This window comes from Ruegeria sp. AM5, from assembly GCF_056540645.1.
Map to the genome: position 1 here is coordinate 1 of NZ_JBQFXC010000001.1, position 56,708 is coordinate 56,708.

Below are 56,708 nucleotides of genomic sequence, written 5' to 3' on the forward strand. Positions count from 1 at the left end.
GGTCCCATCATTGCTAAGTCCTCCACTCTCAAAACGAGTGAATCAGCGCCAGACCAACCAATCAACCGACTTTTTCAACACTATCTCCGCACAGTGGACATTCAAGCAAGTTGCAGCAAACGACCGGTATGCGGACAGAGCGCCAATTCGCTGCGTTTGCTCGAATGTCGTCAAATTGGCCAATGTATGGATTGGAACCACATTTTCAGCGAGGCCTCCGAATTCTACCGGTCATTCGCAAGCCGTCGCGAATGTTCAGTCCCATCATAGTGAGGTTGGCAGCCCCGGCGATCAACTCAATTACCTGAACCGTGTAAAAGGTGCTGTCAAATTCACCAGCGGCGGCTTTTCCAGCCAGAAACCAAGCGGCAGGTACGAGGATGAACAAGCCGTTCAGCGCAATGACAGGCATGCGGCTTTTCTTGGCCTTCGTAAGTGCATCCTTGCGTTTCCGGCCCATTGCCATGCCCGACCCGCCAGCGATGGCCATTGCCGGGATGAGGATGAACATGCCTTTCAAGATCAATGCCTTGACGGTTGCGACTGTTTCATGGCTCGCAAAGAGCTCGCTGGTGGCCGTTGATGTCCAGAAGAGCAGGATCATCACAAAGCCGATGCCCCCTGCAATAGCGTGAATCTTTGTTTTCATAGCGGCTCACTCAAATTGGCATTTGGAAAGGATTTCGTCAGGCCGTGCAGCAATTCGGCACCGCAACCTTCTCAAACAGATGGGGGGCGGTCACAGCGCTTGAGGGATAATGGCTGAGCTGCTGCTGAAACTCGGGGTTTGAAAACGCCGCGCGGAAGTTCGCAACAGACGCCCAGATCGCGTAGTTCATATACATGCTGCCGTCACCAACAGCTTTGTGCAGTTGGGTGCTGATGTAACCTGGCTGCTTTTGCATCCATTGGGCATCGCTTTTCCAGGCTTCAACCAAGGCGTCTTGTTCATCGGGATCGACTGTGAAGAGATTGACGAGAACGACGGGTCCAGCGTCGATGCCCAATTGCCGCTCAATGGGAAACTCAGGGTCGAGTGGTTTGAAACTTACCATTTCGGTACTCCTTGAAAGTAGCTTCGTTTTGGTGCCATGTTGTCATATTTGGGAAACATCAAACATAATGACAACACGTTGTCAAATCAAATGAGGAATCGACATGCCGGATGCGCGAAGAACCGAAGAAGGAGAAGCCGTGACAGCGTTGATACTGGATGTGTTTCGGCTAAACGGTCGATTGCAGCTTGCCGGTGATCGCCTCGTGTCAGAACTCGGTCTTACAAGTGCTCGATGGCAGATTCTTGGTGCCATCGCATATTCTGATCGACCGGAATCCGTTGCCTGGCATGCTCGGACGATGGGCGTTCACCGGCAGGGCGTACAAAGGATCATCAATGAATTAAGCAAAGAAGGCATAGTGGAGTTTCAGTCGAACCCACACCACAAGCGGGCGCACTTGGTTGTCATGACTCCAAAGGGGCAGGAGTTGTACGAAGCTGCGATTGCGAAGCAAGTCCCATGGGTGAATGAACTCTCGGAAGGTCTGTCGCCAGATGATATTGCGACAGCGCAAAATGTTGTTGACCGTCTTAAATCACGTCTCGAAGAAGCATCAATGCGACAAGATCAGAGCCCGTCTCAAAGCGGACGTTCATAGAGAGCGCAGCATCGGTCATTTTGGGCTCAATGCAGTCTTTAGCTGTACCAGGCTTAAATGTCCGCTCTGCGGACAAACCCGTCATTCGGTACAACGCACCTATTGACCGTAGCACCACCTCAACCGGACATTCGTCTCAAACGTAAGCTCACTGTTGCACCCTAGGCCATTCGTTCGGGCCCCTGCGCCGCATGGCTCCATTGCCGGGGCGACTGGCCGTACATCCGTTTGAACTCCCGGCTGAACTGAGACGCGCTTTGATAGCCTACGTCCCATGCCGCTTCCGACACGGTCTTTCCTTCGGCAATCTTCATGGCGGCGTTGTTCAGCCGCATAGATTTCACGAACTGTATTGGAGACATTGTCGTGGCTTCTTTGAAACGCCGATGGAAGACCGCCCGGCTCATGCCGACGTGGTCGGCCATATCGTCGATGGTGACCTGTTCATTCAAGTGGTTTGAGACGTAGTCGATGGTGCGCGCGATTTCGTTGCCGACGCCAAAGGCTCGTCTTGCGGAGGCCCCGGCCTCGCCCATGAGCACCGCGTAACACAACTCGCGCATTCGCCCCTGCCCGAGCACCTCCAGATCAACCGGATTGTCGAGCAGATCGAGAAGCCGCAGCAGTGCCTGCGTGAAACCACTATCCCAGGACGCCAATGCCAAAGCCGATGGCGCGCCATCCCGCAATTGTTTGTTGCCACCAGCGGCGGCCTCGATTTCCATGGTGAGCTCGCGCATCATCCGTGGCTCCAGCGTAATCACCACGCCGAGCAGAGGATCGTCCTTGGACGCCAATGGCGTGCCCGCCTCCACCGGTAAAGTCATGGGGCACAGCAGGTATTTGTCGCTGCCATAGACGTGGTGCTCACCCTCCAGAACAGCTTCCTTGCTGCCACTGAGAATAGCCACCACCGTGGGCTCGTAGACAGCAGGCACGCAGGGCATGGCCTCGGTCACCCGGAAAAGCTGGACGCCTTTCAACGCGGTATCGACTAGGCCTGCCTTTGGCAGACGTCGCTCGATAAGGTCTTTGATCTGGTCTTTGTTCATGCACTCTAGCTGGCAGAGGACTTTCATCTTTGCAATGGGGCTGAGACGATTGGGCAAGTAATGGAGAGTATATCGCCTGTTTTCGCGCCCAGTCAGGTTCTATCTGTGCATTCAAGCAACAACACCTTAAACCGCCAGCTTGGGCTGGCAGGAGACAGAAAATGGCAGATACGACATTCGGACCCAAAGGCTGGACACCCGAGCGCCTCGGCGACCAGTCAGGCAAGACCTACATCATCACTGGCGCCAACGCTGGCGCAGGCTTTCAAGCCGCGCGCATTCTTCTGAAGAAGAACGCCAAGGTGGTGATGCTGAACCGCTCGGCCGAGAAATCCGAGGCGGCAATCGCGGACCTGAGACAGGAATTCGACGCGAAAGCCGACGTGAGCTTCGTCCGCACGGAACTATCGGTTTTGGACAGTGTGCGCGAGGCTGCCGAAGAAGTTCTGAAGACGGTGCCTCGGATCGACGCGCTTATCAACAACGCGGCCATCGCGCAGGTGCCGACGCGCAAGCTGACCGTCGACGGGTTCGAAAGCCAGCTTGGCACCAACCATTACGGACATTTTCTGCTCAATGGTCTGCTCTTTGACCGCATCGCAGAAAGCAAAGGCCGGATCGTGGTCGTCGCCAGCCTCGGCTACAACATGGGTCTCAAGACCATCAAGTTCGACGACACGAACTGGGATGAGGGCTACGGAGCGAACACCGCCTATTCGCAGAGCAAGCTGGCGCAGATGATGTTTGCTTACGAGCTGCAGGACCGGCTGGCCGCTGCAGGGCGCAGAGAAGTCGAGGTCTTCGTCTGTCATCCCGGCTCATCAGCCACATCGCTCATAACCACCAGCGGCAGCCGCACGATGCGGTTCATCTGGTGGCTGATGACCAAGACGCCGATGGTACAGACTGCGGAACAGGGCTCATACCCAGAGGTCATGTGCGCGACAGAAGAGGCCCTCACCGAGCAAAGGGCGCTCTACGGCCCGACGGGCCGAATGGAAGCGGTCGGCCCGGTCGGCAAGGGCACACTGAACGCTCACGCCTATGACAAAGCTGTCACGACACGGCTTTGGGAGGAGTCTGAAAAAGCTGTTGGGTTCGAGTGGAAACTCTGACCACTTGATTGAAGTCAGCTTCCAGCGCACCAGTTCAGAGAGCGGACATTGGTTCGCTGTGCAGCATATGGGAGGTTTGGGCTCAATCCCGCCGTTTTCCGCATTCTGCCCGAACGGCGGGTGTAGAGTCTTCGAATGCCCGCTTTGGATGAAAGTCACGGCAACTCTGCGGGCCGAATGGGCAGAAGACTTGTGGGGTGGTTCGCGACAAGCGGTGATGGGTGGTGCGCTCAACCAGAAGGCGGTTCACATAACACCCCCACTGCGATGTTCGTACTGTGTTATCGTGGCGCAGAACATCCGGTGGTCGCAAAGCATGCCATTTGACAGTCCGTCCACTATTGTCGCAATGCGCAATAGAGTGTGATCTCGTGGCACTGCGCCCAATGACGGATTTCAGAAACCAGATCTAAACCCGGCGCAATTCTGAGACGACTCGGGTTTCTTGGAGCGAGAGCATCAATCGGGATGCGGCGTCGAACGTAAATTTTTTGACGTTTTTGCACTTTTGATTTCGCCGGCCTAAAATGTGTTGCCGGTGATACGACTATTACTTTGGAGATATACGAATTTGCAAAGACACCGCAGGCACTGGTGACATTCAACATTGTCTTGAACGCTCAATGACACCCTACTTTCGGTTGCAATAGGATCTGTTTCCATATGGCTGTTTCGTCGTAAAGGGTCCACTCACGACGAAGCTTTGGTCTTCCTGTAACCAATTCACCGTATTCGGCGTGGGTTGCGCCCAGGACGAAAACCTCGGCACCTGTCGGCTCACCAAATGCGCCATATCCTTCGTGTATTCCGTGAAGCGTCCAGCGAACGGCGGCACGAGGTGGCATCGCGGGATCATCACGACCAATTATATGGTGTATCTTGAATTCAGCCGTTGGGAAGCTGGCCCGCAATCCCATCCAAAATTGATCTGCACCATCAAAGCTAACAGCTGCTGCCCCACCTGGATACTCCAACTGCGCGGCACGTTCATATTCTTCGGGGATTGCTTCGAATTCGGCGTGCATCAAACGTTCAAGCAAGTTCGCCAATCGCGCGCCCCAGATATTGCTATTGCCTGTCCCGGAATACGGACCACTGATATCATTCGCTGGAGAGTAGGGCTGGACGCATTTGCTCGGTCCGCCTTCTCGTTCAATCAAATCGCGTGCGTATTCTTTCGGGTTCAGACCCAATTGTCGCACAATTGCGCCTTGATCGCGAATAAGCCATTCGTCGTTGATCTGGTTGTTGATGACGTGGCAATCGGCGATGATCCTGTATTGAAGTTGTTTGTCCGTGGGTGCGCCGTAAACGCCGGGATGCGTATGCGTTGCCGTCGACAAAAGCCTGTGCGATGACAGCATTCCGTCTTCTGGCGTACCACACCAAATCACATCTTCGCCCAGCAACTTCCGGTCTGGAAACTCCGAAAGCGTCGCCATAGTCGCTGCGATCACGTCCTTGTTGCCTACAACAACCGACGCGGGCGAGCGAACGACAATATCTGGGGCGTAATAGTCGTGCAGTTTGGCGATGCGGCGGTCTTCCCACAGTTCTTTCGTGATGCTGATGATATAGTCGGGCAAATCGACAAACTTTGGGTCAAAACCGTTCATGTCTAATGTCCTTGGTATGACGGCATCAAGCGTCTCCAATCGGGAAGGATAGTCGACCCGGAACGCGCACCTTGTTGAATTCACGCAATCGCGCAAAAACGTCCACGCCGAGTTGTTGATAGGCATCCAGAAGGTCAACCATGACCCAGTTTTCCCGAATCTTATTGTTTTCCAGGCGCCAGAAATCCAATGATTTCATGGTGATGCGTTTACCCGTGGGTGCAATACCCATCCACCCATCGTTGGTCACGGTTTGGATCATATTCGGCCACCCGGTCACGGCTGCATAGTTGCCGTCACCGAAGAAATGATAGGTTATTTCATCTACGTATCGGCCGCGATCCGGCATCCCATTCAGAAACGGGATCTGATGCCAATTGCGGAAACCAGCGATGCCTCGGCCTGTGCCAATTCCGGCCGGGCCGTACCAGTTGACGCGTTCGCTCCAGAAACGCGGCATTTCCATCTTTTCGGGGCCGCCCTGACTCGGGTGTTTTTTCATATGCTTCAGCATTGTAACGATGTGGTCGCAGGATGCGTTCGCCTTCACTTCGTCCCACGGTCCGGGTATGATGCCGTCGTTTGTGGCGGGGCCCGGTATGCAAAACTCTAGCCCCAATGACGGCGCCATCGGCCAAGCCTGGGCTTGCATCATCACTTCCGGAATGTCCCAAAGGGTTTGAATTTCGACAACTTTGTCGTTCACAATCCGATAGAACTCGTGAAAACGCATATGTGTCAGGTGCCCTGTTGGCGGAATGTCCAACCACGGCCCTACAAAGGTGCCAACGTAGTGGCCGCCGCATCCGACCCAATCATCCCCCCGCTCGGTCCGGCCTGCCATTACAATCCAATCTCGACGCTCAAGGTCGGGCATTGCTTCGAAAAGTGGCACATAGCAGGCGTCGAAAAAGTCTGTCGGGCCGCAAAAATCACCAAACGGGTGCGGCATGTGTATGACCGCATCTGCCGTAAAGATATCGGCAATGGCCGAGCGAACGTTACTTAGTTCAAAATTGACCATCGCATTTCGAAGAGGCTCCAAGATCGCCTTGTTTCGCGTGTGTATGTCTGAGACGGGACTAGCGTCGTTCATAGTATTAGCCTTTGACTGCTCCAGCGGTCAGACCGCTTACGATTTGGCGCTGGAAGAATAGGATCAGGACAAACAGCGGTGCTGTTGCGGATACCACGGCGGCAACCGCATACATTACCTTGCCTTCGACTTGAGTGGTCCCCATGAAGCTGTTGATTGCGGGGATTATTGTCTCGTTCTCTTCGCTGAGAAGCATCACGGCGACGGTGAAATCATTATACGCCAGCAGAAAGCTGAACAAACCGGTGGTGATTACACCAGGCCACATTACGGGAACAATCACGTGTCTGAAGGCCTGAAAACGTGTACAACCGTCGACCATGGCACTCTCGTCCATGTCTTTAGGGATGTTCTTGAAAAACGAATGCAACATCCAAAGGGTAAAGGGTTGATTTATTGCCACCAACACTATGATTGTGGTCGGTAATATGCCCCAGACATTCCATTCGAAGAACCACAACAGATAACCCGAAACCAATGTTATATGTGGCATGGCACGAAACACGAGTGCGGCCATGAGAATCCAAAATGCATACCGAAAACCCGAGCGCGCCAGCGCATAGCCTCCAAGCGTGCCGAACGTCAGGGAAATGACGACTGTAAAGAACACGACAATGCTGGTGTTCTTAAAGTTGAACCAAAAATCTTCCGTCACCCACGCGCCGTAATAGCCTTGTCCAGTGAATGTGCTGCCGGTTTGTTCGAGTGTGTTGGTCCCTCGCACGGCGTTCATCCAATCCGCTTTGGACAGGAAATCGGCTTGCACCTTGAAACTTCCCCAGAAGGTCCAAAGGAAAGGGAACGCTGCGATAAGCAGCCATAACCCTACCATCGTGAAGGAGAACAGTTTCAGTGGGGTCATGCGTGTTTCTGCTTTTCTCGCCATGATCTTGTCCTCAGTGAGATTTGCGCGTGAAATCGCGCCAAGTGCGAACGAGTACCGGCATCATCAGGATGACAACCAAGAAGATTGTGATCAAAGACGTTGCCCCGGCCGAACCGTAGAGTGGGTTGCCGCTTTCGCGCAGGTCGTTAAAGATAATCCAGCTCAGTGACCGGGCGTGGGCCTCGGCAGAGAAACTCACGATAGGTTCAAACACCCGCAAATTGTCCATGATCAGCATCAGTGTCACGAAGGTCACGAGTGGCATCAGATGTGGCACCACGACGTAGACCAAGCGTTGCCACTTCGAGGCTCCGTCGATCTGCGCGGCCTCCATTGTGTCCGCGGGAACCGTTTGTAGCCCGGCATAAAATGTGATGAAGCTGAAAGGCAAAGTGTGCCAGACACCATATACCATAAGCATGAACCACATGAGACCGGTGGAAGCTTTCAAGCTGAGGTTCGGGTCATTGAAGATGTTTTGAATGGTTGCGCCGATGACACCGTCGCCATCCACCATCCAGAACAGGATCAGCGAGCCGACCAGCGGTGTGACAAGGAAGGGCAAGAGTGAGACAAAGATCGCTGCGCCCTTGAGCTTGCGCGGCAGGGTGTTCACACCCACCGCTACGGCCATACCGAGGATCAGGACCATCGGCGTTACTATGAACGTGTATGCTAGGGTAAAGGTGAGAGCATTATAAAATGGCAGGTCACCCAGCTCTCGCCAGAACTCGCCCATTGTCTCGGTGTTTGCCCAAGCCTCGCCAATTTCGGCAAAGGCCAAGTGCGAGCGGTTTGTATATGTACCCAATCCATTGAACTTGCCTAAAGGTGCTTCATCACGAAGTTTCTGTGTCGCCTCAAGATCGACCGAGGTGGACTCCTTGCATCCAAAAGGTCCACAACTTTCCGAAACAACCAGAACCTGTTCGTGTTGAACGAAAAGCGATTGGATAAAGACAGAAACAATTGGCAGAGCGATGAACAAAATCATTGCTGAAAGAGTTGGCAGGATGAACCAGAAGAATGTGCGATGCTTCATGTCAAATGTCCCCGTCGGTGGGTGTTAGGTTGAGGGGGGCTTACAAGTACCCCCCTCGCGCGCTCGATCAGGGGAGTTACTGAAGGAAGCCCGCTTCTTTCGCCGCTGTCCTGTATGCTGCCTCAACATCGGCAAGCGCCTTCTCGGCGCTTTCGTCACCTTTTAGGAAGTCCGACAGCTCGGAACCCAATGCAGCGTGCAGCAATCCGATCTGAGGAAGCATCGGGTACGGTTGCGCCCCGCCTTGAACAGTTGCCGCAACACCAGCTGCCGCTGGGCCAGGCGTAAATCCTTCGAGCAACCAAACAGCGTCGTCGTTGTTGGCCGCGACCATTTCCGGCGTCAACGCGCTTGCCAGTGCAGCGAATGTCGCTTCTGCTTCAGCGTCAGATACATTCGTGGAGATTGTGAAGCCATCCCACCATAGTGTTGCTCCGGGGATGCCACCCGGTTCAACTGAGGGCGCAGCGGATAGAACTGTATTCGACGTAACTTCCGCGCTTGACCCTTCATCGTCGAGGATTGGCGCTCCACGAGACCCCCACATGATACCAAGTGCGGCCTCGCCAGCTTCCCAAAGTCCCTGCGTTTCGTTCGAGGCTTGCGTAAGATGGTCTGGATGCGCGTATTCCACCATCGCTTTCAGTGTTTCCAAGGCAGCAATACCAGCTTCGCTGTTGACAGTTGGTTCGGCGGTGCCGGGTTTGAAGAACTCACCACCGTGCGCAAGAAAGACCAGATTAAAGGACTCGCCTACATTCCAGCCGGTCTTCAGGTTCATGACGATGGGATATTCCATGATTCCGGCATCCCGGATCGCCTTTGCAGCTTCAATCACCTCGTCATAGGTGCTCGGAGCGCTGTCGATCCCCACTTGCGCCAGAATGTCGGAGCGTGAGAACAGGTGCTGCGCATTAGCCATGAAAGCAATGGCCATGACATTGCCGTCAATGGCGATCTTTAGATTGTCGGGAATATTCTGACCGTGGCTTTCGATTAGATCGTTCAGCGGACGGACCAGTCCATCATTCATCAATTGTGTCAGTGTTGAATTAGCTACAATTACGCTGGTGTATTCGGCAGGATCCGGAGTGAGCGCCGCGTTCATGATCTGTCGGGCTTCGGTCGTATGATTGCGCGAAAACTCTGAGGCTGCTTCGGCGCAATTTCCTTCTGCGGTGCCCGCCACAGCGTGAATGGCGGGAAAATCACTCGCAAGTATACGGATGGACTGATCAGACGGGCCGCAATCTGCCGCGTAAGCAGTCGTCCCCATTAGTCCTGCCATTGCTCCAGCAACGAATAGTTTTTTGATGAGCATGTGTTTTCTCCCTTTGATGTTGGGCGCATCTTGTAACTTTGCACCCGGTTTCTCGGCTGTTTCGGAATGTCCCATGTGTCAGCTTCCGATGCGTGCTCCAGATTTCTGATCAAACAGATGGAAGTGTTCAGGGGCGACGTTGATCGAAACGATTTCACCGATCTCGGCGCGGTAAGATTTGTCTGCTTTTACCGAGACAAGCGCGCCGCCGATGCGAACCGAAACCATGGTCGCGTCACCCAGGAGTTCCATCGTGTAGATTGGAGCGTTGATCTGGCCGCCGATTTCGACGACGTTGGCGTCCTCGGCCCGGAAGCCAAGGGTGACCTTGCCATCTGGTGCACTCAATCCCGGCACGTCGACATGTTGTGCGCGGAAAGTTCCACCTGACATATCGCCATCCATCAGGTTCATTGCAGGGTTGCCGATAAAGCTGGCGACGAAAGCGTTGGCGGGGCTGTCGTAGATCTCAACAGGTGTACCCACTTGCTGCACAACACCCTGTTTCATGATCACAACCCGATCCGCCAAGGTCATAGCCTCAATCTGGTCGTGGGTTACATAGATGGTGGTCACCGCCAGTTCGTGGCTCAGGTTTTTGATCTGCGCCCGCGTCGAAACCCGAAGCTTCGCATCCAGATTCGAAAGAGGTTCGTCCATCAGGAAAACGTTTGGTTCACGTACAATTGCCCGAGCCAACGCCACACGCTGCCGCTGTCCACCCGATAGTTCAGCAGGCTTCCGATGCAGGAAGTCATCCAACTCAACCATCGCGCTGGCTCGCCGCACCTTTTCGTCATGGATATTTGGATCGACGCCGCGCACTTTCAGCGGAAAGCGAATGTTCTCATAAACGTTCATGTTCGGGTAAAGCGCGTAACTCTGGAACACCATTGCCACATCGCGATCCTTTGGTTCCATTTCATTAACCCGCAGGCCGTCGATCAAAATGTCGCCTTCGCTGGCGTCTTCGAGCCCTGCAATCATCCGCATGGTTGTGGTTTTACCGCAGCCCGAAGGGCCCAGAAGGACTAAGAACTCCTTGTCCGCAATCGTAAGGTCGAAATTGTCCACCCCAATGAAGCTGCCCCAACGCTTGCCAATGTTGCGAAGTTGGATTTCCGCCATCTATCCCTCCCGGAATCGCCTTGCATACGATTCAGATAAGGCTAGACGGTCAGCCACTTTCAGAATAATGAATTCATTCTATGAGTGATATAAATCAAATTGATCTCAGACTTGTCGACACCACCATACTCCTGGTGTTTCTCGGGGCCATGCGCCACAGGCAGGCCACAGCCGTCGCGCGCGAGATGGGGCTGACCCAACCTGCCGTCAGCCATGCCTTAAAGCGTCTTCGAAAACTCTATGATGACCCGCTGTTTCTAAGGCGCGCGCATGGGCTAGAACCAACTGCTTTGGCGCACGAATTGGAACCGAAAGTTCGCAGAATTGTTCGACTCATTTCACAAACATTAGAAGGTGCCGATGAATTCGAACCGAGTTCTACTTCCACCGACTTGAAGATAGGTGCATTTGACTACGAGCTTACCGGGGTAATTCCGCCGCTGGTTGCGAAGCTGCGCAAGGTGAGTCCGGGCATCAATATCCACGCATTTTCATTATTCAACGACGAAGCTCTTGAGGCCCTGACGCAGGGGCGCATTGATCTCGCGATAGGATATTTCGACTTTCCGGCAAAAAGTGAAAATCACTTTGTTTCAGAAGAGCTCTTTTCAGAAGATTACGTGCTGGTAGGTCGCAAGGGTCATCCTCTTTTGGAGGAAGATTTGACATTTGAACGAATAGCCAGGGCGAACCACCTGCTCATTTCACCGCATGGTCCTACTAGAAACTTGGTCGACCAAGCTCTGCAACTTCAAGGGTTTAGAAGAAACATTCAGACGATTGTGCCTTCGCTTTTTTCCGCTCTTTCGATTGTGGAAAGCTCCGACCTTGTGATGACATTGCCTAAGCGGGCCGCAAATAACAACATTCGGAGGTTCGATATATCCCACCGACCCCTACCGATCGCAGGGGGAATATTCAAACTCCATGCAGTTCGTCATATTCGAGACGCCAATAGTCCTCTACACATCTGGCTAATCAATCAACTGATAGAAGTTGTTTCCGCCTAGGCCGTGTTCATAAAAGGGGCTCACATCTACTTTCCGACATGAAACAAGCTGGTATCTGTGATGGAGGTCAACTTGACGCAAGACATAATAGTGTTCGAAGAATGATCTTTCTCAACATGGCCTGGCGCGTTGGTCGATGAAGACTCAGGCGTATCGCAAATCTGCGGCACTAATAGATATGTCGCTGTGCCTAGCTAGTGCCGCAAATTTATCTCGCCTGACCGAAATTAGCTTCTGATACGACCAAAGCGCGAACATCGTTGGATCGATATCACTGTCTCGGTCTCCGGCCATTTCTGAATGCTCGCTCCAATATTCAGAAAGCAGGTCTGGAGGATAGTAAATTGGTTTTGGGTTCTCAACGTACCTGACTATCAGGTTCTGGACGAGTTCGTCGCTCTCCCTAAGCGAAACGATGAGGAATCTGTCTTTCAAAGCAGAAAATGTGGGATCACCAGCCGCAAACAACTCGCAGAACGACCCGCTTGAATCAGCCAGAACTGGCTGATCGGATTCCAGGCTAAGAAGGCCTTCGACTGCGGTGAGTTCAGCCTGCCTATGAAAGTTCTGCCGTTTCACATATTCGTTGAATTCAATCCCGCCTCTGTCTGGGTCTCCAGGCATCCCCAAATAGGAAGTTAATGGCGCAAGCGTGTCCTTGCACAATTCGTCTTCCAAGTTGAGAATGCCCAGTTCCTGCAGTCTGGACAGCATAGCTCCCTTGCTGACCTCGGCATCGAATGCGTCAAGGATCTGCTTGCGCAAATACTGCCCCTGGATTTGGGCGTCTATCGACACATAGCGCCACGCCCCGGATTGGTTCAAAAAGCTCGAAAGGAGCGTCTTTCCAATTCCCGACATCCCGATCAGGAGGATGTCACGCGGTTCACTCAGAAGAGATTGAACTTCTGGGGTTACACACGTCAGCTTCATGGTGTTGCGAATATTCCATCAATCACACTTTGCACCGCTTCAACCGTCGGATCGACAGTTGCGAACTCTTCTTCGCGGGCAAACAAGTCTTCCAGCCGCGCCGGAGTTTCTGGGAGTGTTCCAAGCGCTTCTTCAACTGCCGTCGGGAATTTTGCCGGATGAGCTGTTTCAGCGACAACAATGGGTCCGTTAAGCGTTGCCCTCAGCTGATGCGCCGCGAAGTAGCCGGTTGCCGAATGTGGGCAAATGATCTTGCCGAACTGCTTATGGATCTGGCGCATGGTGTTTAAGGCATCATCTTTGCCGCACTTCATCGCATCGAAGTCTTTGGTCAGTCTTGAATGCTCGGATTGCGAAAGTTCGTAAATAGACTGCTCAGCGAGCTGCTTTTGCATGTCGCGCGTTGCGTTCCCGTCGCGTCCTTTCAGGATCCACAGCATACGCTCAAAGTTGCTGGAAACCTGAATATCCATGCTCGGTGAGATCGTCGGTATTGTCTCTGCCTTCGACATCATACCAGTCTCGAAAAGCCGGGGGAGGACATCATTTTCGTTCGATGTGACGATCAACTTCCCAATGGGAGCGCCCATTTGCTTCGCGATATAGCCCGCAAAGACATTCCCAAAATTCCCGCTGGGGACAGCAAAGTTCACGGGTTGGCCGCAATCGTTGTGGATTTTGACCGAAGCGTAAATGTAGTAGGACGCCTGAAGGAGGATCCGGGCCAGGTTGATCGAATTCACAGCCGTATAGCTATATTCTTTGGCAGCTTCGCTTTGATACAGGTTTTTGACTAGGCATTGGCAGTCATCAAAGTCGCCTCGAACGGAAATTGCCTGAACGTTTGCGGCTCCCAGGCAGGTCATCTGCTTGCGTTGAACATCAGAGACGCGGCCCTCCGGAAACAGAATTACTGCATTGGCTCGCGAACGTCCCGCAAAGGCATTTGCGGTGGCTGCGCCAGTATCTCCCGACGTTGCGCAGAGTACGGTCGCGCGCTTGTCAGTGATTGTGAGTTCCCGATCGATCGCTTCCGCCAAAGGGGCGAGGGCGTAATCCTTGAAAGCGAGCGTGGGGCCATGGAAAAGCTCCATGCTCCACATCTGGTCATCCAGGCGAGACAGAGGTGGGCCATCATTGCGTTCGAAACCGGCCAGCGCTTTTCTTATGCCTGTGGTGAAGTCGCACTGTTGCCACTCTGCTCCGCCAAACAGTGCCAGAACATCCGATGCAATCTGGTCGTAGGCCCGCCCGCTCAGCGTGGCCAATTCGCTGGATGTAAGTTCGGGCCAGGCCTCAGGCACGTAAAGACCGCCATCTTCGGCAGTTCCACGGCTTAGCAACTCTCGGAGAGATCGAGCGGGTGCGTTCCCGCGAGTACTTGAGTAGAGCATGGCATTTTCCAAGATTTCTAATATTGTGGATTTAGCAAGACCTCTATCGTTCGTAAACAAAAATCTAATATAGTGGAATTACGGAATGAACACACCTTTACCTACACCTGAAATCGGGAAAATTATGAAGGAAGCCAGGAAATCGCTGGGCCTGACCCTTGAGCGACTCTCTGAGCGTACAGGGGTGTCCCGATCGATGCTATCCGCCATTGAGAGGGGTGCCACCAACCCGACCTTTTCCATAGTCTGGGCCCTTTCTCAGGCACTTGGCGTTGACCTTAGCTTGCTTGAGGGCACGCCTGGTGGCGAGGATCCAATCGAGCATCTTCATCACTATTCCACGCCGATGCAGCGAAGTGCGGACGGTAAATGCGAGATTTATATGCTGAGCCCGCGACGCACTGTTCTTCCCGTAGAGTGGCACAGGCTTCTCATGAAGGTCGGAGCAGAGCTTGATTCAAAGCCCCATGCGCCTGGAACCTTCGAGCACCTGACCTGCCTGTCCGGCTCACTGTCGGTATCGGTCGCTGGACGAACTGTTCGGGCTGAGGCGGGCGATACATTGCGATACCGCAGTGACTGCAATCATCGCATTAACAACGAGGCGGATGGAGAAACGGAGGCCATCCTTCTTGTGGCTCAGCCGACTCAATATCAGGAACCTACAGCGTCAGTCTGAGAGGGCCTATAAAACCTATTGACTGAAATATGGTATTTATCCAATATACCGCATCTCGTGCGGCATATTGGAAAATTAAAAATGAAACAGCGACTGGTACCTCCAAGTAATAGCGGACTTTTCCGTTCGCGGGCCCACGCAGGATTGAGCGACGAATCGCGGTCAGGTTTCTTTGCCTGCCGCCGTAAGCAGCAAATGACTTGAGGCGTAACGCCCAATCCACTCGTTCTCAGGCTTAACTCCGGCAATGAAGGTACTATCGGATGACAACTGAACAACTGGCCCAGAAAGCGCGCGGGCGCCGTGGGCGTCGCCGTGATGGCGGGGTACCAGCCCCGGCAATCGTGCAGCGCCCGTTCGCGCAGCTTAAGCGTTCCTATCCTGCCGTTGAGCTGATTTCGGATGATCAGGTTGAACACATTCACCAGGCATCCCTGAAACTGCTTTCAGAAACCGGCCTGGATGTCTTGCATGACGACGCGCGTGCAGCGATGAAAAAAGCGGGGGCTGATGTCCGCGACGGTGAAGAACGTGTGCGCTTCGATCCTGATCTGATCAACGAAGCCATTGCAAGCGTGCCGTCTGAATTCACGCTCCACGCGCGAAACGCCCAGCACAACGTGACCATGGGCGGAAACAACATTGTATTCAACATGATGGCAAGCGCGCCGAATTGTTCGGATACGGATCGGGGCCGGCGCGCAGGCAATCAGGAAGATTTTCGCAACTTCCTCCGATTGGCCCAGATGCACAACGTTCTAAACGTGACGGGTGGGTATCCGGTGGAGCCTGTCGATATTCACGCATCTATCCGCCATCTTGACTGTATTCAGGATTACATCGCGCTTACCGATAAGGCCTATTGCATCTACTCACTTGGTGAGGAGCGTGTCTCCGATGCAATCGAGATGACGCGGATTGCCCATGGTCTGACGCACGACCAGATGCGTGATCAGGCCTGTATGTTCTCGATCATCAACACGAACTCTCCTCTCCAGCTCGATATTCCGATGATGCAGGGCGTGATGGCGTTGTCCGAGATGGGCCAGCCTGTTGTGATCACACCCTTCACGCTGGCAGGGGCGATGGCGCCCGTTACGATTGCGGGTGCCGTCACGCTGCAAAACGCCGAAGCTCTGGCGGGTGTGGCCTTTACCCAAATTGTGCGGCCAGGTGCGCCGGTGATGTATGGCGGCTTCACGTCCAACGTGGATATGAAGACCGGCTCGCCAGCATTTGGCACACCGGAATACATGAAGGCGCAGCATATCGGTGGACAGCTGGCGCGGCGCTACGGCATTCCGTATCGCTCTTCGAATGTGTGCGCGGCCAATACGGTTGACTCGCAAGCGGCGTATGAGGCGGTCTTCTCGCTTTGGGGTGCGATCAATGGCGGCGCCAACATGCTCATGCACGGGGCAGGGTGGCTCGAAGGAGGGCTGTGCTGCTCGTATGAGAAGGTGATGCTTGACATCGACTTGCTGCAGATGGTCACGGAATTTCTTCAGCCGGTTTCGACTAGCCCGGAAGACCTTGCGCTGGAAGCCATCAATGAGGTTGGGCCAGCGGGTCACTTCTTTGGCACTGAACACACCCAGGCGCGTTATCGCGACGCCTTCTATTCGCCAATCCTGAGTGACTGGCGCAACTTTGAGACCTGGCAGGAGGCCGGATCGCCGATTGCGATTGAGCGTGCCAACGCAGAGTGGAAAAACCGCCTTGCCACCTATGAGGCCCCGGCCTTGGACCCGGCGATCAGGGACGAGCTTGACGCCTTTGTCGTCAAGCGCAAGGCCGAGGGCGGTGCTGCCACGGATTTCTGACACTTGCAGGTTCGCCAGGACGATCGCGACGACCGGGATCGTTCTGCTCACCAGCTATCCACTGCAAAGAAGTGAACCCCTTTTCACCGAGATAGATGCTTTGGGTCAAAACGAGGAGCGCGCACCCAAATGCAGTCAGAGTGAAAGCTGAATTCCTGAGGAAAAACGAAATATGCCTACTATTCAGACCGACGAGTCCACAGGCAGAAAGAAACTGCCGTCGCACGCCAAAGTCGTTGTTATTGGCGGCGGCGTTGTTGGTTGCTCGATCCTGTTCCACCTGGCCAAGTTCGGTTGGAAGGATGCGGTCCTGCTTGAACGTGACGAGCTGACATCCGGCTCATCCTGGCACGCGGCCGGCGGTATCCACACCATCAGCTCGGATCCGAATATCTCGCGCCTGCAATCATACACGATCAATCTTTACAAAGAGATCGAAGAACTGTCCGGGCAATCCGTTGGTCTGCATCAAACTGGTGGCTTTTATGCCGCCTCGACCAAGGAATGGTATGATTACCTGAAGGGCGAGCGTTCGAAAGGGCGTTACATGGGGCTGGATCAGGAATTCATCTCGCCCAAGGAACTGGCCGAGCGTCATCCGCTGATCGATCCGGACCACTATCACGCAGTTCTGTGGGACGCACAGGACGGCCATCTGGACCCGTCCGGCACGACCTACGCTTTTGCCAAGGCGGCCAAGGCGCATGGCGCCCAGTATTTCACCCACTGTGGCGCCACCGATATGACACAGCGCCCCGATGGCAGCTGGGACATTGTCACCCCCAAAGGCACGATCAATGCAGAGCATGTCGTGAACTGCGGCGGTCTGTGGGCGCGTGAGGTGGGTCACATGGCGGGCCTTCATCTGCCGGTTCAGCCGATGGAGCACCACTACCTGATCACCGAGCGCATGGACGAGGTCGTGAACTTCGGTCAGCAGCTACCGCATGGCATCGACTTTGAGGCCAACGTGTACTGCCGCCAGGAAGGGCAGGGCATGTTGCTGGGTACCTATGAGGCCCAGGCAACCCCTTGGAAAGTCGGCGGAACGCCCTGGGATTTCGGTCATGAACTGCTGCCGCCGGATCTGGATCGCGTGGCGGATCGTCTGGAAACCGCGTTCGAGCGTCTTCCGGCAATGGCCAATGCCGGGATCAAGGATGTGATCAACGGTCCGTTCACATTTGGCCCTGATGGCAACCCGCTGATCGGCCCTGTTCCAGGTATGAAGAACTACTGGGTCGCTGTTGGTGTCATGGCGGGCTTCTGCCAGGGCGGCGGCGTGGGCCTGACCCTTGCGGAATGGATGATCGACGGCGAGCCATCCATCGACGTCTGGGCGATGGACGTGGCGCGTTTTGGTGAGTTCGCGACACCTGACTGGGGCACAATCAAGTCGTCAGAAAACTACGAACGCCGGTTCGTGATGACCTTCCCGAATGAAACCCTGCCCAAGGGCCGCAAGCAGAAGACAACCGCGCTTTATGATCGCATGATCGCCAAAGGTGCGGTGATGGATCAGGGTTTCGGCCTCGAAAACGTACTCTGGTTTGCCGATGGCCCGGAAGATGCGCACGAGGTTCCCTCGTTCGAGCGCAACCGGTCTCACGATTATGTCGGACGGGAGATCAAGGCCGTGCGCGAGGCCGTAGGTGGCATTGAGATTGCCAACTTTGCCAAGCATGAGTTCAAGGGCGAGGGTGTTCGCGAATACCTGAACCATATCCTTGCCGGGTTTGTTCCCAAGCCCGGACGCCTGGCTCTGACGCCGATGCTGACACCCAAGGGCAAGCTTTACGGCGACCTGACGGTGGCTTGCCTGGCCGAGGATCACTTTATGCTGTTCGGCTCGGGCGCGATGCAAGAGGCACACCGCCGCTGGTTCGAAAAAGACCTGCCTGCGGGCATTTCTTATGCCAACGTTTCAGACGACTGGCACGGCATTGCATTGTCTGGCCCGAAATCGCGAGACCTGCTGGCCCGGATCACGCGGGACGATGTTTCAGCCGAAGCCTTCAAGTTCCGCGACCTGCGCCAGACCTTTGTCGGCGGCGTGCCGGTGATCATTAACCGGATCAGCTTCTCTGGCGAATTGGGCTACGAAATCTATTGCAAACCGCAATACCTGATGCGCCTGGCAGACGCCATCGAAGAGGCCGGCGCCGATCTGGGCTATCGCTGGTACGGCGCGCGTGCGTTGCTGTCGATGCGACTCGAGAAGGGCTGGGGTGTCTGGACGATGGAATACCGTCCTGACTTCGACGCTGTCGAATCCGGCATGGATGTCCTCATCAACTGGAAGAAGGACTTCGTCGGCAAAGAAGCAACGCTGAAAGCCCGCGATGAAGGCGTCTCGCAGAAGTTGGTGACAATGACCATCGACGTCGAGGGGATCGACGTGGCCCATGACGAGGCGATCCTGAAAGATGGTGAACCGGTCGGCTACGTCAGCTCGGGCGGCTATGCGCACCATGTCGGCAAGTCGATGGCGATGGGTTACGTCGCAGCCGAGTTCGCACCGCCGGGAACGACGCTTCAGGTGGAAATTCTGGGCAACTTCTACGACGCGCTGGTTCTGGCAGGACCAATCTACGACGCCAACGGCGCAAACATGCGTTCTTGATCAGGAGAAAAACCATGGGGCGGCCAGAGAAAGACATAGATGTGGTTCTAAGTGAACTTGTTGAGGTGAACCGCTTCGTATTCTTATTGATGCCCGGGTTCTCGGCATTGGAACTGGGATCCGGCATCGACTCTCTGGCCGCCGCCAACGAAGCAATGGGTAAGGCCTTCTTTCAGTGGAAAACAGCCAGCGAAACGGGCGATAGCATAAAATCTTCTTCAGGGCTGAAAGTAGCAGTCGATAGTGCCCTGCCTGATGTGCACCGTGGAGATTGCATCGTTGTTTGCTGCGCCTTCAATTCCCAAAACTACTCTAAGTCTGGAAGGACTGCGGCTTGGCTACGGCAAGCCGCAAGACTAGGAGCACGACTATGCGGTCTAGGAGGTGGTGCACTGTTTCTCGCCCGGATCGGCATAGCGATCGAAGGACCCATCAGCGCACACTGGAGAATGAAGCCTGTCTTTGAGGAAGGCTATCTGGATCTGGAGCCTACCTGCACAATTTTTGAAGAGGCTTCAAATATCGTCTCCTGCGGGGGAGGTGCCGCCACTCTGGACCTTTTTTCTGCGTTGATCCGCCAAAAAGCAGGTCCGGAAGCCTCTAGTCAGGTTGCTGACCAGCTCCTTTGTGGGTCTATGCGTGACGGAAATTGCCGTCAGAGTATCTCCAGTCTTTATGGTCCGAAACATCGGAACGAAAAGCTATCCAAAGCGCTGAGCTATATGCAGGAAACCTGGGAAGAGCCTGTTTCACCGTCGGTAGTCGCTCGCCAGGTCGGAATATCGACACGGCAACTTGAAAGGCTTTTTAGTCGATATCTGGGGATGAGTCCTAAGACCTACATGATGGTTCTGAGGCTCGAGAGGGCGCGAGCATTGCTGCAGCAAACTCAGATGCGCGTGATCGACGTTGCCACGGCCTGCGGGTTCTCAACACAAGGCCTGTTTTCCAAACACTACAAAAGACACTTCGGGATACTGCCTCGTGACGAAAAGGTTGTGCTTGCGCACTAGCTTCGGAGAACGGCAATGCAATCGACTCAGACAACACTGATCACAACGAAACTAAACTGTGCCTACGGCGAAGCAGAGCGCAGAATGATCCCTTGTGCCTTCGGTGTTCCGATCAACAACACTGCAAATGATCGCACCCCGGATACGTCAATGGGGGAATTCGCAGATCAAGCTATGAACGCAGCTTGAATGAGAGGCCGCGCACGTCAGGGCGCGGCCTTTTTTGCTTGCCATCAAGCGCCTGAAAGGAAGCCATAGAATGAACACCCATTACAGTCATCGGCGCAAGATTGACCCTAGCCAGGGCGTTCGTCTTGGCGATGGGACGGCAAATGACGGCGACCGGGTCGAGATTGGGCCGACCGCACTTGCACATGCTGAATGGCGCGAGGCGGGGTTGGCGTTGCCCGATCTGACCGAGATGCGCAAGGCCCGGCATCAGCGCCTGACCGACGCTATTGTGGCCCGCGGCTATGGGGGGTTGCTGATGTTCGATCCGCTGAACATCCGCTATGCGACCGACACGACGAACATGCAATTGTGGAACACCCACAACCCGTTCCGGGCCTGCCTGCTCTGTGCCGACGGATACATGGTGCTTTGGGACTACAAGAACGCTCCGTTCCTCGCCGAGTATAATCCGCTCGTCCGTGAGAGCCGATCTGGCGCTGACATGTTCTATTTCGCCCGTGGCGACCGGATTGGGCCAGCGGCCGACGCCTTCGCTGCTGAGGTGGCGGACCTGCTGGCCACCCATGCGCCGGGCTATACACAGATCGGGATAGACAAGATCCAGCCTGCGGGACTGGACGCGATCCGCCGAGCGGGGCTGGAGTATCGCGACGGCGAGGAAGTCACCGAACGCACACGGGGCATCAAGACCGAGCACGAGTTACGCGCCATGCGCTGCGCCATACATTCCTGCGAGCGTTCGATGGCCGCCATGGAAGAGTTCGCGCGCGCAGAAATTCCAAAGGGCGGGGTGACCGAGGACGATGTCTGGGCCGTGCTCCATGCCGAGAACATCAAGCGTGGCGGCGAATGGATCGAGACACGGCTGCTCACCTCGGGGCCACGCACGAACCCGTGGTTTCAGGAATGTGGACCTCGGGTCATCGCCGAGAACGAGATCCTCGCCTTCGACACTGATCTGATCGGGCCATATGGCATTTGCGCGGACCTCAGCCGTACATGGTGGATCGGTGACGAACTGGCGCCGAAGCATATGCGCGAGAGCTACGCCGTGGCCGTCGAGCACATCCGCTCCAACACGGCGCTCCTGCGCCCCGGCCTCCACATGGAGGAGCTGACACGCTCATTGCATGTGCTGCAGGACAAGTATCAGGCGCTGAAATATTCCTCTCCGATGCATGGTGTGGGCCTGTGCGACGAATGGCCATTGATCGCCTATCCCGACCGACTGGTGGACGGCGCCTTCGACGCCATTCTCGAACCTGGGCTGACGCTGTGTGTCGAAGCGCTGGTGGGTGAGGTCGGCGGCGACCACATGGTCAAGCTGGAGGATCAGGGAGTTGTGACTGAAAGCGGGTTCGAAACGATTTCGACCTACCCGCTCGATAAGCGCCTGATGGGAGAAACGGCCTAGCTGGCATTCGCAATATCCAAAGCCCGCCAGCAAACCCATGACACGGTCCGCTGACGGTTCAAAATCAGCATACAATGGAGGAAAGTATGAAACCACCTTTAGGCGAATTGGACATTCCAGTTTCCGAGAGCGGCTTTTATGAAGGGTTCTCAAAGAACGTTGCCGTGTCCGCGAAAATCCTCGTGGGTTTGCTCATCGTGTGGGCCGTAGCCTTTCCGGAGAGTGCCGCGGAGACACTAGGAGCATTGAATGGCTTCATTCTGGCAAGCTTTAACTCTTGGTACATCTACGCGGTAGCGTTTTTCCTGATACTTTGCCTTGTTCTCGCAGCATTGCCGGCTTCTGGCAGGCTTCGGCTGGGCCAGGACGATGAAAGGCCTGAATTTTCGAATTTCTCATGGTTTTCAATGATGTTCAGCGCCGGGATCGGCATTGGGATGCTGACTTTTGCGACGGCTGAACCGATTTACCATTTTCAGAACAACCCCCACGTGATTATGGGAGACGTGCCCGCTCAGACAGCTGAAACCGTAAGGTCAGCCTATATCTGGTCATTTGCGCATTGGGGGCTATCGGCCTGGGCATGCTATGCAATTGCCGGACTGGGGTTCGCGTATTTCTCATACCGAAGGGGCCTGCCACTTACGGTGCGCACCGCGCTCATCCCGCTTTTCGGCAAATCGCTTTCGGGCCCAATCGGTCATGTCATCGATATCGTGGCCGTGGTGGCAACTATCCTGGGCGTTGCCCAGACCCTTGGATTTGGTGTCGAGCAGTTTGTAGCCGGCCTTAATCGGATTGGTTTCGGTGACTGGTTGCTGGTGACCGGCGAGGGAGGAACACAAAAAGCGTCCTTTGCCGCCATCATCTTCGCTCTTGTGGTTATCATGGGTGCCTCGACCTTGTCCGCACTCTCCGGTGTCGGCAAGGGGATCAAGTGGCTGTCCAATATCAATATGGGGCTGAGCTTTTTCTTGTTGGCGTTCTTCCTGATTTTCGGTGCAACATTCTTCAGTCTGACGGCCATGTTCGTCGGTATCTGGGATTACCTGCTGGCGCTGCCGGGAATCAGCTTTACCGTCTGGTCAGATGATGGAACCGAAACGGGCGCCGCACTTGCCGGCTGGCAAGGCGGCTGGACGGTGTTCTACTGGGCCTGGTGGATCGCAGTGACCCCGTTCGTTGGTCTGTTTCTTGCCAGAGTTTCGCGTGGGCGCACAGTGCGCGAGTTTGTGTTGGGTGCAATGCTTGTCCCGGCAATGATGTGTTTCATCTGGTTCGCCTTTGTTGGCGGTACGGCCATCCACCTTGAACTTACAGGTGAGGCTGGGGGCTCGATTCTGGGCGCAGGAATCTCAGACCAGCTGTTTGCGACACTGGCCGTTATTCTCAACGACAATCTGACATGGGTGTTCTCAGTTATCGTTGTGGTACTTCTTTTGACATATCTTGTGACCACGGCAGACTCCGCTGTTTTGATCGTAAATACAATCAACGCCGCAGGCGATGACGGCCCGAAAGCCAAGCCGCACATCTATTTCTGGGGTGTCGCCCTGGCACTGGTGGTCGGAGCCCTGCTTGTCATTGGGGGTCTGGGAGCCATTCAAACCGCGATGGTTATTGCGGCTTTGCCATTCAGTTTGGCGATGGTTCTGATGGGCTTTGCACTGATTAAGGCGATCTACAACGATAGTCGAAGAATTGCCGAAGGTGTTCCGACCACCGCCCCGGCATCTGCTGCGGAATGAAGCTTGATAGTGATGAAAGGACTTCGAGATGAAAACGCGTAAATCTTTTGCAGCTATCAGTGTGGCGTCCGCGGTAACTGCCGCTTCTACAGTCTCGGCGGCCGACATGGTCATTGGCGTCCCGAACTGGCCATCGGGGGAAGCCACCGCACATATTCTGAAGGTTGCCTTGGAAAGTCGGCTGGACTTGGACGTCGAACTGCAGGACAGCACCAATGCAGCCATGTTTGCGGCTATGGATGCCGGAACCCTGCATGTGCATCCTGAGGTCTGGCTGCCCAGTCTCGACTACCTTCGACGGGAATATGTCGACGGCCGAAAAACGGTTCAGGTAAAGTCCAGTGGCCCCAAGGGGGCGCAAGGAATGTGCGTGACAAAGGGCACGGCGGAACGCACTGGTATCACGGATATCAAGCAGCTTTCCGATCCGGAAATGGCTCAGAAATTTGATAGTAACGGAGACGGAAAAGGTGAAGTCTGGATCGGCGCTGAAGGTTGGACTTCCACTTCCATCGAACAAGTCCGTGCACGTTCCTACGGCTATCACAAGACTATGAGCCTCAGGATCATGGATGAAGCCGACGCCTTGGCAGAACTGGGGGCTGCTGCCAGACAGAACGAGAATGTCGTATTCTATTGTTATCAGCCGCACTACATGTTCGAAGTGCACGAACTTGTCGTTCTGAGCGAGCCAGCGCACGTAAGTTCAAAGTGGATTATCGTGCCGCCCAACTCGATCCCGGGCTGGTTGGAGAAATCGACCGCCAGCGTTGCCTGGGATACTGACGATCTTCATGTCAGTTATGCGACCAGTTTGGAAAGCGCGCAGCCTGATGCCGTCGCAATGCTAAGCAATGTCAAGTTGGAGACCGAGATGCTCTCGGAAATGTCCTTTGCCTTGGCGGTCGAGAAAAAGGACCCCGAAGCATTTGCAAAGCAATGGGTTGAAGACAACTCGGCTGTTGTCGACAGTTGGTTCCCGTAGTGACATACGTTTCCAAGAATGCTTCAGGCGGTAACGAATTCCAAGCTTGGAAGTGAATTCGGCTTAAGTGTCTGATACCCTTAGGCCTTCCGGTCCAGAAGACCGGGAGGCTGGCAATGCCGCTGATCGGCCTTGCTCTGATCAAGGCAATCGTCAACGGTAGCCGCCGGAACGCAGTTGGTCTTACCTCTACAGTTCCGGATACGGACCCAATTGTGGCCGAATAAAAGTGTGAACAATCCTTGAGTGACTACAGATCGTTTGTGGGCGCTCTTTCCGCACTCAACCGGTGGAGTGAAAGGTGAAAAAATTCGAAGGCAGCTGTCATTGCGGTTCTGTAAAATTCACGTTTTCGATACCCGACATCGATCATGCAATGCGATGCGATTGTTCACTATGTTCCCGCAAAGGCATGGTGATGAGTGCAACGGTTATCCCGCCTGAAGAAATTAAAATCAGAAGTGAGCAGGACGCTCTCTCAACCTACCAATTTGGCACAGAATCGGCGCGGCACTATTTTTGCAATCGCTGTGGAATTCATACATTCGTCGAGACGCGGCTGAACCCTGGCCACTATCGAGTTAACCTGGGATGCATAGATGAGTTGGACGCACTTCGCCTTCCTGAGATAATCTATGACGGAAGAAATCTCTGACGCAACCAAGACGTCTGAAGGGAACTGTACACATCAAAATCGAGTCGTTGCATTTTGACAAACGGCGATCAGAAGAAACAATAACACACACCGATGCTATCGATTCAAACCGTTGGGTAACTCCTCACTCCACTTTCGCAGTTCATCGAGAAATCCAAGCGCCGTTCTGCCAAACTTGGTAATGGAATATTGAACGGAAATAGGGGCAGTATCCATTACTTGCCTCGCAACCAAGCCCTGCTCCTCAAGTTGACGCAATCGCTCGGTGATCATCTTCTTGCTTGCCCCGCCGATCATGCGCGACAGATCGTTGAAACGCACAGGACCATCTTTGAGGTGCCATAAGATAGACCCGGTCCATTTTCCGCCAATGATCCGCATACCTCGTTCTATTGCACATGGCTCCACACAGGCCTCCGAGACCAGTCGGCGCCCTTTGGCATCTTCGTCAATCCGCGCTCGCATCGTCATCCTTTAGCTTAGGCAACTAGGTTACCAAAAGTATACTAGTTGATTTCCAACACCTGTACCATCAAATGCTCTCTGAGCCCGAAGAAAGTCAAGGGTTCAAGATTACACAAATGGGATATGGACATGAGAAAAATCCTGATCGTGAACGGTACTCAGCCCTACGAATTCGCCCGCGGGCAGTTGAACGCCAGCCTAACGGAGCGCGCGCGCGACATGCTTACCGCAATGGGTCACGAGGTACGCGTGGCAACTGTCGCCGACGGCTATGACGCGAATGCTGAGGTTGAGGCGCACATGTGGGCCGATACGGTCATCATGCAGTTTCCGGTGAATTGGATGGGCGTTCCGTGGGTTTTCAAGAAGTACATGGATGAAGTTTACACCGCTGGAATGGATGGGCGGCTAAGTACCGGTGACGGTCGGACGGCAGAAGCACCGAAGGCCAATTATGGGATGGGAGGCGCGCTGAGCGATAAGACTTACATGCTTTCAGTGACGTTCAACGCCCCGAAAGAAGCGTTTAACAATGAGGCCGAACCGTTCTTTGCCGGTGGTAGCGTCGATGATTTGCTGCGCCCGATGCACCTGAACGCAAAGTTCTTTGCGATGCAGCCGCTTCCGACCTTTGCGGCATTTGATGTAATGAAGAACCCAGAAATCGACACCGATTTCGCTCGATTTGACGCGCATCTGAAAACCACGTTTGCCGAGGTTGAACATGTCCCAGCCTGATATCCATCTCTACACCGCCGGTACGATGAACGGTTACAAGCCGGTCATCTTTCTGGAAGAGGCAGGTGTCCCATACGACCTGACTCACATCAACTTTTCCAAACAGGAACAAAAAGCGCCGGATTATCTGGCGCTGAACCCGAACGGAAAGATCCCGACCATCGAAGACCGTTTGGAAGGGCGCGCGATTTTCGAATCCGGCGCGATCCTGTGGTATCTGGCCGAGAAATACGGAAAATTTCTGCCATCGGACCCGGTCAAACGGTCCGAGGTCATGCAATGGATGCTGTTTCAGGTTGGGCACGTAGGACCGATGATGGGACAGGCGATGTATTTCCAGCACATCGCTGCGCCTAATGGCCATGAAGAGCCCTTTTCAATCCGTCGCTACGTGGACGAAAGCCGCCGCTTGATGGAGGTGATGAACTCTCGTCTGGACGGGCGCGAATGGATTGCTGCAGACGAATACACCATAGCTGACATGATGCTGTTCCCATGGGCGCGTGCATATGTCTGGGCAAGGGTAGATGTGTCGGACCTGTCGCATCTGAACGCCTGGTTCGACCGTATTGACGCCCGGCCGGCCGTGCAACGGGCGTTGACCATCCCAAAGGCCAACCCCCAATTCTGGGATACCAACGCAGATGCCAGCGCCTTTGCTAAGGAAAACGCGTCGCGCTTTTCCAGCGATGTAAAAGGAACCTGAACCGTGCAAGCTGCTCTGCCCATTCGCGTCGATATCGTGTCAGACGTTGTTTGCCCTTGGTGTGTGATCGGCTACCACCAACTTGCCAAAGCTGCGCGCGACACCCAGACCGAACTAGATATCCATTGGCATCCATTCGAGCTGAACCCGCAGATGGCCGAGGGTGGCGAGAACCTACGCGAACATCTGGCGGCAAAATACGGGACCACTTTGGAAGGATCGATCAAGGCGCGTGCCCGCCTCAGCGAGATGGGCGCAGCACTTGGGTTCAAGTTCAACTACGCCGATGACATGCGGATGTATAACACCTTCCGAGCGCATCAGTTGATTGACTGGGCAACGGAACTAGGAAAAGGCCACGAGATGAAGCAGGCACTTTTTGCGGCCTTCTTCACCCGTCGCGAGGACGTCTCGGACATGCAGGTTCTCGCTGACGCGGCCGCAGGCATCGGGCTGAACCGCGTGGATGCGCTAGACATGTTGCAAAGCCAAGATCGGGCCAATCACTTGCGCCAAAAAGAGCAATTCTGGATCAGCCAAGGTGTTCGGGGCGTGCCTGCAATGGTGTTCGATCAACGTCACCTCGTGACCGGTGCGCAGGGCGAGGAAAACTACGCCCGCATCCTGCTGCATCTACGAGACGACAGGGCCGCGTGACACCAGTGAATACCAGGCACTTCCGGCGCAAAAAAACCACGATCGGACAGGTGTCGCCCGGCCTGCCATCGCTGAACAACCATTGTGGGGGTTGCATGACGTAAGTCTCCGCGACAACCTTCCTCTTAAATTAAAAACTCAGTCGGAGTGGCCGCATGCCGGCCGCTACAGCCCTTCAACTTGGAAGAGTTCCTAATTTATGGCACTGCATGATCACCCCATCTGGCGGAAGCCGCAACATCACCAAGACCTCGACCACGCGCACGACCATGTCCACTGGGCCGAGCTGTTCTACGACCTGATCCACGTCGTGACGATCTTTCTATTGGGCAATTACCTGTCGCATCATCTCGATCTGCATGGGTTTCTTGTGTTCGCCGGAGTCTTCATAACGCTCTGGTACGCTTGGGGCGAACTCAGCATATTCAACTCGATCTACGTCAGTACCGACTTTTGGCATCGGCTGATTATGGCCGTGATGATCTGCACGGTGATGTTCATGGCAGCGGCGATCCCGGCTATTGACGGAAAGGGTTGGGTTTTCTTCGCGTTAGGATTTGCTGCGAACAGGGCCATGATCGCGGCGCTGTACTATCGAGCCCGGCGGGCCAATTCATCAGGCGAGTCGATGTCGACGGCCCAGATCCGCAATTTCTCGGTCTTTGCGGTGATCTTTGCGATTGCAGCCTTTTTGCCTGCTCCTCTTGCTTACTGGGTGTTTGCCGTCGCAATGGTGGCCACGCAGGCAATGTATATGATCCCCGGTGTCACAGTCCTGCGTTTCGAGAGGTTTGTCCCGCGTCTTGGCCATATGGCTGAACGGTTTGCTCTTTTAACGTTGATCGTATTAGGCGAAGGGTTCTTCAAACTGGTCGTCACCCTGTCCGAAAAAGGAATTTACAAAGTATCACCGGACGTACTCGTCAACTTCGTCATCGGTGGCGTTTCGATGTTCGTGATGTGTTGGATCTATTTCGACTTTGTCGGCAATGCCAAACCAAAAGACAAAAAGGTGTCGACGTTGGTCATCTGGTGGCTTGCGCACCTGATTTTGATGCTTTGCGGCGTCATGGTCGGCGTGGCTCTTGCTGCCGAGGTCAAAGTCGGATTTTGGGAGCCATATCCAACCGAATATGCCGCCATAGGCTGTTTCGGTCTTGCCGGTTACATTGCCATGCTTTGGGTGCTTCAAAACGTCATAGAACATCGTTTGGCGTCGGATTTCGGGCGATGGGACGTGCGTGTATTCGGGATAGTGCTGGCAATCATCTGTTTCTTTGTCGTCCCACATGTCCCCTCTTTGTTAGGCAATCTGATCTGGGGGACAGCTTTGCTATCGCAAATCGCGATCCCCCTGACGCGCGCCTGGACGCAGTTTCGACATGAGTGAGGCACTTACAAGTTCAGGCTATCTAAAAAGAAAAGTCTATTGGTGGCTCGAGCGCCCGGACCGGGCGGCCACCGGTCCCTGGTTGCTTGAAATAGCTCTAATTGCCCTAATCACGCTGAACGTGGCCGCCGTTATCCTGGAAACGGTTGACTCCATATATTTCCGTTGGGGCCTGGCTCTGAACCTCTTTGAGGGTCTTTCTCTGTTTGTCTTCGTGGTCGAATACGCGGCAAGGCTGTGGGTCGCCACTGAAAATCCAAGTTACAAAACGCGCGCTGCATGGGCCGTCTCCCCGATCGCCATCATCGATTTACTAGCGATTTTACCTGCGCTGCTCTACTTGATCTTCCCGGTTGACCTGCGTCTGCTGCGTACCTTCCGCATGTTGCGACTGCTTAAACTCACGCGGTATTCCCCCGCGCTCGGCATGCTGCTTGCTGTGTTTGAGGAAGAGGCTGGCGCCTTTTTTGCAGGTTTCTTCATCCTGATGGTGATGCTGATTTTTGCGGCCAGTGGTGCTTGGCTGGCCGAGCACGAAGCGCAACCGGATGCCTTCGGTTCGATCCCCGCAGCGATGTGGTGGGCGATGGCAACGCTGACGACCGTTGGTTATGGCGACGTGACGCCCGTGACAGTTGCCGGTAAGATCTTCGGCGCTGCGATCACCGTGATTGGCATCGGTATGGCTGCGTTGCCTGCAGGGATCATTGCCAGCGGCCTGAACGACCAGTTGCACCGCCGACGGGCCAGCCTGGAACGTGAATTTCGAAAGGCCTTGGAAGACGGCGATATCTGCGAGGCCGATGAGAAAGAGATTGACGCAGTTCGCAAGCAATTGGGTCTCTCGCGCCGCGCTGCCGATCATATCCGAAACCGCGTGCATGCCGAAACAATATCACAGGTCGATCACTGTCCCACATGTGGTCAGCCGACCAAGCAAAAGGCCAAGTCGTGAACGCCAGCATCGGACTGCTTGTCTACGGAGTTCGAGATTTGCGGGGAAAAACTGTCTGTCAGTTCTTTAGCGTGCGCTCTTTCGTTGATCCCAAAAATCGGAGTCAATGAAACTGAAAAGGTCTTGTCAGAAGAACTTTGGTTGAGCGAGTTAGGGTTGTTGCGTAGCTTTTGCCCATGACCAATCTGGCCTCTTTCAAGGGTCTTGTCAGATTAACATTGCTTGAGCGGGGCAGGGCGGTTGCGTAGCTTTTGTCCATGACCAAGCCTGCCTCTTTCAAGTAATTTAAAACCAGCCCAGAGATCATCCGCCTTGCGGTGATGCTGTACGTCCGTTTCCCGCTCTCGCTTCGGAATGTCGAAGATCTGTTGCACGAGCGAGGCATCGACGTGAGTCACGAAACTGTCCGATATTGGTGGAACAGGTTCGGGCCGATGTTTGCTGCTGAGATCAGACGGAAGCGTGTTCAGCAACTGCGCGCGTTCTCCAAATGGAAGTGGCACGTGGACGAAGTTTTCGTGAAGGTAAATGGCAAGCGGCATTGTCTTTGGCGGGCTGTTGATCACGAAGGCGAGGTGCTGGAAGCCGTTGTCACCAAACGCCGAAACAAAGCTGCAGCACTGAAATTCCTCAAGAAGTTAATGAAGCGACACGGCAAAGCGGAAACCGTCGTCACGGATCGCTTTGCCTCATACAGAGCCGCGCTCAGAGAACTGGGTGCGCTCGAAAAACAAAGGACGGGCAGGTGGCTCAACAACCGCGTCGAGAACTCGCTCCTGCCTTTCCGACGACGCGAACGCGCGATGCAACGTTTCAGGCGCATGCGAAGTTTACAGAAATTCGCCTCCGTTCATTCCTCCGTCTACAATCACTTCAATCAGGAACGATCGCTCACCAGCCGAGACACCTTCAAGTTGACACGCAGCGCCGCTCTTGCCGAGTGGCGTCAACTTTGTTCCGGATAGGTTCACGGTTCCCGCGGCAAACTGAGACTGGTTCGAATTCGTCTGACAGCACCACCCGAACGACCAAGAAGGGAAGATCGCATGCGGTTCTGACACCACGCGAGGGCGCGGTCTTGTCAGAGGAACTTTGCTTGAGCGGGGCAGGGTGGTCGCATAGCTTCTGGCAATGACCAAACCCGTCTCGTTCAAATACTTCAAAACCAGCCCTGAGATCATTCGCCTGGCGGTGATGCTTTACATCCGTTTTCCGCTTTCATTGCGGAATGTCGAAGACCTGCTGCACGAGCGTGGCATTGATGTCAGCCACGAAACCGTCCGATATTGGTGGAATAGGTTCGGTCCGATGTTTGCCTCGGAAATTCGCAGAAAACGGGTCCAGCAATTGCGGGCATACTCAAGGTCGAAGTGGCATGTCGACGAAGTCTTCGTAAAGGTAAACGGTCGGCGGCACTACCTGTGGCGCGCCGTTGATCACGAAGGCGAGGTGCTTGAAGCCGTTGTCACCAAACGCCGAAACAAACAGGCAGCACTGAAATTTCTCAAGAAATTGATGCGGCGACACGGCGCTGCGGATGAAGTTGTCACCGATCGCTTCGCGTCATACCGAGCCGCGCTCAGAGATCTCGGTGCGACGGAAAAGCAGAAGACGGGCAGGTGGCTTAACAACCGGGTTGAGAACTCACACCTTCCGTTCCGACGAAGAGAACGCGCGATGCAGCGATTCAGGCGTATGCAAAGTTTACAGAAATTCGCCGCCGTCCACTCCTCCGTCTACAACCACTTTAACCAGGAGCGATCTCTAACCAGCCGAGGCACCTTCAAGCTGACACGCGCCGCTGCTCTCGCCGAGTGGCGCGAACTTGGCGCGGCATGAAGGACAGCTCTACTGGCCTAGTTGAGGCTAGTTCGAATTTGTCTGACAGCACCTACTAAGCGACGTATGCACTGCGTTTCGGGCGCTTGTGGCTGGATCATCTTCAACAAACAGGGCCATAATGGCGTCGCCAATAAACTTTTCGATGAATCCGCCATTCATGTGAACCTGCGTGTTCATCTGGTCGAAATATGTGTTTAGAAAACTCAATAGCTCCTGGGGCGATTGGCCCTCTGAAAAAGTGGTAAAAGACCGAATGTCGGCAAACAGGATCGTCACGATGCCGGCTTCTCCATCCCCCAATTTAATGTTGCTCAAACCTTGTCTGGCAAGGCGATCCAAAAATTGCCGCGGGACAAATTTTCTAAAGGTGTCGCGAAGTCGGATGTTCTGCAGCAATGCACTGACTTGTGCGGCAACCATACTAAAAAATCCAAATCGTTCGCGGAAAAGGCACGATAGAGCGCGGCTTTTGCAACAGAAAACCCAATAACGTACAGGCCATAAAAATCTCCCGAGTCGGATCGAAGCGGGCAGACAATTGCGCTGCTTAGGTTGAAAGCTCCCGTCGGTCTTGTCAGATTAACTTTGCTTGAGCGGGGCACGGCGGTTGCGTAGCGTTTAGGGATGACCAGACCTGTCTCTTTTAAGTACTTCAAAACCAGTCCCGAGATCATCCGCTTAGCGGTAATGCTGTACATCCGATTCCCGCTCTCGCTGCGGAATGTCGAAGATCTGCTGCACGAGCGAGGCATCGACGTGAGCCACGAAACTGTCCGATATTGGTGGAACAGGTTTGGCCCTATGTTTGCTGCTGAGATCAGGCGGAAGCGTGTTCAGCAGCTACGCGCGTTCTCCAAATGGAAGTGGCACGTGGACGAGGTTTTCGTAAAGGTGAATGGCGAGCGGCATTATCTTTGACGGGCTGTTGATCACGAAGGCGAGGTGCTGGAAGCCGTTGTCACCAAACGCCGAAACAAAGCTGCAGCACTGAAGTTCCTCAGGAAATTGATGAAGCGGCATGGTTGCGCCGAAGAGATCGTCACAGATCGCTTCGCTTCTTACAAGGCTGCTCTCAGAGAGCTTGGTGCGACCGAAAAACAGCATACGGGCAGGTGGCTCAACAACCGCGTCGAGAGTTCGCACCTGCCGTTTCGACGACGCGAACGCGCAATGCAGCGTTTCAGGCGCATGCGAAGTTTACAGAAATTCGCAGCCGTCCATTCTTACATTTACAACCACTTCAACCAGGAAAGATCTCTCACCACCCGAGACGCCTTCAAGCTGACACGCACTGCCGCTCTCGTCGAGTGGCGTCAACTTTGTTCCGGATAGGATCGCGGTTTCCACAGCAAACTGAGACTGGTTCGAATTCGTCTGACAGCACCCCTGTTCGCAACAATTGCCATTTCACTGACATGTACCAACAGCTCAGCACCAGCGGTTGTCAGATTAAGCGACTTGCCAACCCTTTCAAACAAGATGACGCCGAGCGCCTGTTCCAGCGCGGCGACTTGGCGACCGACGGTTGGTTGGGTCTGCCCAAGCACGCGCGCTGCCGCGGAAAACGAACCTTCTTCTGCCGTTGCAAGAAAGGACCGAGCCTGGTTCCAATCGAAATTGATAGCGTTCCAATTCATGCATTAATGCATAACAGTTCTGCAATATCTGGCAATTCCATAGAATCGCGTTTTAATTTACTGGCCGCTGTGAAAAGTTTGAAAGAGAGATCAAAGATGGCTGCATTGTCCAATGATGCCGAGTTCTGGAGCAAGATTTCGCGCAGATATGCGGCTGATCCTATCCGGAACATGGAAGGGTATCTGAACGCGCTCGAACGTTCAAAGTCCTACCTGCAAGCCGAAGACAGTGTGTTGGAAATCGGGTGTGGAACGGGGTCAACCGCGTTGCTACTGGCACCGCATGTGGCTCAAGTCACCGCCTCCGATCTCGCACCGGGGATGATCGAAATCGCAAACGAGAAACTCGCTGAAGAAGAGTTGGAGAATGTCACGTTCAAAGTGGCCGAGGTTCTACAGCACGATCCTGACGACGGTTCTTACGACGCTGTCCTCGCACATAATCTACTGCACCTTGTTCCCGATATGGGCCATGCACTCGAACACATTGCGACCCTTGCAAAACCCGGTGGGGTATTCATTTCCAAGACCGTCTGCGCTCCAGAGAGTGGAGGGTTCAAATATGGCATAATCAGCCGAATAGCGATCCCGATTATGCAGGTGCTCGGGAAAGCTCCGTTCGTAAATTTTGTATCCGTTGCTGAACTCCAGCACGCTATTGAACGTGCGGGCTTCGATATCGTTGAGACAGCGGATCAAGCCGGGTTGTTGCCGAGCCGGTACATTGTCGCGAGAAAGCTGTGAAACAGTATTCGCGCCAGAATTACTTTGCATGCAAGGGACATCTCGGGCCATCAAATGAGTACAATGATGAAAGATGGGATTTCATTTGCGCGCTTTTCGGAAATCGACCCGAATGACATTTCGGTTCATATGTCCGACCCCCGGGTAGCAGAGCATATGCCGCTTTTGACGTTCAAATGGAATGTTGAGGTCGCAAGAGAATTTATCGCCAAAAAGGAAGGCTACTGGGCGCGGGACGGTCTTGGACATTGGGCGTTTTTGTCAGGCGGTCGGTATGTTGGTTGGGGGGGCTTTCAAAAAGAAGGTGGCGAGTGGGATTTTGGGTTGGTTTTGCGGCCCGACGCCTTTGGACTTGGGAAACGGATTTCCAAAATGGCAATCGACTTTGCGATCGCTGACAAACGTATCCCCTTTGTCACGTTTCTGCTGCCACCAAGTAGAAAAAACCTGGGTGCACTCCGGAAACTCGGTGCCAAACACATCGGCGAGATCGAATACGAAGATGCTCAGTTTCTCAAGTTTCGCCTGGATACGGAGTGAGCTCTGTTCTTCCTGATTTTTCCCGGTGGTGCGCCAAATACCCGTTTGAAGGCTTTGTTGAACGCAGGCTCTGACAAGTATCCGATGTCAGAAGCAATCTGCGAGATAGGTTGATCGGTGGACACCAACCTTTCACTGGCCAGGTGCATACGCCACGTTGCAAGATACTGGATTGCTGGAACGCCTACCAACTCAGTGAACCGTGCCGCGAAAGCGGATCTGGACATACCAGCAACCTCCGCGAGAGACTCGACTGTCCAAGCCGCAGCAGGCGTACGGTGAATTGCGACTATCGTGCGCCCGATCTGCGGGTCTCGCGCAGCTTTTAACCAGCCTCGATCTGCATCGGGTGCGCTGTTCAGCCAACGACGAATGGCCTCAATGACAACCACATCGGCCAGTCGCGTGATCACGGTTTCGCCGCCCGGTCTCAATTCCCGCGCCTCTTTTGCGATGAATTGCAAAGTTGCCTGTAACCAGCTTCCGGCGTCCTCCTCCCAAGGGTCGATTTTGAGTACATCCGGAAGCAAGCACATCAACATATCACTGGCGGCGTGATCTATTCGGACCAAGCCGTACATGATGCCCGTCTCCGCGCCGCCGCCGCCGTTTTCCAGTGTTTCATAAAGCTCGGTTACCTTGCGAATGGGCAATTCCTCCAGCGACAAAAGCGGCGTGTCTTCTGAGCTAAAGAAACCGACCGGTGCTCCGTTGGTCATCAAGACCAGATCGCCTTTTTCGACCTCGAACGGGTCATCGTCACCGACCTTCATCAAGCACCGCCCGTGTGTGATGACCGCAAAGCTCAGTACGTCGGGAAATCCCGGTATCGATACGCCCCACGGTGCAGTCAAGCGAGACTGGCAATAGAATGTACCTGTCAATTTAAGTAAATGAAGGATTTCCCCCAGCGGATCGCCGATCGGCTGTGCCAGTGCATCTGGGTCAGGGACATGCGGTTCAACCTTGTTCATGTGGGGACCTTGGCTGAAATTTAGCTCTTCGTCTATTTACTTTGGACGATCGAATAAGAATTCCGGATTCTGAAGAATAGAACATCTCTATTTATTGCCTAATTTCGGGCCATCAAGTGAACTCATGGAGATGACCAATGATACAACAACCCATTCTTGTACTTGGCGCAACAGGCAAAACCGGATCGCGGATCGCGACACGTCTGGAAAAAAAAGGGCAGGCAGTCCGGCGCGCATCGCGGAACAGTGAAACGCCATTTGACTGGGACCAACCGCAGAGCTGGCCCGCAATCCTGGAAGGCGTCTCGTCTGCTTATATTTCTTACTTTCCTGACATCGCTTTTCCAGGCGCGGTTGAGCAAGTCGAAGCGTTCACAGCATTGGCTCGTGAAAAGGGACTACGGCGTCTTGTGCTGCTAACCGGGCGTGGCGAGTTGCATGCGGAACGAGCGGAAGCAGTCGTACGCAATTCCGGAGTTCCGTTCACTATCGTTCGTGCTGCATGGTTTGCGCAAAACTTCTCTGAAGGGGCATTGCTTGGTCCGGTCATGGCAGGTGTCTTGCCGATGCCCGCCGGCGATGTACGCGAACCAATCATCGACGTGGACGACATCGCCGATGTTGCCGTAGCTGCTTTGACAGAAGAAGGACACGATGGCGAACTGTACGAGGTCACGGGACCACGTCTCATGACGTTTGCCGACATGGCCGCAGAGATTTCGCGCGCCATGGGCAGGACTGTGCAATACCTGCCAATTTCATTCGAAGACTTCCACGCGGAAATCGCGCATGCGAATGGCGAGATGATGGCTGATGTGATTACGGACATCGCGCGTGAAACGCTGGATGGGCGCAATGCGAACCTCGCGGACGGGGTCCAGCGTGCGCTTGGACGCGCGCCACGCGACTTCGCCGACTTCGCAAACAAAGCTGAAATGTCTGGCGCGTGGACCAAAGCCGTATAAGCCAGGCCAAGGGACATTGGAGACAAACATGAAACTTGAAATTAGAGGCAGACTTATCTTGGGCATGTCCGGATTAACTGCATTCGCCGTAGGTCTGGCCATCACTCTGGACCCACAGTCTTTCTACGCCAACTACGGCATCGTACTCTCGCCGCAGCCAAACCTGATGAGTGAGTTGCGTGCACCTGCTGCCAACCTCTCGGTACTTGGCCTGATCATTTTAGGCGGAGCATTTTACCAAAAGCTGGTCCAGGCCTCAGCCTTGCTTGGGGCTACGGTTTTCTCAGCTTTCGCCGTGGGCAGAACAATCAGTTTCGTCCTCGATGGTTGGCCATCCGATAACATTCTTGCCGCATTTGCGATAGAGGTTTTGCTTGCGGTGTTGTGTTTGTGGGTTGTCGGTGGAAATGCGAAATCTGCAGCGCCGGCCTAAGACGGCTTTGTCCGCAAAGCAGACATTGAGTGAAACTCACTGAAAGTCAACATCGAGCCCACAGCAGAAAGGCTTGAAGGGTAGCGCGCCAACGGTCTGCTTTGCAGTTTACTTGCAGATCGGCAATTCCAGTGGTGGCTGTTTAGGCAATGATGCTCTCCAACTATTTATGATAGGTTGGAGGCTACTTTTGGGCCAAAACTTTGGTGCGCCAATCGCTTTTAGGCAAGCTGCGTTCCAATAAACTCCAGCTCGAGAAAGTGATTTTCCCTTTTTTAACGCTTTGGTGACAGCGTTTATGTCTTTGGATTCTGGGTAGATGTAGAGGGTCGTCGGGTTCCCTTCTACAAGCGCCAAAATCTCTTTTGAGGCGGATTGTGACCAGGTTGTGCAACCATTGCTACGACCACCAGTGTAGTTCACAAGTTTTCCGTATGGGACATAACCGTCGTTGTCTGCATGAGTGCTTCTAGGTTTTTTGAACCTACACTGCCACTTCAGGAAGACAGCCGGATGGCCTCCGATGGCGCGCTCGCGAGCATTGCTCGTTTCTCCTTCACCATCAAACAAAAGAAACGTGCGGTAGAAAGGCTGCGTTTTGCCGGAATGACTGTGGTAACCTTTGAAGGACGTGCGGGTTTCAGCCGTCACATAGGCACCTCCGGCGGTTAGTTTAGAGCCCTCTGCATTGCTGAAGTTCTTCGCACATTGTCGGCCATTCGAAAAATTGGCGCGCAGGAGTTTTCTGCCATTGCCATAGCCGGACGAAACCGCTCGGAAGGACTTTTGTGACTCGCAGATGACAAAAAAACGCTTGCCCGGATTGCCGTTACTTGCAGTGCTGGGGCGGGTCGCATCCTTGGCAAGGTAGCAAGGGTTCCTGACTTCGCCTCGGCGTAGTTTCTTGATGTAAAGCGCTCGTGCCCTTTCCAAAACGATTGGCGCGATTTGCCCCTCACCTGTACCGACGTGCTTTTGTAGCCACGCTGGAACATCTTGCGTTATCGCATTGGCGCGGTCCGGTAGGGTACCCACCGACATGGCGATTGTTATGACCGAGAGTGCGAGACGGAGTGAATTCGTTAGCAACGGGAGATCTCCTGCTAGAATGTCCTCGGGGTCAGTCTAACACAATTCGTAAACGCAAGGATGCTGGTCAATTGTACGAACGAAGCCTCCCGTTGCCTCAAATCCCACTTTTCGTTTGTGGAAGCTTTCTTACATCTTGGACAATAAATCTTGGGATGTTGCGTAGGTGTCTGGACATTCCGAGATTTGCTTCCAAATGAAGGCCATGATCACACGTCGAAAGCTCCTGTTGGTTACCGCAACCGCAATTTGTGCTCCGTGTATTGCGCGGGGACGAACGGTGGCGCTGAATGATGCAATCAGCGGTCTTCCGCAGTTGCATTCACTTCAAATTCAACGCGGCGACGATGTCATTTTCGCGCAGGCCCATCAGGGTGCAGGCCTGGATAGGTCGGCCAATATTAAGTCTTGTTCGAAAAGCATCGTGGCTTTGTTGTTGGGGACAGCGATTGACCGGCAGGAAATTCCATCTGTAGAATCCACCTTGCAGGAGGTCGCTCCACGGCTTTTGCCCGCTAATACGACAGCCGGTTCCGAAAGCATTACGATGGAGGATCTGGTGACGCTGCGCGCAGGGCTCGAAAGAACTTCGGGCAGCAACTACGGAGAATGGATCAACTCTCCCAACTGGATCGCAGACGCGTTGACACGACCGATGGTTGCTGAGCCCGGACAGCAGATGCTCTATTCTACCGGATCGACCCATGTGCTTGGTGCAGCATTGACCGTTGCAACCGGACAAAGCCTATTGAGACTGACGCGTGAAAGGCTGGGTGCACCGCTTGGTATCGAGATACCTGCTTGGACGAGGGATCCACAGGGCTACTACTTGGGTGGAAATGAGATGGCGATTACGCCAAGATCGATGTTGAAAATCGCGGTCCTGCTTCGGGACCGCGGGGCTTTTGCCAATAGGCAAATCATTCCTGAGCGTTGGGTCTTGGATTCGACCAAGCCACACGGCCGTTCGCCTTTCTCCGGTTTGGATTACGGCTATGGCTGGTTTTTGTCCCCTTCAGGCTATGAGTTGGCACGTGGATATGGGGGGCAAATCATAGCGGCCCATCCTGATCGAAACCTTGCTGTCGCAATTACATCTGATCCTACGCGTCCGGCGCGTTCTGGAGGCTATTTTGGAGAATTGGTCAGATTGTTAGATGGTCCGATTTTGAATGCTACCTAGACGTTTCATAAACACTGCTTAGAGTTGGTCACGCTTGGCCTGGACGGCGCTGAACTATCAAACAGCCTTCGTCTTCCGTGGGCGGTGGAGCAATAGGAGCGCCGATTAAATTGCTATTTTGAAAGGTGAAAGAGGCGGTGGCCAGCTTTACTATGTTTCCAAAATCTCGCTTTGCCGGTCCAATCATGTCGGTCAAAGATCCCGTTCAGATTTGGCTTGCTTGAGTGGCGCGATCCGTGCGCGGCATTGAGGACACTCCCAATTGGCGCAACTAAGACCGCTTCGAATTTGTCTTAGAGCAACACTCATTTGTTTCAAACGAGTTTGTAGACAGCCTAGTTTGGCGGCATAATCTCTCAACTCAGAGCTCACGAAGCTTGGTATTTAAGGTGTGTCTCGAATCGCGACCTGCCACCGGCACGAGTTGCCTAAAACAACGACGTTGAGCCCACAGACGCTTGATGAATACTGCTTTGTTTTCCTGTATTGTTCGGTTGCCAAATTTGGCCAAACGCCTCTTGGTTTTCTCGATCAGTTTTGAAAATGAAGCGAAGAAATACCTCAAGAGTTCGGCTTAGCTAATTGATTAAATAAGGATACAGGCCCGTGACCAGTCTGAAAGCAATCCACCATGCTGCAGTCATTTGTTCGGACTATGAACGGTCCAAGGCGTTTTATTCAGAGACGCTTGGTTTGAGGATTGTTGCTGAGAATTTCAGGGCTGAGCGGCAATCTTGGAAGCTGGATTTGGCGTTGCCGGACGGTTCTCAGATTGAACTGTTTTCCTTTCCCAACCCGCCCAAACGCACGTCTCGCCCCGAAGCGCGAGGTCTGCGGCATCTTGCGTTTGTTGTGGATGATATCGAGGCGCTGAAAGACAGTCTGGAACAGAAAGGTGTCCTCGTCGAAGACATCCGTGTCGATGAATATACCGGCCATCGGTTCACTTTCTTCAGCGATCCGGACGATCTTCCATTGGAGTTGTATGAAGCCAAGCCGATTGCATTGAAGTGATATGTCTCGTCTTCTAGGCTGAGCGAAGCAGGGAGGAGGGCGCATGGAAGTAAAACCTCTCACGGGTGGATTGGGTGCGGAAATCGTCGGGGCGGACATCCGGTGTGAAGATCAATTCGACGCAATTAAGTCAGCCTTCGCAGAGTATTCCGTTATCGCACTGAGGGGCCAAAGCGTTAGTCCACAAGAGCATCTGACCTTTGCGAGAAAGTTCGGCCCAATCAACGTGAACCGATTTTTCAAACCGGTTGACGGCCACCCAGAGATTGCCATGGTGTTGAAAGAGAAGGATCAGAAAGAAGCTGTGGGAGAGGGGTGGCATACTGACCACTCTTATGATCAGGAGCCTGCTATGGGCTCGATCCTGCACGCCCTAGAGGTTCCGCCCCTGGGTGGCGACACGCTGTTTGTGTCGATGGCTGCTGCCTACGAAGCTTTGTCGCCCACGATGCGTGGTTTCTTAGATGGTTTGTGGGCGGTGCATTCCTCTCGCCATGTCTTTGGCGCCAGCATCATGGACACAGAAGCCGCAAAAAGCGGCCGTTTGGGTAACGCCGAAGCTGCCACGCAAGACGCTTTGCACCCCGTGGTCATCACGCACCCTCTCAGCGGTAGGCGAGGGTTGTTCGTCAATCCCGTGTTCACGACCGAAATCAGAGGCTTGAGCGCGGATGAGTCTGCCGCGGTGCTGGGTATGATTTACGATCACTGCAAGCAGCCTGAATTCCAATGTCGTCTGCGTTGGCAGGAAGGGGATATCGCCATTTGGGATAACAGAGCGACGTGGCACAAGGCGATCAACGACTACCATGGGTTTCGACGTCTTATGCACAGGGTGACCGTGGAAGGGGTCGCTCTGACGCATTGATGCAAGTGGCGCTCGGCGAATTTCTGCGACTCAGTCAGAGTGTCGGCACGCCGTGAATCTCTTCGGTTCCCTATGATCGTTTTGGATGAGGCATCTAACGTCTCGTTTTTAGACATGTTTTCTGAACTTTAAGGCGCGCATAGAGTTTTTTCTTGCCAAATTTGGAACGTTCCACTAATTTTTTTGGAACGTTCCAATTTTTTGGTGAGGTCAGATGAATTGGGTATTTGTCGGAGCGAGCACTATAGCTTCGCAATATATGTTGGACGCGGTGCGTCAGCAGGCAAGCAACGACGTGACCTGGGTCGTCAGCAATTCCCCTGACCGGGTGCAAACATGGGCTAAGGAGCACGGAATTCCCAATGCAACCACAGACCTGAACGCGGCGCTGTCTGACGACGGCGTGAAAGCCGTCTACATTTCCTCCACAAATGAGAAGCACCATGGTCAGGCGATGGCTGCCATCGCGGCTGGTAAGCATGTTCTATGTGAAAAGCCGCTCGGGATGACGCAAGCGGAAGCTGTCGAAATGGTGCGCGCAGCCGAAGCGGCTGGCGTGACTTTTGGTACAAATCACCACCTGCGATGCTCTGGCAGCCATCGTGCCATTCGTGATCTCATTGCAGACGGTCGCGTCGGCGACGTTCTTTCGCTGCGTATACATCACGCGGTACATTTGCCCGGGAACCTACAGGGGTGGCGCATTAACTCAGCAGATGCCGGCGGCGGCGTGATCCCCGACATCGTCGTTCATGATGCGGATGTCACGCGGTTCCTGCTCAATGAGGACCCGATTTCCGTCGTCGCGCAAATGGCCAGCTCTGGGATGGGGCAGGGGGTCGAAGACTCGTGCATGTCCGTGTGGACGATGCCATCGGGGGCGATGGTCACGACGCACGAAAGCTTTACGCACCCCTTTGCCGGGTCGGGCCTGCAAGTGCACGGGACCAAGGGCTCGATTTTTGCGGATGGCGTCATGACGCAGCGCCCTGTTGGGGCAATAAAACTGGTGACTGAAGCCGGAAGCGAAGAGATTCCGTTTTCGGACCACTCTCTCTATGTTCAAGGCGTTTCGGAATTTGTCTCCGCAGCGGCGGGACAAGGCCGTCCTGCTGCCTATGGACCTGACGGAGTGAAATCGCTGTCAATCGCGCTGAGCGTTCGTGAGGCCGCAGCGTCGGGTGAACGTATCAACATAGATTATGGCGGTTTCTGATGACCAAGCTTGTTTCCGTTTCCGAGGCCGTTTCTCGTATCCCAGACAATGCTGTCGTAACCGTTTCATCGTCCTCGGCACTGGGGTGCCCTGACCTTGTGCTGAAGGTGCTAGGAGAGCGGTTTCGCACAGAGGGGCATCCGCGCAACATTACAACGCTGCACCCTATAGCCGCCGGTGATATGTATGGCGTGAAGGGCATGGATTATCTGGCGCAGGATGGATTGCTAAGCCGCGTTCTTGCCGGATCGTACCCGTCGGGCCCTTCCAGCCTTGAGATGCCGGAAATCTGGAAAATGATCGTCGAGGATCGGGTCGCCGCATATAACGTGCCGTCAGGAATTCTGTTCGACATGCATCGCGAGGCCGCAGCGCATCGGCCTGGTGTTTTGACGCAAGTCGGGCTTGAAACCTTCGTGGACCCTGTCCGCGAAGGGTGCGCGATGAATGCGCGTGGCGTGGCAACGCCCATCGTGAACCGGAGAGAGTTCGACGGTCAGACCTGGCTGCACTTCCCAAACATCAACCCGAACGTATGTATTTTGCGCGCTACCACAGCGGATGAGTTCGGAAACCTGACCTATGAGCATGAAGGCGCTTATTTGGGCGGGCTAGAGCAAGCGATCTGCGTCCGCAACCACGGTGGGATCGTGATCGCACAGGTTCAACGTGTGACTGCCGCCGGAAGCCTGCGCCCCCATGAAGTGCGCGTGCCGGGGCATCTGGTCGACCTGATCGTTGAAGACCCGGAGCAGATGCAAACGACTGAAACGTCTTATGATCCTTCGATTTCTGGCCAGATCATGCGCCCTTGGGACAGCTTTTCACTGGCCGAGCATGGCGTCGAAAAGGTCATCGCGCGTCGCGCCGCCCAAGAACTCCGCAGCGGCATGAGCGCCAACTTGGGCTTTGGAATCAGCGCTATGGTCCCGCGTGTTTTGTTGGAAGAGGGCCATCCTCAGGCGGTGACATGGGCGATTGAACAGGGGGCCGTCGGTGGTGTCCCACTAACCGGCTTTGCCTTTGGGTGTGCATCCAACGCGCATGCCTATGTGCCGTCACCACAGCAATTCATCTATTTCCAGGGCGGCGGGTTCGATATGTCGTTCCTCTCGTTCCTCGAGGTCGATGTCGAAGGCAATGTGAACGTCTCCAAACTTGGTAAAAAACCCTATTTGACAGCAGGGTGCGGCGGTTTTGTCGATATCACCGCGCGGGCCAAAAAGATCGTGTTCTCGGGCTGGTTCGAAGCTGGCGCCAAGATTGATCTGGCGGATGATGGTATCCGTGTGAATGCCCCAGGAAAATTCACCAAGATGGTGGATCAGGTCGAACATGTCACATTCTCGGGCCGCCGTGCCCGGGAAACCGGTCAGGATGTGCTCTATGTAACAGAGCGTTGCGTTATTCGCCTGACGGATCAGGGGCTGGTCGCGACGGAAATCATGCCCGGCATTGAGGTGCAGCGCGATATTGTCGAAGCTTCAGGCGGTCGCGTCAAAGTCGCGGAAAACGCGGTTCAGATGCCCAAGTCGCTATTCGCAGTTGGCTCGATGGGGATGACACTTTGAGCAAACTGCGCATTCATATCGAGGGTGCAACCGCCGTCCTGACTTTGGACAACGAGGCCAAGCTCAATGCGTTAACTGTAGATATACTGCACGCGCTGGAAGCTGGCCTGACAGAGGTCGAGCGTGACGTGTCTATTCGTGCGCTTGTTCTGACGGGCGCGGGTGAAAAAGCGTTCTGTTGTGGGGCCGATATTGGCGCTTGGGGTGGTCTGAGCCCCGCTGAATTCGCGCGCCATTGGGTCCGTGATGGACATCGCATCTTTGACCGCCTGGCGCGGATCGGCAAGCCAACAATTGCTGCGATCAACGGTCATGCGTTCGGCGGTGGGCTAGAGCTGGCCAGTTGCTGCGATCTGCGCCTGATGACCCCGCGGTCCACGCTGGCTTTGCCTGAAGCTCGGGTTGGGATTGTACCCGGCTGGTCCGGGACACAGCGGTTGACCCGGCTGATCCCCGAAGCTGCGGTGAAAGAGATGGCACTCTTTGGGCGCCGTATTGGTGCTGACCGCGCCGTGGCCTTGGGCTTTGCGACCGAGGTGACTGACGACGTTCTGGCGCGCGCGCTTGAGATCACCGCCGAACTTAGCGACCTTTCGCCTCGCGCCACCGAAATCTCAAAAAACATGATCCATGCAGCGGTCGGTGAAGACACTCATGCCGTGGTCGAAACCCTTGGTAGCGCAGCGATTGCCGCCTCAGCGGACCGCGAAGAAGGCGTTGCCGCATTCATGGAAAAACGTAACCCCACATTTTCTGGCCTTTGACAATATGAAAGATATCACCATCAACCCTGCCATCCCGTTCGAGTTGCCGCCGTTGTTCGAAGGTCGGCATCTCATCGATGGCAGGTGGCAGAATAGCGCATCGGGTGAGACGTTCGAACGGCGCTCGCCCTCGCACGGGCACATCGTCAGCCGTTCGGCCTTGGGTGGCGAGGCTGAAGCCGAGGCCGCGATCCAGGCGGCGCGCAAGGTGTTCGAAAGCGGTGATTGGAGCCGGGCATCAGGCAAAGAACGGGCCACCGTTTTGCTGAAGGTTGCCGACCTGATTGAGCAGAATGTCGACCGGATCGCGCTGATCGAAACGCTGGAAAGCGGTAAGCCGATCAGCCAATCCAAGGGCGAGGTCGGCGGTGCAGCAGACCTTTGGCGCTATGCGGCCTCATTGGCACGCAGCACACACGGCGACAGCCACAACACTCTTGGCGCAGACATGATGGGTGTCGTGCTGAAGGAACCCATCGGTGTCGTGTCCATCATTACGCCGTGGAACTTCCCCTTCTGGATTCTCAGTCAGAAGCTGCCCTTCGCGTTGGCGGCTGGTTGCACCGTTGTTGTGAAGCCGTCTGAGATGACACCGTCGACAACCTTGATGCTGGGCGAGTTGCTGGTCGAAGCTGGATTGCCCGCCGGTGTATGCAATATCGTTCTGGGCTACGGAGTTCCCGTTGGCAGTGTGATGTCGAGCCATGACAGCGTGGACATGATCAGCTTTACGGGCTCAACGGCTGTGGGCAAGACGATCAGCGCAGTAGCATCGGATACACTCAAGAAAGTCGCGCTTGAGCTTGGGGGCAAGAACCCTCAGGTCATCTTTCCCGACGCCGATCTAAATGCAGCCGCTGATGCGGTTGTGTTTGGTGTCTATTTCAATGTTGGCCAGTGCTGCAATTCAAGCAGTCGCATCATTGTGCACGAAGACATAGCCGACGATTTCCGTGAGCGTGTCGTTGCCCTGTCGCGCAAAGTCAAATTCGGCGATCCTCTGGACCAGACGACGCAGGTTGGTGCTATCGTAACGTCCGAGCACAACTCAAAAATCGACGCGTACGTCAAGCAGGCGCAGGCTTCGGGTGCAACTATTGATCTGGGTGGTGAGCCGCTGGAGGTCGAAGGCTTGGGCGCTCAGTTCTACCAGCCGACGGTGATTTCTGATGTCTCGCCCGACATGCCAATAGCCCGGGATGAGGTATTCGGACCAGTTCTGTCTGTTTTGACGTTCAAAACACTGGACGAAGCAATCGCGCTAACCAATGATAGCGCTTACGGTCTGTCGGCAGGGGTCTGGAGCGAAAACGTTCACACCTGCCTCGAATTCGCCCGTCGTGCAGAAACGGGAACGGTCTGGACCAACACCTGGATGGACGGGTTCCCCGAGGTTGCATTCGGTGGGTTCAAGCAATCCGGGCAGGGGCGGGAAATCGGACGTTACGGGTTCGAGGAATTCTTCGAAGTGAAATCAGTGGTCATGCGCATCGGCAACAACCGAGCGCCATGGGTTCCGCAAGACTAAAGCCGGGCACCGGATTGGTCCCGTATAAGAAGAACGCATTAAGGGAGGAAACAAGAATGCGTAAATTTATGAAGACAAAATCGCTGTTTGTAGCCGGTCTATTGTGCACGACCAGCCTTGCGCATGCTGAAGACGTGGAAGTTTTGCACTGGTGGACTTCAGGTGGTGAGGCCGCAGCGTTGAATGTTCTCAAGGACGACCTGTCCGGGCAAGGAATCGGCTGGACCGACATGCCAGTAGCGGGCGGTGGTGGTGAGCAGGCGATGACCGTTCTGCGGGCGCGCGTCACTGCTGGCAACGCACCAACAGCCGTTCAGGCCCTGGGCTTTGACATTATCGATTGGGCCAATCAGGGTGCGCTGGCCGATCTGAACGAAGTGGCCGCCAAGGAAGGTTGGGATGATGTCGTTCCAGATGCTCTGAAAGCCTTTGCCAAGCATGACGGCAAGTGGGTCTCGGCACCAGTCAATGTGCACTCCACTAACTGGGTCTGGGCCAACAAAGCGGTGCTGGACGCTAACGGCCTTGCACAGCCCACCAACTGGGACGAATTCGTCGCAGCGGTTGAGGCATTGAACGCCGCCGGAGTCACTCCGATCGCGCATGGTGGTCAAGCCTGGCAGGATGCGACCATTTTCGATGCGGTGGCGATGTCGACACTTGGACCCGATGGCTACAAAGCAGCCTTCGTTGACCTGGACGAGGAAACACTTGGCGGCGACGCCATGAAAGAAGCGTTCGACCGTATGGCCTTCATTCGCGACAACGTGGATGAGAATTTCTCGGGCCGAGACTGGAACCTGGCGACAGCGATGGTCATCAACGGTGAAGCCGGTTTCCAGATGATGGGGGATTGGGCCAAGGGCGAGTTCCTGAACGCGGGCAAAGTGCCGGGTGAGGATTTCCTGTGCTTCCGCTTCCCGGGTACTCAGGATCAGGTCACCTTCAATGCTGACCAGTTCATGATGTTCGATCAGGGCGGTTCGGTATCGGCTGAACAGGCCGCTCTGGCCAGCGCGATCCTGTCGCCATCCTTCCAGATTGCCTTCAACAAGGTGAAGGGCTCTGTCCCGGCTCGTACTGACGTGGACGGTAGTGATCTGGATGCTTGTGGCCAACAGGGCATGAAGGATCTGGCAGCAGCGGCTTCGTCGGGTAACTTGTTTGGCTCGATGGCGCACGGCCATGCCGCGCCGGCATCGGTGAAGAACGCGGTTTATGACGTCGTCACAGCCCATTTCAACGGTGAGTATGACAGCGAGACAGCTGTAGTCGAACTGGTCGACGCAGTTTCGATCGCCAAGTGATCTTAACGTGATCCTCCCGATGGGGCGGCAGGTTGGCCGCCCTGTCACCAAGTGGGCGTAATCGCTCCGACCTACAACTACTCGAACGAGGAGGGCGCGCCATGGCTGGTTCAGCCGACGCGGATTTCAAGACACGCCTTCAGAACTGGATTCCCAAGCTAGTCCTGTCTCCATCGATCGCGATGATGACGGTCTTTGTCTACGGTTTCATTCTGTTTTCGGTCTACCTGTCATTCACCGACAGTCGCATCCTGCCGTCCTTTGGATGGGTCGGATGGGAAAACTACGACAAACTGTGGCGGCTGAGCCATTGGGAAACCTCGTTGATCAATATGGGGATTTTCGCGAGCCTATACATCGTGATCTGCACCTGTATCGGCCTGGGTCTGGCGATCTTCCTTGATCAGAAAATCCGGGGGGAAGGGCTGCTGCGTCCCATCTACCTCTATCCGATGGCTCTGAGCTTCATTGTCACCGGTACAGCCTGGAAGTGGTTCCTTGACCCTGGCATCGGGTTGGAAAACGTTATGCACACATGGGGCTGGACCAGCTTCGAGTTCGACTGGATAAAAAACCGTGATTACGCCATCTACACAGTTGTTCTAGCAGCCGTCTGGCAGACGAGCGGCTTCGTGATGGCAATGTTTCTGGCTGGCCTGCGTGGGATCGACAATGAAATTCTGCGGGCTGCGCAGATGGACGGCGCGTCGAACTGGAACCTCTATCGCCGGATCATTATCCCGCAACTACGACCAGCCTTCTTGTCGGCCTTCGTGATCCTCAGCCACCTGGCGATCAAGACCTTTGACCTTGTCATCGCCCTGACCGGGGGTGGCCCCGGTCGCGCCACAGAACTACCCGCGACCTTCATGTATTCTTACACGTTCACGCGAAACCAGATGGGGATCGGTGCGGCCTCGGCCACGATCATGCTGATGACCATTGCCGCGATCATGATCCCGTATCTTTACGCCGAATTGCGAGAGAAACGCTGATGTCTCAAGCTACTCAGGATACCGCAATCCGAACGGGCCGCGTTACGCGCACGTTGATATATCTGGTGCTGCTTCTGTTCGGTCTGTTCTACCTGCTGCCGCTTTATGTCATGCTGGTGAACTCGGTGAAGCCATTGGAAGAGATCACCGGCGGCGGCATGATGAACCTGCCGCAGGTGTTCACGATTGAGCCGTGGCTCAAGGCGTGGTCTTCGGCGCAGATCGGCGTCGATCCGACAGGGCTGAAGCCCTACTTCTGGAACTCGATCAAGATGGTGGTTCCGGCGGTGATCTTCTCGACCATTCTTGGGGCGTTGAACGGCTATGTGCTGACCAAATGGCGTTTCAAGTACGACACCATCTTATTCGGTCTGATGCTGTTCGCCTGCTTCATCCCGTTCCAGATTGTTCTTATCCCGATGGCACGGATGTTGGGCATAATCGGGCTGGCAGGCACCACCTGGGGTCTTGCACTTGTCCACGTTGTCTACGGGATTGGCTTTACCACGCTGTACTTCCGCAACTACTACGCTGTGTTCCCGACCGAGCTGATCCGCGCGGCGCAGATTGATGGCGCCGGGTTCTTCCAGATTTTCTGGCGCATTCTTCTGCCCAGTTCCGGGCCGATCGCCGTGGTTTCGATCATCTGGCAGTTCACCAACATCTGGAATGACTTTCTGTTCGGCGCGTCCTTTGCCGATGCCAACAGCCAACCGATGACGGTGGCACTGAACAATCTGGTGCAGTCATCAACCGGTGTGAAGGAATACAACGTTCATTTTGCAGGCGCCATTCTGGCGGCCATGCCAACTCTGCTCGTCTACATCGTGGCCGGTCGATACTTCGTCCGCGGCCTGATGGCGGGTTCGGTGAAAGGATAAGACCTCATGGGTTTTCTAGACATAGACAACGCGACCAAATCCTACGGGGCGGTCGAGGTTCTGCACAAAGTCGACATCTCGGTGCAGGAAGGAGAGTTCCTGGTTCTGGTCGGCCCCTCGGGCTGTGGCAAATCCACTCTGCTGAACATGATCGCGGGGCTGGAAGAGATCACCAGCGGCGAAATCCGCATCAAGGATCAGGTGATGAACGGGGTGCACCCGTCCAACCGCAACATTGCCATGGTTTTCCAAAGCTATGCTTTGTATCCCAATATGACGGTCGGGCAGAACATCACTTTCGGTCTTGAGATGCATGGTGTGCCCAAGCCTGAACGCGACAAAGCGATGCAAGAAGTTGCCAAGCTCTTACAGATCGAGCAGTTGCTGGATCGTAAGCCCGGTCAGTTGTCGGGCGGTCAGCGTCAGCGGGTTGCAATGGGTCGCGCGTTAGTACGGAACCCTGATGTCTTTCTGTTCGATGAACCGCTCTCGAACCTCGATGCCAAGCTTCGCGTCGACATGCGAACCGAGATCAAGAAGCTGCATCAAAATCTCGGGACCACCATCGTCTATGTGACGCATGACCAGATCGAGGCGATGACGCTTTCAAGCCGGATCGCCGTGATGAACGGCGGTTATGTCCAACAGCTGGGTACGCCGCAGGAAATCTATGACACGCCTGCGAATATCTTCGTTGCAACATTCATGGGCTCGCCTGCGATGAACGTGGTGCCGGCCAGGGTTACGGTTTTGAATGGCCACCCTCATGCAGAGGTCGCCGTTCACGACGGATCTATGGCGCAACTTCCGTTCAGCCAGGACAACTTGGCCGCATGGGATGGGCGCGAGATCTTGTTGGGAATCCGCCCAGAGACTATCACCGATATGGATGGCGCGGATCGAAAGTCGTCGAACATCGCGCAGATGGCCAACCGTATCGTGGTGACGGAGCCCGCTGGATCGGACACCTTCGTCTCGATGCAATTGGGCGGACGAGATGTGATCGCGCGTATGCGTTCGGATGCCGAAGTGGCACCGGGTCAGGATTTCAACTTTGCAGTGAACATGGAAAAGGCCGTGGCTTTTGATCCCGAAAGCGAGATGCGGATTCTTCCATGAATCGAGCTGACGTCATAATCATTGGGACGGGTATCGGGGGGGGAACGCTGGCTGCGGCGTTGGCTCCGTCCGGTCGTCGCATTCTGATCCTTGAACGAGGAAAGCGGTTGCAGCCCTCACCGCAGGATCGAGACCCAAAAGCGATCTTTGCCAATGGGCACTTTCGCCCCGATGAAACATGGCTAGATGGAGCAGGCAAACCTTTTAACCCCGGAAACTACTACTGCGTTGGCGGAAATTCTAAGTTCTACGGCGCAGCTTTGATACGCTATCGGAAAGAGGATTTTGAGCCGCGTCAGCATATGGGTGGTTACTCGCGCGGCTGGCCCATGCCCTATGAAGAGCTTGAGGCGGATTACACCACCGCGGAACAGCTTTACGACGCACGTGGGACCACCAAAGAGGACCCCACCGAACCGCCGCACAGTAGGGGTTACCCGCACCCACCTGTGCCGGATGAGGTTGATATTGCAGACCTGAGGAACCGGCTAAGCCACGCAGGCCTGACGCCATCCTCAGTGCCGTTGGGCGTGGATATTGAAACCTGGTTGCGGGCTGGGCAAACAACTTGGGATGCGTTTCCCAATACATGCGGCGGCAAAATGGACGCCGAAACCTGTGCCCTCGCCGAGGCATTGAAGCATAGGAATGTCGAGCTTTTAACTGACGCGCGTGTCCGAAAATTGAAGGCTGATGCCGTTGGTCGTGTCACAAGTGTCGAAGTTGATGGCCACGGTACCCTGCATGCGCAGGTCATCGTGCTTGCAGCAGGTGCGGTACAGTCCTCGGCACTGTTGCTGCAGTCCGCGAACGACAATTGTCCAACCGGTCTTGCCAATCGGTCCGATCAGGTCGGACGGAACTTTATGAACCACAATTGTTCGGCGGTGCTGGCCCTTCATCCGCTGCGTCGAAATAGGGCGGTCTATCAGAAAACGTTGATGTTTAACGACTATTACAACAGCGACGGGCAGGGTGGTTTGCCATTGGGCAATATTCAGATGCTGGGAAAGATCACCGGGCCGATCCTTTCGTCGCAAACCAGCCTGCCGAGGCCAATTGCAGCGCTAATCGCCAATCGCAGCTTTGATTTCTATGCCATGTCCGAAGACCTGCCGAACCCAGACAGCCGGGTGACGGTCGAAGGAGACCAAATCACGCTGGACTGGAAACGCTCGAATTGGGCGGCGCACGAGGCCTTGGTTGCGCGGCTAAAGGCGCATCTGAAGCAGGCGGGGTTTCCTGTGGTACTGTCGCGACCATTTGATCGGCGCACTCCGTCGCATCAATGCGGCACAGCGCGGATGGGTAATGACCCGGCAAGCAGTGTCGTCGACACGTTCTGCCGCAGCCACGACCACAAGAACCTGTTCATCGTCGACGCGTCAGTTCTTCCGACATCTGCGGCAGTGAATCCGGCTCTTACTATAGCCGCACTCGCACTCCGGGCAGGTCGTCACATTATTAAAACGGAGTTTGCCGCATGACCGGAACAGCATTGGTGACCGGAGGACAACAGGGCATTGGACTCGGGGTGGCGCGCGCCTTGATCGCCGCAGGGTACAAGGTCGCAATAGCCTCTCGCTCGGCGCCCTACAAACCGGTCGTTGAGGCGACTTTGGCAGAGCTTGGCCCAAGCGCAATTTATGTGCAGCACGACGTGTCCGACATTGATCACATTCCGGAGCTACTGGATCAGATCGAAGCCGATTTGGGCCCGATCACCGCGTTCATAAACAACGCAGGCGTAGGGGCGCCAGTGCGTGGTGACATGCTGGACCTGAAGCCCGAGAATTGGGATTTCGTGCAGAACATCAACCTGCGTGGCGCGTTTTTTCTGGCGCAAGCGGTGGCCCGGCGCATGTTGGAGCAGACGCAAGATACCTATCGTTCGATCACCTTTGTCACCTCTGTCAGCGCGACAATGGTATCGATCGAACGCGCCGATTACTGCGTGTCCAAGGCGGCCGCAGCGATGATGGCTCAGTTGTTCGCAGTACGCTTGGCCCCCGAAGGCATCGGTGTCTTTGAGCTGCGACCGGGAATCATCGCGACCGAGATGACGGCGGGCGTGCGCGACAAGTATACCGACCGTATCGAGGGCGGTCTTGTTCCCGCGGCACGCTGGGGTGAGCCCGAGGATATTGGGTCAGTTGTCGTCCCACTGGTTCAAGGGCACATGCACTTTGCGAACGGTGCCGCCATCCCGGTGGATGGCGGCTTGTCGATTTCACGTCTGTAAGTCAGGGCACACAAGAATGTCTGAAGGATATGATTTCATTGTCGTTGGGGGAGGCTCGGCAGGCTCGGTGATCGCTGCGCGTCTTTCCGAAGAACCATCGGCGAATGTGCTGTTGCTAGAGGCCGGCGCCACCGATCGTCACCCATTCTTTCACCTACCAGCCGGGTTTGCGAAGATGACCAAGGGTATCGGCAGTTGGGGCTGGTCCACGGTTCCGCAAAAGCACATGCAGAACAAGGTCTTCAACTACACCCAGGCCAAGGTGATCGGTGGAGGGTCTGCGATCAACGCGCAAATCTACACGCGGGGTGCAGCTCAGGATTACGATGACTGGAGGCAAATGGGCTGCGAGGGGTGGAGCTATGCCGACGTGCTGCCCTATTTCAAAAAGTCCGAAGACAACGACACCTACGACGACGAATTTCACGGCAAGGGCGGACCGCTGGGCGTGTCCATGCCCTCAGCCCCTTTGCCAATCTGCGATGCCTATATCAAGGCCGCTGGGGAAGTGGGGATTCCTGAAACACGCGATGTGAATGGGGCCAAACAAGATGGAGCGGGGTATTATCAGCTGACCCAGCGCAATGCGCGACGATCCTCTGCTGCGATGGCGTTTATCGCGCCGAACCGCAGCCGCCCGAACCTGACCGTGCGCACTGGCGCACAGGTCCGCCGCATTTTGGAGGACAAGGGCAGGGCGACTGGTGTCGAGATGATGAACGGGGACAAGATCTCCGCCGCGAAAGAGGTCATTCTGTCCTCAGGTGCCATCGGTTCGCCGCGCTTGTTGCAACTGTCGGGAATTGGCCCGGCGGATCATTTGGACAGCCTTGGCATCGACGCGGTTTTTCATCAGCCGCAGGTGGGCGCGAATTTGCAGGACCATCTGGATTTATATTCCATCTGCGAAGTGACCGGCCCGCACACCTACGACCGTTTCGCTAAGCTGCACCTTTCAGCTTTTGCAGGCCTGCAATACCTTTTCACCCGCAAGGGACCGGTCGCGTCCAGCCTGTTCGAAACGGGTGGGTTCTGGTACGTAGACCCGGATGCGCGTTCGCCGGATCTTCAGATGCATCTGGGGCTTGGTACCGGCATTGAGGCAGGGGTCGAGGCGATGCCCAACGGTGGGGTTACACTGAACGCCTGTTTTCTGAGACCCAGATCACGCGGAACCGTCCGGTTGCAAAGCTCTGACCCCGCGATGATGCCGCTTATAGATCCCAACTATCTGGCGGATCCCTACGATCGCGAGATGTCCATTCGGGGCCTGAAGCTGGTGCAGAAGATCCTCGCTCAGGATGCGCTGAAGCCGTACATCTTGGCAGAACGTTTGCCGGGCCCGGACGTGCGGACCGAGCAGGAGTATTTCGATTTTATCTGTGTACACTCCAAAACATCGCACCACTGCGCTGGTACCTGTCGTATGGGCAGCGATTCCGAAGCCGTTCTGGACCCGCGCCTGCGGTTCAATGGGATCGAAGGGCTTCGCGTCGCGGATGCGTCGATTATGCCGACAGTGAATTCATCGAACACCAATGCACCTACAATCATGATCGGGGAAAAAGCTTCCGACATGATCAAACAAGATCAGGGTTTCTAAAAATGATCCGCCATATCGTACTGACCAAATTCCGCGCCGGCGTGACCGAGGAGACAATCGGAGCCATCTACAAAGGTCTCGAGGACGTGTCCAAGGCCCTTCCCGGGGCCAGCGGGTTTACCGGGGGCCGCAGTGAGAGCCCCGAGCAGATCGAACGCGGATACATGCATGGGTTCGTGATCGACTTCAACGATTGGGGCGTGCTGGAGGCCTATCAGAACAACGAAACGCACAAGGCGCTGGGCGCGCAACTGGTCGAGAACGCCGTGGGTGGCATCGACGGCATTCTGGTTCTGGATTTGGAGGTTTGAGATAGTGAAATTGATTTTGCCAAATCCTGAGGGGCAGCTGGAACCCTATGCGCTGACCGGAACGCCGTTAGTACCGCGCAAGCCGCAGGTGCCTCTGACGCGCACGGCGTTTGCAGCGGCGCATGTGGTCTCGGACCCGCTGACGGAACGCGACCCCTGGGATGGCCGTCCGGCGGTGGATTGGGACGCAACGTTGCGTTTCCGACAAGGGCTCTGGGATCAGGGGCTGGGTCTGGCCGAGGCGATGGACACTGCTCAGCGCGGGATGGGCGTCGATTGGGCGACTGCGTTGGAGCTGATTCAGCGCACAATGAAGGCTGCGCAGGCGCATCCGTTGTCGCCTCGGGTGGCTTGTGGGGCAGGGACTGATCACCTGCCTCTAAGCGCGTTGAACACAGCAGGTGAAATCCTGTCAGCCTACGAGCACCAGGCCGAGGCGATCGAAGCCGCCGGAGGGCAATTGATCCTCATGGCGTCACGCGCCTTCCCATCGATCAAGGCAGGTCCGGACACCTACCATGATGTATACCGCGCGCTGATCGATGGGGCTGCGGAGCCTGTAATCCTGCACTGGCTGGGCGATATGTTCGATCCTGCATTGACGGGCTATTGGGGTAGCACGGATATCGACGCGGCCAGCGACTTTGTACTGTCCCTGATCAACGAAAATCCCGCCAAGGTTGATGGGATAAAAATATCCTTGTTGGATCAGGCACATGAAGAATACTTTCGCACACGTTTGCCGGACGGCGTGCGCCTCTACACTGGTGACGATTTCAACTACGCCGAGCTTATTGCCGGGGATGGAGCGCATTTTTCCCACGCTCTGCTCGGCATTTTCGCTGCTATCGCCCCCGCCGCCAGCCAGGCGCTTGAGGCGTTGGCAATGGGCGACATGGATCGCTACAACGCGCTGTTCGCACCGACTATTCCCCTCAGTCGAGAGATTTTTAAGGCTCCGACGCGGTTCTACAAAGCCGGGATTGCCTATCTGGCATGGCTGAACGGAGCCCAGTCCCATTTCATCATGCCGGGTGGGTTCCAATCCAGCCGTGACATCTGCCACTACGCGCAAGTGTTCAGATTGGTGGATCAGGCCGGTTTACTCTCAGACCCTGAACTGGCTAAAGCACGGATGACCACGCTTCTCAGCTTGCATGGAGTTGAATAATAATCTGAATGCGAAGACCCACGATCATAGATGTCGCCAACTCGGCGGGCGTTTCCAAGTCGACGGTAAGCCTTGTGTTGCAGGGCAGTCCGCAGGTGAAGCCGGAGACACGCAAGCTCGTCCATACCGCGATGAAAGAGATCGGGTATGTCTATAACCGATCGGCGGCAAATCTGCGATCCACGGGAGCGGCGCTAATAGGTTTGGTGATAAACGACCTGACCAACCCGTTTTTCACCGAGTTTGCGACTTCGTTGCAGATGGCGCTGGCGTCCCGAGGCTATGCGGTCGTATTGGCGAACACAAACGAAGACCCCGAACTTCAGGATCAGGTGGTGGGAGCGATGCTTGAGCACGGTGTTTCTGCTTTGATCCTATCGCCTGCTTATGGCGATGTCACAAACACCCTCTCTGCGGTA

56 protein-coding genes and 1 pseudogene (1 of these 57 running past the window's edge) are annotated in these 56,708 nt (G+C 55.0%); 41 read left to right on the forward strand and 16 right to left on the reverse strand.

The genetic code is table 11. The features are described from left to right. Positions 1-205 precede the first annotated feature (205 nt). Positions 206-649, reverse strand: coding sequence for a hypothetical protein (locus tag ACR0AH_RS00005; protein ID WP_010442727.1), 444 nt, complete (start codon positions 647-649; stop codon positions 206-208). Positions 650-686: 37 nt separating this feature from the next. Further along, positions 687-1,055, reverse strand: coding sequence for an antibiotic biosynthesis monooxygenase family protein (locus ACR0AH_RS00010; protein WP_480589718.1), 369 nt, complete (start codon positions 1,053-1,055; stop codon positions 687-689). 103 nt (positions 1,056-1,158) lie between these two features. On the opposite strand from ACR0AH_RS00010, the gene ACR0AH_RS00015 reads away from it, so the two are divergent. After that, positions 1,159-1,656, forward strand: coding sequence for a MarR family winged helix-turn-helix transcriptional regulator (locus tag ACR0AH_RS00015; RefSeq protein ID WP_010442725.1), 498 nt, complete (start codon positions 1,159-1,161; stop codon positions 1,654-1,656). Positions 1,657-1,817: 161 nt separating this feature from the next. On the opposite strand, the gene ACR0AH_RS00020 is transcribed toward ACR0AH_RS00015, so the two are convergent. Further along, complete coding sequence (locus ACR0AH_RS00020; protein ID WP_010442724.1) at positions 1,818-2,708, reverse strand: AraC family transcriptional regulator; 891 nt, start codon at positions 2,706-2,708, stop codon at positions 1,818-1,820. Between the two features lie 161 nt (positions 2,709-2,869). Here ACR0AH_RS00020 and ACR0AH_RS00025 point away from each other — a divergent pair, with 161 nt between their 5' ends. Beyond that, on the forward strand, positions 2,870-3,823 hold the full coding sequence (locus tag ACR0AH_RS00025; RefSeq protein WP_480589720.1) for an SDR family oxidoreductase: 954 nt from the start codon (positions 2,870-2,872) through the stop codon (positions 3,821-3,823). A 620-nt stretch (positions 3,824-4,443) separates the two neighbouring features. Here ACR0AH_RS00025 and ACR0AH_RS00030 read toward each other — a convergent pair. The 6 genes from ACR0AH_RS00030 to ACR0AH_RS00055 all read right to left on the reverse strand — a co-directional run bounded on the left by ACR0AH_RS00030 (position 4,444) and on the right by ACR0AH_RS00055 (position 10,912). Then, complete coding sequence (locus tag ACR0AH_RS00030) at positions 4,444-5,439, reverse strand: nuclear transport factor 2 family protein (RefSeq protein WP_480589722.1); 996 nt, start codon at positions 5,437-5,439, stop codon at positions 4,444-4,446. Between the two features lie 25 nt (positions 5,440-5,464). Further along, on the reverse strand, positions 5,465-6,463 hold the full coding sequence (locus ACR0AH_RS00035) for an ester cyclase (RefSeq protein WP_010442721.1): 999 nt from the start codon (positions 6,461-6,463) through the stop codon (positions 5,465-5,467). A gap of 76 nt (positions 6,464-6,539) precedes the next feature. Continuing rightward, positions 6,540-7,421 (reverse strand): carbohydrate ABC transporter permease, encoded by an 882-nt coding sequence (locus ACR0AH_RS00040; protein ID WP_010442720.1) that lies wholly within the window; start codon positions 7,419-7,421, stop codon positions 6,540-6,542. A gap of 10 nt (positions 7,422-7,431) precedes the next feature. Then, positions 7,432-8,463 carry a carbohydrate ABC transporter permease gene (locus ACR0AH_RS00045; protein ID WP_010442719.1) on the reverse strand — a complete coding sequence of 344 codons (1,032 nt, stop codon included), beginning with the start codon at positions 8,461-8,463 and terminating at the stop codon, positions 7,432-7,434. A 76-nt stretch (positions 8,464-8,539) separates the two neighbouring features. Beyond that, positions 8,540-9,784, reverse strand: coding sequence for an ABC transporter substrate-binding protein (locus ACR0AH_RS00050; RefSeq protein WP_029622133.1), 1,245 nt, complete (start codon positions 9,782-9,784; stop codon positions 8,540-8,542). 78 nt (positions 9,785-9,862) lie between these two features. Next, complete coding sequence (locus ACR0AH_RS00055) at positions 9,863-10,912, reverse strand: ABC transporter ATP-binding protein (RefSeq protein WP_170567760.1); 1,050 nt, start codon at positions 10,910-10,912, stop codon at positions 9,863-9,865. Positions 10,913-10,992: 80 nt separating this feature from the next. Between ACR0AH_RS00055 and ACR0AH_RS00060 the strand changes: the two genes are divergently transcribed. Beyond that, positions 10,993-11,922: a LysR family transcriptional regulator gene (locus tag ACR0AH_RS00060; protein WP_480589724.1), complete on the forward strand. Its 930-nt coding sequence runs from the start codon at positions 10,993-10,995 to the stop codon at positions 11,920-11,922. 144 nt (positions 11,923-12,066) lie between these two features. Here ACR0AH_RS00060 and ACR0AH_RS00065 read toward each other — a convergent pair whose 3' ends face one another. Beyond that, positions 12,067-12,855, reverse strand: a complete 789-nt coding sequence (locus tag ACR0AH_RS00065; RefSeq protein WP_480589726.1) for a hypothetical protein — start codon at positions 12,853-12,855, stop codon at positions 12,067-12,069. Continuing rightward, positions 12,852-14,249 (reverse strand): threonine synthase, encoded by a 1,398-nt coding sequence (gene thrC, locus ACR0AH_RS00070; protein ID WP_480589728.1) that lies wholly within the window; start codon positions 14,247-14,249, stop codon positions 12,852-12,854. The genes ACR0AH_RS00065 and thrC overlap by 4 nt, the downstream gene beginning before the upstream one ends. Positions 14,250-14,373: 124 nt before the next feature. Here thrC and ACR0AH_RS00075 point away from each other — a divergent pair, with 124 nt between their 5' ends. The 9 genes from ACR0AH_RS00075 to ACR0AH_RS00115 all read left to right on the forward strand — a co-directional run bounded on the left by ACR0AH_RS00075 (position 14,374) and on the right by ACR0AH_RS00115 (position 25,381). Further along, the gene (locus tag ACR0AH_RS00075) at positions 14,374-14,928 is read left to right on the forward strand and encodes a helix-turn-helix domain-containing protein (protein ID WP_480589730.1); all 555 of its coding nucleotides are present in this window, start codon (positions 14,374-14,376) and stop codon (positions 14,926-14,928) included. A 263-nt stretch (positions 14,929-15,191) separates the two neighbouring features. Next, the gene (locus ACR0AH_RS00080) at positions 15,192-16,751 is read left to right on the forward strand and encodes a trimethylamine methyltransferase family protein (RefSeq protein ID WP_010442712.1); all 1,560 of its coding nucleotides are present in this window, start codon (positions 15,192-15,194) and stop codon (positions 16,749-16,751) included. Positions 16,752-16,923: 172 nt separating this feature from the next. Next, a complete protein-coding gene (locus tag ACR0AH_RS00085) occupies positions 16,924-19,374 on the forward strand; it encodes a GcvT family protein (protein ID WP_480589732.1) in 2,451 nt (816 codons plus the stop codon). Positions 19,375-19,439: 65 nt separating this feature from the next. Beyond that, positions 19,440-20,387: a GlxA family transcriptional regulator gene (locus tag ACR0AH_RS00090; RefSeq protein ID WP_170687690.1), complete on the forward strand. Its 948-nt coding sequence runs from the start codon at positions 19,440-19,442 to the stop codon at positions 20,385-20,387. Between the two features lie 15 nt (positions 20,388-20,402). After that, complete coding sequence (locus tag ACR0AH_RS00095; RefSeq protein ID WP_170800093.1) at positions 20,403-20,576, forward strand: hypothetical protein; 174 nt, start codon at positions 20,403-20,405, stop codon at positions 20,574-20,576. A gap of 70 nt (positions 20,577-20,646) precedes the next feature. Beyond that, positions 20,647-21,993, forward strand: a complete 1,347-nt coding sequence (gene dddP, locus ACR0AH_RS00100; RefSeq protein ID WP_480589734.1) for a dimethylsulfonioproprionate lyase DddP — start codon at positions 20,647-20,649, stop codon at positions 21,991-21,993. Positions 21,994-22,079: 86 nt separating this feature from the next. Then, the gene (locus ACR0AH_RS00105) at positions 22,080-23,741 is read left to right on the forward strand and encodes a BCCT family transporter (protein WP_120981184.1); all 1,662 of its coding nucleotides are present in this window, start codon (positions 22,080-22,082) and stop codon (positions 23,739-23,741) included. 28 nt (positions 23,742-23,769) lie between these two features. Then, positions 23,770-24,726, forward strand: a complete 957-nt coding sequence (locus ACR0AH_RS00110; RefSeq protein ID WP_480589736.1) for an ABC transporter substrate-binding protein — start codon at positions 23,770-23,772, stop codon at positions 24,724-24,726. Positions 24,727-25,027: 301 nt separating this feature from the next. Next, positions 25,028-25,381 (forward strand): GFA family protein, encoded by a 354-nt coding sequence (locus ACR0AH_RS00115; RefSeq protein WP_120981186.1) that lies wholly within the window; start codon positions 25,028-25,030, stop codon positions 25,379-25,381. A 96-nt stretch (positions 25,382-25,477) separates the two neighbouring features. On the opposite strand, the gene ACR0AH_RS00120 is transcribed toward ACR0AH_RS00115, so the two are convergent. Further along, positions 25,478-25,762 carry a winged helix-turn-helix transcriptional regulator gene (locus ACR0AH_RS00120; RefSeq protein ID WP_259462647.1) on the reverse strand — a complete coding sequence of 95 codons (285 nt, stop codon included), beginning with the start codon at positions 25,760-25,762 and terminating at the stop codon, positions 25,478-25,480. 213 nt (positions 25,763-25,975) lie between these two features. On the opposite strand from ACR0AH_RS00120, the gene ACR0AH_RS00125 reads away from it, so the two are divergent. The 7 genes from ACR0AH_RS00125 (at position 25,976) to ACR0AH_RS00155 (ending at position 32,131) form a co-directional block, all read left to right on the forward strand. Next, positions 25,976-26,584 (forward strand): NAD(P)H-dependent oxidoreductase, encoded by a 609-nt coding sequence (locus ACR0AH_RS00125; protein WP_480589739.1) that lies wholly within the window; start codon positions 25,976-25,978, stop codon positions 26,582-26,584. Beyond that, positions 26,571-27,290, forward strand: a complete 720-nt coding sequence (locus ACR0AH_RS00130) for a glutathione S-transferase family protein (RefSeq protein WP_480589741.1) — start codon at positions 26,571-26,573, stop codon at positions 27,288-27,290. Before ACR0AH_RS00125 ends, ACR0AH_RS00130 begins: the two co-directional genes overlap by 14 nt. Before the next feature lie 3 nt (positions 27,291-27,293). Next, a complete protein-coding gene (locus ACR0AH_RS00135; protein ID WP_259462648.1) occupies positions 27,294-27,947 on the forward strand; it encodes a DsbA family oxidoreductase in 654 nt (217 codons plus the stop codon). 199 nt (positions 27,948-28,146) lie between these two features. Further along, entirely contained in the window at positions 28,147-29,337 is a 1,191-nt protein-coding gene (locus tag ACR0AH_RS00140) for a low temperature requirement protein A (protein ID WP_120981189.1), read from the forward strand. Next, on the forward strand, positions 29,330-30,292 hold the full coding sequence (locus tag ACR0AH_RS00145) for an ion transporter (RefSeq protein ID WP_170510845.1): 963 nt from the start codon (positions 29,330-29,332) through the stop codon (positions 30,290-30,292). The genes ACR0AH_RS00140 and ACR0AH_RS00145 overlap by 8 nt, the downstream gene beginning before the upstream one ends. Before the next feature lie 320 nt (positions 30,293-30,612). After that, a complete protein-coding gene (locus tag ACR0AH_RS00150) occupies positions 30,613-31,257 on the forward strand; it encodes an IS6 family transposase (RefSeq protein ID WP_480589744.1) in 645 nt (214 codons plus the stop codon). 166 nt (positions 31,258-31,423) lie between these two features. Next, positions 31,424-32,131 carry an IS6 family transposase gene (locus ACR0AH_RS00155; RefSeq protein ID WP_170470386.1) on the forward strand — a complete coding sequence of 236 codons (708 nt, stop codon included), beginning with the start codon at positions 31,424-31,426 and terminating at the stop codon, positions 32,129-32,131. Positions 32,132-32,158: 27 nt separating this feature from the next. Here the strand turns inward: ACR0AH_RS00155 and ACR0AH_RS00160 are convergent, their stop codons facing one another. Continuing rightward, positions 32,159-32,554 carry an adenylate/guanylate cyclase domain-containing protein gene (locus tag ACR0AH_RS00160; protein WP_480589747.1) on the reverse strand — a complete coding sequence of 132 codons (396 nt, stop codon included), beginning with the start codon at positions 32,552-32,554 and terminating at the stop codon, positions 32,159-32,161. 204 nt (positions 32,555-32,758) lie between these two features. Between ACR0AH_RS00160 and ACR0AH_RS00165 the strand changes: the two are divergent. Next, positions 32,759-33,466, forward strand: a pseudogene (locus ACR0AH_RS00165) (IS6 family transposase). Here the strand turns inward: ACR0AH_RS00165 and ACR0AH_RS00170 are convergent. After that, entirely contained in the window at positions 33,448-33,771 is a 324-nt protein-coding gene (locus ACR0AH_RS00170; protein ID WP_480589750.1) for a LysR family transcriptional regulator, read from the reverse strand. The pseudogene ACR0AH_RS00165 and the gene ACR0AH_RS00170 overlap by 19 nt on opposite strands. Before the next feature lie 96 nt (positions 33,772-33,867). Here ACR0AH_RS00170 and ACR0AH_RS00175 point away from each other — a divergent pair, with 96 nt between their 5' ends. Together ACR0AH_RS00175 and ACR0AH_RS00180 are read left to right on the forward strand one after the other, a co-directional pair. Continuing rightward, on the forward strand, positions 33,868-34,515 hold the full coding sequence (locus tag ACR0AH_RS00175) for a class I SAM-dependent methyltransferase (RefSeq protein ID WP_480589752.1): 648 nt from the start codon (positions 33,868-33,870) through the stop codon (positions 34,513-34,515). Between the two features lie 54 nt (positions 34,516-34,569). Next, positions 34,570-35,055 (forward strand): GNAT family N-acetyltransferase, encoded by a 486-nt coding sequence (locus ACR0AH_RS00180; RefSeq protein WP_480589755.1) that lies wholly within the window; start codon positions 34,570-34,572, stop codon positions 35,053-35,055. Here the strand turns inward: ACR0AH_RS00180 and ACR0AH_RS00185 are convergent. Next, entirely contained in the window at positions 35,022-36,029 is a 1,008-nt protein-coding gene (locus ACR0AH_RS00185) for an AraC family transcriptional regulator (RefSeq protein WP_480589758.1), read from the reverse strand. The two genes, ACR0AH_RS00180 and ACR0AH_RS00185, sit on opposite strands and share 34 nt — an antisense overlap. Positions 36,030-36,166: 137 nt before the next feature. Here ACR0AH_RS00185 and ACR0AH_RS00190 point away from each other — a divergent pair, with 137 nt between their 5' ends. Continuing rightward, complete coding sequence (locus ACR0AH_RS00190; protein WP_480589761.1) at positions 36,167-36,994, forward strand: NmrA family NAD(P)-binding protein; 828 nt, start codon at positions 36,167-36,169, stop codon at positions 36,992-36,994. 28 nt (positions 36,995-37,022) lie between these two features. Continuing rightward, positions 37,023-37,427 carry a DUF4345 domain-containing protein gene (locus ACR0AH_RS00195; RefSeq protein ID WP_170733493.1) on the forward strand — a complete coding sequence of 135 codons (405 nt, stop codon included), beginning with the start codon at positions 37,023-37,025 and terminating at the stop codon, positions 37,425-37,427. Between the two features lie 108 nt (positions 37,428-37,535). Here the strand turns inward: ACR0AH_RS00195 and ACR0AH_RS00200 are convergent, their stop codons facing one another. Then, positions 37,536-38,516, reverse strand: coding sequence for a hypothetical protein (locus ACR0AH_RS00200; RefSeq protein WP_480438740.1), 981 nt, complete (start codon positions 38,514-38,516; stop codon positions 37,536-37,538). Positions 38,517-38,721: 205 nt separating this feature from the next. Between ACR0AH_RS00200 and ACR0AH_RS00205 the strand changes: the two genes are divergently transcribed. The 17 genes from ACR0AH_RS00205 to ACR0AH_RS00285 all read left to right on the forward strand — a co-directional run. Continuing rightward, entirely contained in the window at positions 38,722-39,699 is a 978-nt protein-coding gene (locus ACR0AH_RS00205) for a serine hydrolase domain-containing protein (RefSeq protein WP_480589763.1), read from the forward strand. A 606-nt stretch (positions 39,700-40,305) separates the two neighbouring features. Beyond that, a complete protein-coding gene (gloA2, locus tag ACR0AH_RS00210) occupies positions 40,306-40,713 on the forward strand; it encodes an SMU1112c/YaeR family gloxylase I-like metalloprotein (RefSeq protein ID WP_480561258.1) in 408 nt (135 codons plus the stop codon). A gap of 43 nt (positions 40,714-40,756) precedes the next feature. Further along, positions 40,757-41,581, forward strand: a complete 825-nt coding sequence (locus tag ACR0AH_RS00215; RefSeq protein WP_480589765.1) for a TauD/TfdA dioxygenase family protein — start codon at positions 40,757-40,759, stop codon at positions 41,579-41,581. A gap of 214 nt (positions 41,582-41,795) precedes the next feature. Continuing rightward, positions 41,796-42,797: a Gfo/Idh/MocA family protein gene (locus ACR0AH_RS00220; RefSeq protein WP_480589767.1), complete on the forward strand. Its 1,002-nt coding sequence runs from the start codon at positions 41,796-41,798 to the stop codon at positions 42,795-42,797. Beyond that, complete coding sequence (locus ACR0AH_RS00225) at positions 42,797-44,368, forward strand: acyl CoA:acetate/3-ketoacid CoA transferase (protein ID WP_480589770.1); 1,572 nt, start codon at positions 42,797-42,799, stop codon at positions 44,366-44,368. The genes ACR0AH_RS00220 and ACR0AH_RS00225 overlap by 1 nt, the downstream gene beginning before the upstream one ends. After that, a complete protein-coding gene (locus tag ACR0AH_RS00230; RefSeq protein WP_480589772.1) occupies positions 44,365-45,132 on the forward strand; it encodes an enoyl-CoA hydratase/isomerase family protein in 768 nt (255 codons plus the stop codon). Before ACR0AH_RS00225 ends, ACR0AH_RS00230 begins: the two co-directional genes overlap by 4 nt. A 4-nt stretch (positions 45,133-45,136) precedes the next feature. After that, the gene (locus tag ACR0AH_RS00235; RefSeq protein ID WP_480589775.1) at positions 45,137-46,660 is read left to right on the forward strand and encodes an aldehyde dehydrogenase family protein; all 1,524 of its coding nucleotides are present in this window, start codon (positions 45,137-45,139) and stop codon (positions 46,658-46,660) included. 68 nt (positions 46,661-46,728) lie between these two features. Next, on the forward strand, positions 46,729-47,967 hold the full coding sequence (locus ACR0AH_RS00240; RefSeq protein ID WP_480590826.1) for an ABC transporter substrate-binding protein: 1,239 nt from the start codon (positions 46,729-46,731) through the stop codon (positions 47,965-47,967). A 101-nt stretch (positions 47,968-48,068) separates the two neighbouring features. Beyond that, positions 48,069-48,962, forward strand: a complete 894-nt coding sequence (locus ACR0AH_RS00245) for a carbohydrate ABC transporter permease (protein ID WP_480589778.1) — start codon at positions 48,069-48,071, stop codon at positions 48,960-48,962. After that, positions 48,962-49,843 carry a carbohydrate ABC transporter permease gene (locus ACR0AH_RS00250; RefSeq protein WP_480589780.1) on the forward strand — a complete coding sequence of 294 codons (882 nt, stop codon included), beginning with the start codon at positions 48,962-48,964 and terminating at the stop codon, positions 49,841-49,843. Before ACR0AH_RS00245 ends, ACR0AH_RS00250 begins: the two co-directional genes overlap by 1 nt. A gap of 6 nt (positions 49,844-49,849) precedes the next feature. Next, positions 49,850-50,962, forward strand: a complete 1,113-nt coding sequence (locus ACR0AH_RS00255) for an ABC transporter ATP-binding protein (RefSeq protein ID WP_480589783.1) — start codon at positions 49,850-49,852, stop codon at positions 50,960-50,962. Then, entirely contained in the window at positions 50,959-52,449 is a 1,491-nt protein-coding gene (locus ACR0AH_RS00260) for a GMC oxidoreductase (protein ID WP_480589786.1), read from the forward strand. Before ACR0AH_RS00255 ends, ACR0AH_RS00260 begins: the two co-directional genes overlap by 4 nt. Further along, the gene (locus tag ACR0AH_RS00265) at positions 52,446-53,204 is read left to right on the forward strand and encodes a 3-ketoacyl-ACP reductase (RefSeq protein WP_480589788.1); all 759 of its coding nucleotides are present in this window, start codon (positions 52,446-52,448) and stop codon (positions 53,202-53,204) included. The genes ACR0AH_RS00260 and ACR0AH_RS00265 overlap by 4 nt, the downstream gene beginning before the upstream one ends. Positions 53,205-53,220: 16 nt before the next feature. Continuing rightward, complete coding sequence (locus ACR0AH_RS00270; protein WP_480589790.1) at positions 53,221-54,807, forward strand: GMC family oxidoreductase; 1,587 nt, start codon at positions 53,221-53,223, stop codon at positions 54,805-54,807. A 2-nt stretch (positions 54,808-54,809) separates the two neighbouring features. Next, positions 54,810-55,118 (forward strand): Dabb family protein, encoded by a 309-nt coding sequence (locus ACR0AH_RS00275; protein WP_480589792.1) that lies wholly within the window; start codon positions 54,810-54,812, stop codon positions 55,116-55,118. Positions 55,119-55,122: 4 nt separating this feature from the next. After that, on the forward strand, positions 55,123-56,289 hold the full coding sequence (locus tag ACR0AH_RS00280; RefSeq protein ID WP_480589795.1) for a dihydrodipicolinate synthase family protein: 1,167 nt from the start codon (positions 55,123-55,125) through the stop codon (positions 56,287-56,289). 8 nt (positions 56,290-56,297) lie between these two features. After that, on the forward strand, positions 56,298-56,708 hold the beginning of the coding sequence (locus tag ACR0AH_RS00285) for a LacI family DNA-binding transcriptional regulator (RefSeq protein WP_480589798.1). It continues 597 nt past the right edge of the window; 411 of the gene's 1,008 nt are visible here — the first part of the coding sequence; its start codon is at positions 56,298-56,300; its stop codon lies beyond the right edge, outside the window.

What these genes read in the sequence shown, in the direction of transcription:
- ACR0AH_RS00005 (WP_010442727.1), bottom strand. Translation starts at nt 649, where the DNA reads ATGAAAACAAAGATTCACGCTATTGCAGGGGGCATCGGCTTTGTGATG.
- ACR0AH_RS00010 (WP_480589718.1), bottom strand. Translation starts at nt 1,055, where the DNA reads ATGGTAAGTTTCAAACCACTCGACCCTGAGTTTCCCATTGAGCGGCAA.
- ACR0AH_RS00015 (WP_010442725.1), top strand. Translation starts at nt 1,159, where the DNA reads ATGCCGGATGCGCGAAGAACCGAAGAAGGAGAAGCCGTGACAGCGTTG.
- ACR0AH_RS00020 (WP_010442724.1), bottom strand. Translation starts at nt 2,708, where the DNA reads ATGAACAAAGACCAGATCAAAGACCTTATCGAGCGACGTCTGCCAAAG.
- ACR0AH_RS00025 (WP_480589720.1), top strand. Translation starts at nt 2,870, where the DNA reads ATGGCAGATACGACATTCGGACCCAAAGGCTGGACACCCGAGCGCCTC.
- ACR0AH_RS00030 (WP_480589722.1), bottom strand. Translation starts at nt 5,439, where the DNA reads ATGAACGGTTTTGACCCAAAGTTTGTCGATTTGCCCGACTATATCATC.
- ACR0AH_RS00035 (WP_010442721.1), bottom strand. Translation starts at nt 6,463, where the DNA reads ATGGTCAATTTTGAACTAAGTAACGTTCGCTCGGCCATTGCCGATATC.
- ACR0AH_RS00040 (WP_010442720.1), bottom strand. Translation starts at nt 7,421, where the DNA reads ATGGCGAGAAAAGCAGAAACACGCATGACCCCACTGAAACTGTTCTCC.
- ACR0AH_RS00045 (WP_010442719.1), bottom strand. Translation starts at nt 8,463, where the DNA reads ATGAAGCATCGCACATTCTTCTGGTTCATCCTGCCAACTCTTTCAGCA.
- ACR0AH_RS00050 (WP_029622133.1), bottom strand. Translation starts at nt 9,784, where the DNA reads ATGCTCATCAAAAAACTATTCGTTGCTGGAGCAATGGCAGGACTAATG.
- ACR0AH_RS00055 (WP_170567760.1), bottom strand. Translation starts at nt 10,912, where the DNA reads ATGGCGGAAATCCAACTTCGCAACATTGGCAAGCGTTGGGGCAGCTTC.
- ACR0AH_RS00060 (WP_480589724.1), top strand. Translation starts at nt 10,993, where the DNA reads ATGAGTGATATAAATCAAATTGATCTCAGACTTGTCGACACCACCATA.
- ACR0AH_RS00065 (WP_480589726.1), bottom strand. Translation starts at nt 12,855, where the DNA reads ATGAAGCTGACGTGTGTAACCCCAGAAGTTCAATCTCTTCTGAGTGAA.
- thrC (WP_480589728.1), bottom strand. Translation starts at nt 14,249, where the DNA reads ATGCTCTACTCAAGTACTCGCGGGAACGCACCCGCTCGATCTCTCCGA.
- ACR0AH_RS00075 (WP_480589730.1), top strand. Translation starts at nt 14,374, where the DNA reads ATGAAGGAAGCCAGGAAATCGCTGGGCCTGACCCTTGAGCGACTCTCT.
- ACR0AH_RS00080 (WP_010442712.1), top strand. Translation starts at nt 15,192, where the DNA reads ATGACAACTGAACAACTGGCCCAGAAAGCGCGCGGGCGCCGTGGGCGT.
- ACR0AH_RS00085 (WP_480589732.1), top strand. Translation starts at nt 16,924, where the DNA reads ATGCCTACTATTCAGACCGACGAGTCCACAGGCAGAAAGAAACTGCCG.
- ACR0AH_RS00095 (WP_170800093.1), top strand. Translation starts at nt 20,403, where the DNA reads ATGCAATCGACTCAGACAACACTGATCACAACGAAACTAAACTGTGCC.
- dddP (WP_480589734.1), top strand. Translation starts at nt 20,647, where the DNA reads ATGAACACCCATTACAGTCATCGGCGCAAGATTGACCCTAGCCAGGGC.
- ACR0AH_RS00105 (WP_120981184.1), top strand. Translation starts at nt 22,080, where the DNA reads ATGAAACCACCTTTAGGCGAATTGGACATTCCAGTTTCCGAGAGCGGC.
- ACR0AH_RS00110 (WP_480589736.1), top strand. Translation starts at nt 23,770, where the DNA reads ATGAAAACGCGTAAATCTTTTGCAGCTATCAGTGTGGCGTCCGCGGTA.
- ACR0AH_RS00120 (WP_259462647.1), bottom strand. Translation starts at nt 25,762, where the DNA reads ATGCGGATCATTGGCGGAAAATGGACCGGGTCTATCTTATGGCACCTC.
- ACR0AH_RS00125 (WP_480589739.1), top strand. Translation starts at nt 25,976, where the DNA reads ATGAGAAAAATCCTGATCGTGAACGGTACTCAGCCCTACGAATTCGCC.
- ACR0AH_RS00130 (WP_480589741.1), top strand. Translation starts at nt 26,571, where the DNA reads ATGTCCCAGCCTGATATCCATCTCTACACCGCCGGTACGATGAACGGT.
- ACR0AH_RS00140 (WP_120981189.1), top strand. Translation starts at nt 28,147, where the DNA reads ATGGCACTGCATGATCACCCCATCTGGCGGAAGCCGCAACATCACCAA.
- ACR0AH_RS00145 (WP_170510845.1), top strand. Translation starts at nt 29,330, where the DNA reads ATGAGTGAGGCACTTACAAGTTCAGGCTATCTAAAAAGAAAAGTCTAT.
- ACR0AH_RS00150 (WP_480589744.1), top strand. Translation starts at nt 30,613, where the DNA reads ATGCTGTACGTCCGTTTCCCGCTCTCGCTTCGGAATGTCGAAGATCTG.
- ACR0AH_RS00155 (WP_170470386.1), top strand. Translation starts at nt 31,424, where the DNA reads ATGACCAAACCCGTCTCGTTCAAATACTTCAAAACCAGCCCTGAGATC.
- ACR0AH_RS00160 (WP_480589747.1), bottom strand. Translation starts at nt 32,554, where the DNA reads ATGGTTGCCGCACAAGTCAGTGCATTGCTGCAGAACATCCGACTTCGC.
- ACR0AH_RS00170 (WP_480589750.1), bottom strand. Translation starts at nt 33,771, where the DNA reads ATGAATTGGAACGCTATCAATTTCGATTGGAACCAGGCTCGGTCCTTT.
- ACR0AH_RS00175 (WP_480589752.1), top strand. Translation starts at nt 33,868, where the DNA reads ATGGCTGCATTGTCCAATGATGCCGAGTTCTGGAGCAAGATTTCGCGC.
- ACR0AH_RS00180 (WP_480589755.1), top strand. Translation starts at nt 34,570, where the DNA reads ATGAGTACAATGATGAAAGATGGGATTTCATTTGCGCGCTTTTCGGAA.
- ACR0AH_RS00185 (WP_480589758.1), bottom strand. Translation starts at nt 36,029, where the DNA reads ATGAACAAGGTTGAACCGCATGTCCCTGACCCAGATGCACTGGCACAG.
- ACR0AH_RS00190 (WP_480589761.1), top strand. Translation starts at nt 36,167, where the DNA reads ATGATACAACAACCCATTCTTGTACTTGGCGCAACAGGCAAAACCGGA.
- ACR0AH_RS00195 (WP_170733493.1), top strand. Translation starts at nt 37,023, where the DNA reads ATGAAACTTGAAATTAGAGGCAGACTTATCTTGGGCATGTCCGGATTA.
- ACR0AH_RS00205 (WP_480589763.1), top strand. Translation starts at nt 38,722, where the DNA reads ATGATCACACGTCGAAAGCTCCTGTTGGTTACCGCAACCGCAATTTGT.
- ACR0AH_RS00215 (WP_480589765.1), top strand. Translation starts at nt 40,757, where the DNA reads ATGGAAGTAAAACCTCTCACGGGTGGATTGGGTGCGGAAATCGTCGGG.
- ACR0AH_RS00220 (WP_480589767.1), top strand. Translation starts at nt 41,796, where the DNA reads ATGAATTGGGTATTTGTCGGAGCGAGCACTATAGCTTCGCAATATATG.
- ACR0AH_RS00225 (WP_480589770.1), top strand. Translation starts at nt 42,797, where the DNA reads ATGACCAAGCTTGTTTCCGTTTCCGAGGCCGTTTCTCGTATCCCAGAC.
- ACR0AH_RS00235 (WP_480589775.1), top strand. Translation starts at nt 45,137, where the DNA reads ATGAAAGATATCACCATCAACCCTGCCATCCCGTTCGAGTTGCCGCCG.
- ACR0AH_RS00240 (WP_480590826.1), top strand. Translation starts at nt 46,729, where the DNA reads ATGAAGACAAAATCGCTGTTTGTAGCCGGTCTATTGTGCACGACCAGC.
- ACR0AH_RS00245 (WP_480589778.1), top strand. Translation starts at nt 48,069, where the DNA reads ATGGCTGGTTCAGCCGACGCGGATTTCAAGACACGCCTTCAGAACTGG.
- ACR0AH_RS00250 (WP_480589780.1), top strand. Translation starts at nt 48,962, where the DNA reads ATGTCTCAAGCTACTCAGGATACCGCAATCCGAACGGGCCGCGTTACG.
- ACR0AH_RS00255 (WP_480589783.1), top strand. Translation starts at nt 49,850, where the DNA reads ATGGGTTTTCTAGACATAGACAACGCGACCAAATCCTACGGGGCGGTC.
- ACR0AH_RS00260 (WP_480589786.1), top strand. Translation starts at nt 50,959, where the DNA reads ATGAATCGAGCTGACGTCATAATCATTGGGACGGGTATCGGGGGGGGA.
- ACR0AH_RS00265 (WP_480589788.1), top strand. Translation starts at nt 52,446, where the DNA reads ATGACCGGAACAGCATTGGTGACCGGAGGACAACAGGGCATTGGACTC.
- ACR0AH_RS00270 (WP_480589790.1), top strand. Translation starts at nt 53,221, where the DNA reads ATGTCTGAAGGATATGATTTCATTGTCGTTGGGGGAGGCTCGGCAGGC.
- ACR0AH_RS00275 (WP_480589792.1), top strand. Translation starts at nt 54,810, where the DNA reads ATGATCCGCCATATCGTACTGACCAAATTCCGCGCCGGCGTGACCGAG.